This is a genomic window from Nitrosomonas sp. ANs5 (assembly GCF_050584665.1).
In the GTDB taxonomy this organism is placed as follows: Bacteria; Pseudomonadota; Gammaproteobacteria; order Burkholderiales; family Nitrosomonadaceae; genus Nitrosomonas.
On sequence record NZ_JBEUDO010000024.1, the window covers coordinates 1 to 44,865 of the forward strand.

The 44,865-nt window shown below is 46.3% G+C and carries 58 protein-coding genes, 1 tRNA gene and 1 pseudogene; 6 read left to right on the forward strand and 54 right to left on the reverse strand.

The window, feature by feature from the left end; genetic code table 11:
* Positions 1–23 precede the first annotated feature (23 nt).
* From ABTW62_RS07460 to rpsL, 34 genes and pseudogenes are all read right to left on the reverse strand, one after another.
* The gene (locus ABTW62_RS07460) at positions 24–632 is read right to left on the reverse strand and encodes an alpha/beta fold hydrolase (RefSeq protein ID WP_430903969.1); all 609 of its coding nucleotides are present in this window, start codon (positions 630–632) and stop codon (positions 24–26) included.
* 531 nt (positions 633–1,163) lie between these two features.
* Positions 1,164–1,556, reverse strand: a complete 393-nt coding sequence (rplQ, locus tag ABTW62_RS07465; RefSeq protein WP_430903970.1) for a 50S ribosomal protein L17 — start codon at positions 1,554–1,556, stop codon at positions 1,164–1,166.
* A complete protein-coding gene (locus ABTW62_RS07470) occupies positions 1,543–2,547 on the reverse strand; it encodes a DNA-directed RNA polymerase subunit alpha (RefSeq protein ID WP_430903971.1) in 1,005 nt (334 codons plus the stop codon). The genes rplQ and ABTW62_RS07470 overlap by 14 nt, the downstream gene beginning before the upstream one ends.
* Before the next feature lie 37 nt (positions 2,548–2,584).
* Positions 2,585–3,211: a 30S ribosomal protein S4 gene (rpsD, locus tag ABTW62_RS07475; RefSeq protein WP_430903972.1), complete on the reverse strand. Its 627-nt coding sequence runs from the start codon at positions 3,209–3,211 to the stop codon at positions 2,585–2,587.
* Positions 3,212–3,223: 12 nt separating this feature from the next.
* Entirely contained in the window at positions 3,224–3,613 is a 390-nt protein-coding gene (gene rpsK, locus ABTW62_RS07480; protein ID WP_430903973.1) for a 30S ribosomal protein S11, read from the reverse strand.
* Between the two features lie 46 nt (positions 3,614–3,659).
* Complete coding sequence (gene rpsM / locus ABTW62_RS07485) at positions 3,660–4,019, reverse strand: 30S ribosomal protein S13 (RefSeq protein WP_430903974.1); 360 nt, start codon at positions 4,017–4,019, stop codon at positions 3,660–3,662.
* 35 nt (positions 4,020–4,054) lie between these two features.
* On the reverse strand, positions 4,055–4,168 hold the full coding sequence (rpmJ, locus tag ABTW62_RS07490) for a 50S ribosomal protein L36 (RefSeq protein WP_090415543.1): 114 nt from the start codon (positions 4,166–4,168) through the stop codon (positions 4,055–4,057).
* Positions 4,169–4,243: 75 nt separating this feature from the next.
* Positions 4,244–4,462, reverse strand: a complete 219-nt coding sequence (infA, locus tag ABTW62_RS07495) for a translation initiation factor IF-1 (RefSeq protein ID WP_430903975.1) — start codon at positions 4,460–4,462, stop codon at positions 4,244–4,246.
* 11 nt (positions 4,463–4,473) lie between these two features.
* Positions 4,474–5,796 (reverse strand): preprotein translocase subunit SecY, encoded by a 1,323-nt coding sequence (secY, locus tag ABTW62_RS07500; RefSeq protein WP_430903976.1) that lies wholly within the window; start codon positions 5,794–5,796, stop codon positions 4,474–4,476.
* Positions 5,786–6,247 (reverse strand): 50S ribosomal protein L15, encoded by a 462-nt coding sequence (gene rplO, locus ABTW62_RS07505; RefSeq protein ID WP_430903977.1) that lies wholly within the window; start codon positions 6,245–6,247, stop codon positions 5,786–5,788. The genes secY and rplO overlap by 11 nt, the downstream gene beginning before the upstream one ends.
* Positions 6,248–6,433, reverse strand: a complete 186-nt coding sequence (gene rpmD, locus ABTW62_RS07510) for a 50S ribosomal protein L30 (protein ID WP_430903978.1) — start codon at positions 6,431–6,433, stop codon at positions 6,248–6,250.
* Positions 6,430–6,918: a 30S ribosomal protein S5 gene (gene rpsE, locus ABTW62_RS07515; protein WP_430903979.1), complete on the reverse strand. Its 489-nt coding sequence runs from the start codon at positions 6,916–6,918 to the stop codon at positions 6,430–6,432. Before rpsE ends, rpmD begins: the two co-directional genes overlap by 4 nt.
* Positions 6,919–6,983: 65 nt before the next feature.
* The gene (gene rplR, locus ABTW62_RS07520) at positions 6,984–7,340 is read right to left on the reverse strand and encodes a 50S ribosomal protein L18 (RefSeq protein ID WP_430903980.1); all 357 of its coding nucleotides are present in this window, start codon (positions 7,338–7,340) and stop codon (positions 6,984–6,986) included.
* A gap of 15 nt (positions 7,341–7,355) precedes the next feature.
* Entirely contained in the window at positions 7,356–7,892 is a 537-nt protein-coding gene (gene rplF / locus ABTW62_RS07525; RefSeq protein WP_430903981.1) for a 50S ribosomal protein L6, read from the reverse strand.
* Positions 7,893–7,912: 20 nt separating this feature from the next.
* On the reverse strand, positions 7,913–8,308 hold the full coding sequence (gene rpsH / locus ABTW62_RS07530) for a 30S ribosomal protein S8 (RefSeq protein WP_430903982.1): 396 nt from the start codon (positions 8,306–8,308) through the stop codon (positions 7,913–7,915).
* 68 nt (positions 8,309–8,376) lie between these two features.
* On the reverse strand, positions 8,377–8,682 hold the full coding sequence (rpsN, locus tag ABTW62_RS07535; protein WP_430903983.1) for a 30S ribosomal protein S14: 306 nt from the start codon (positions 8,680–8,682) through the stop codon (positions 8,377–8,379).
* Between the two features lie 9 nt (positions 8,683–8,691).
* Positions 8,692–9,231: a 50S ribosomal protein L5 gene (gene rplE / locus ABTW62_RS07540; protein ID WP_430903984.1), complete on the reverse strand. Its 540-nt coding sequence runs from the start codon at positions 9,229–9,231 to the stop codon at positions 8,692–8,694.
* A gap of 18 nt (positions 9,232–9,249) precedes the next feature.
* On the reverse strand, positions 9,250–9,567 hold the full coding sequence (rplX, locus tag ABTW62_RS07545; RefSeq protein WP_430903985.1) for a 50S ribosomal protein L24: 318 nt from the start codon (positions 9,565–9,567) through the stop codon (positions 9,250–9,252).
* 15 nt (positions 9,568–9,582) lie between these two features.
* Positions 9,583–9,951: a 50S ribosomal protein L14 gene (rplN, locus tag ABTW62_RS07550; RefSeq protein WP_090415532.1), complete on the reverse strand. Its 369-nt coding sequence runs from the start codon at positions 9,949–9,951 to the stop codon at positions 9,583–9,585.
* A gap of 89 nt (positions 9,952–10,040) precedes the next feature.
* Complete coding sequence (gene rpsQ, locus ABTW62_RS07555) at positions 10,041–10,286, reverse strand: 30S ribosomal protein S17 (protein WP_430903986.1); 246 nt, start codon at positions 10,284–10,286, stop codon at positions 10,041–10,043.
* Entirely contained in the window at positions 10,283–10,477 is a 195-nt protein-coding gene (rpmC, locus tag ABTW62_RS07560) for a 50S ribosomal protein L29 (protein WP_430903987.1), read from the reverse strand. Before rpmC ends, rpsQ begins: the two co-directional genes overlap by 4 nt.
* A 4-nt stretch (positions 10,478–10,481) precedes the next feature.
* On the reverse strand, positions 10,482–10,898 hold the full coding sequence (rplP, locus tag ABTW62_RS07565; protein ID WP_090415529.1) for a 50S ribosomal protein L16: 417 nt from the start codon (positions 10,896–10,898) through the stop codon (positions 10,482–10,484).
* Positions 10,899–10,996: 98 nt separating this feature from the next.
* Positions 10,997–11,623: pseudogene (gene rpsC, locus ABTW62_RS07570) on the reverse strand (30S ribosomal protein S3); the annotation flags it as partial.
* A gap of 27 nt (positions 11,624–11,650) precedes the next feature.
* The gene (rplV, locus tag ABTW62_RS07575; RefSeq protein ID WP_430903988.1) at positions 11,651–11,983 is read right to left on the reverse strand and encodes a 50S ribosomal protein L22; all 333 of its coding nucleotides are present in this window, start codon (positions 11,981–11,983) and stop codon (positions 11,651–11,653) included.
* A 9-nt stretch (positions 11,984–11,992) separates the two neighbouring features.
* Positions 11,993–12,274: a 30S ribosomal protein S19 gene (gene rpsS, locus ABTW62_RS07580; RefSeq protein ID WP_430903989.1), complete on the reverse strand. Its 282-nt coding sequence runs from the start codon at positions 12,272–12,274 to the stop codon at positions 11,993–11,995.
* Between the two features lie 6 nt (positions 12,275–12,280).
* Entirely contained in the window at positions 12,281–13,114 is an 834-nt protein-coding gene (gene rplB, locus ABTW62_RS07585) for a 50S ribosomal protein L2 (RefSeq protein WP_430903990.1), read from the reverse strand.
* On the reverse strand, positions 13,114–13,449 hold the full coding sequence (gene rplW / locus ABTW62_RS07590; RefSeq protein ID WP_430903991.1) for a 50S ribosomal protein L23: 336 nt from the start codon (positions 13,447–13,449) through the stop codon (positions 13,114–13,116). Before rplW ends, rplB begins: the two co-directional genes overlap by 1 nt.
* Positions 13,446–14,063 carry a 50S ribosomal protein L4 gene (gene rplD / locus ABTW62_RS07595; protein ID WP_430903992.1) on the reverse strand — a complete coding sequence of 206 codons (618 nt, stop codon included), beginning with the start codon at positions 14,061–14,063 and terminating at the stop codon, positions 13,446–13,448. The genes rplW and rplD overlap by 4 nt, the downstream gene beginning before the upstream one ends.
* Before the next feature lie 56 nt (positions 14,064–14,119).
* Complete coding sequence (gene rplC, locus ABTW62_RS07600) at positions 14,120–14,767, reverse strand: 50S ribosomal protein L3 (RefSeq protein WP_430903993.1); 648 nt, start codon at positions 14,765–14,767, stop codon at positions 14,120–14,122.
* Positions 14,768–14,847: 80 nt separating this feature from the next.
* Positions 14,848–15,156: a 30S ribosomal protein S10 gene (rpsJ, locus tag ABTW62_RS07605; protein ID WP_090415521.1), complete on the reverse strand. Its 309-nt coding sequence runs from the start codon at positions 15,154–15,156 to the stop codon at positions 14,848–14,850.
* A 196-nt stretch (positions 15,157–15,352) separates the two neighbouring features.
* Positions 15,353–16,543: an elongation factor Tu gene (tuf, locus tag ABTW62_RS07610; RefSeq protein ID WP_430903994.1), complete on the reverse strand. Its 1,191-nt coding sequence runs from the start codon at positions 16,541–16,543 to the stop codon at positions 15,353–15,355.
* A gap of 33 nt (positions 16,544–16,576) precedes the next feature.
* On the reverse strand, positions 16,577–18,667 hold the full coding sequence (gene fusA, locus ABTW62_RS07615) for an elongation factor G (RefSeq protein WP_430903995.1): 2,091 nt from the start codon (positions 18,665–18,667) through the stop codon (positions 16,577–16,579).
* 98 nt (positions 18,668–18,765) lie between these two features.
* On the reverse strand, positions 18,766–19,236 hold the full coding sequence (gene rpsG, locus ABTW62_RS07620; RefSeq protein WP_430903996.1) for a 30S ribosomal protein S7: 471 nt from the start codon (positions 19,234–19,236) through the stop codon (positions 18,766–18,768).
* Positions 19,237–19,286: 50 nt separating this feature from the next.
* The gene (rpsL, locus tag ABTW62_RS07625; RefSeq protein WP_090415676.1) at positions 19,287–19,664 is read right to left on the reverse strand and encodes a 30S ribosomal protein S12; all 378 of its coding nucleotides are present in this window, start codon (positions 19,662–19,664) and stop codon (positions 19,287–19,289) included.
* Between the two features lie 310 nt (positions 19,665–19,974).
* On the opposite strand from rpsL, the gene ABTW62_RS07630 reads away from it, so the two are divergent.
* The 4 genes from ABTW62_RS07630 (at position 19,975) to ABTW62_RS07645 (ending at position 23,387) form a co-directional block, all read left to right on the forward strand.
* Entirely contained in the window at positions 19,975–20,526 is a 552-nt protein-coding gene (locus ABTW62_RS07630) for a L,D-transpeptidase family protein (RefSeq protein WP_430904015.1), read from the forward strand.
* Between the two features lie 924 nt (positions 20,527–21,450).
* The gene (locus tag ABTW62_RS07635; RefSeq protein ID WP_430903997.1) at positions 21,451–21,693 is read left to right on the forward strand and encodes a UDP-2,3-diacylglucosamine diphosphatase; all 243 of its coding nucleotides are present in this window, start codon (positions 21,451–21,453) and stop codon (positions 21,691–21,693) included.
* 27 nt (positions 21,694–21,720) lie between these two features.
* The gene (locus ABTW62_RS07640) at positions 21,721–22,377 is read left to right on the forward strand and encodes a UDP-2,3-diacylglucosamine diphosphatase (RefSeq protein ID WP_430904016.1); all 657 of its coding nucleotides are present in this window, start codon (positions 21,721–21,723) and stop codon (positions 22,375–22,377) included.
* A complete protein-coding gene (locus ABTW62_RS07645) occupies positions 22,374–23,387 on the forward strand; it encodes a glycosyltransferase family 4 protein (RefSeq protein WP_430903998.1) in 1,014 nt (337 codons plus the stop codon). Before ABTW62_RS07640 ends, ABTW62_RS07645 begins: the two co-directional genes overlap by 4 nt.
* A 295-nt stretch (positions 23,388–23,682) precedes the next feature.
* Here ABTW62_RS07645 and ABTW62_RS07650 read toward each other — a convergent pair whose 3' ends face one another.
* The 8 genes from ABTW62_RS07650 to ABTW62_RS07685 all read right to left on the reverse strand — a co-directional run bounded on the left by ABTW62_RS07650 (position 23,683) and on the right by ABTW62_RS07685 (position 31,521).
* Entirely contained in the window at positions 23,683–24,186 is a 504-nt protein-coding gene (locus ABTW62_RS07650) for a hypothetical protein (RefSeq protein WP_430903999.1), read from the reverse strand.
* 146 nt (positions 24,187–24,332) lie between these two features.
* Entirely contained in the window at positions 24,333–26,315 is a 1,983-nt protein-coding gene (locus ABTW62_RS07655; RefSeq protein ID WP_430904000.1) for a c-type cytochrome, read from the reverse strand.
* 165 nt (positions 26,316–26,480) lie between these two features.
* Positions 26,481–26,930 carry a copper resistance CopC family protein gene (locus ABTW62_RS07660; protein ID WP_430904001.1) on the reverse strand — a complete coding sequence of 150 codons (450 nt, stop codon included), beginning with the start codon at positions 26,928–26,930 and terminating at the stop codon, positions 26,481–26,483.
* 52 nt (positions 26,931–26,982) lie between these two features.
* A complete protein-coding gene (locus ABTW62_RS07665; RefSeq protein WP_430904002.1) occupies positions 26,983–27,546 on the reverse strand; it encodes an LPXTG cell wall anchor domain-containing protein in 564 nt (187 codons plus the stop codon).
* 88 nt (positions 27,547–27,634) lie between these two features.
* Positions 27,635–28,207 (reverse strand): hypothetical protein, encoded by a 573-nt coding sequence (locus tag ABTW62_RS07670; protein WP_430904003.1) that lies wholly within the window; start codon positions 28,205–28,207, stop codon positions 27,635–27,637.
* Positions 28,208–28,432: 225 nt separating this feature from the next.
* A complete protein-coding gene (locus ABTW62_RS07675) occupies positions 28,433–29,695 on the reverse strand; it encodes a methane monooxygenase/ammonia monooxygenase subunit B (RefSeq protein WP_430904004.1) in 1,263 nt (420 codons plus the stop codon).
* The gene (locus ABTW62_RS07680) at positions 29,696–30,520 is read right to left on the reverse strand and encodes a methane monooxygenase/ammonia monooxygenase subunit A (RefSeq protein WP_090415883.1); all 825 of its coding nucleotides are present in this window, start codon (positions 30,518–30,520) and stop codon (positions 29,696–29,698) included.
* 185 nt (positions 30,521–30,705) lie between these two features.
* A complete protein-coding gene (locus ABTW62_RS07685) occupies positions 30,706–31,521 on the reverse strand; it encodes a methane monooxygenase/ammonia monooxygenase subunit C (protein WP_090415882.1) in 816 nt (271 codons plus the stop codon).
* Positions 31,522–31,997: 476 nt separating this feature from the next.
* On the opposite strand from ABTW62_RS07685, the gene ABTW62_RS07690 reads away from it, so the two are divergent.
* Together ABTW62_RS07690 and ABTW62_RS07695 are read left to right on the forward strand one after the other, a co-directional pair.
* Positions 31,998–33,047: an L-threonylcarbamoyladenylate synthase gene (locus ABTW62_RS07690; RefSeq protein WP_430904005.1), complete on the forward strand. Its 1,050-nt coding sequence runs from the start codon at positions 31,998–32,000 to the stop codon at positions 33,045–33,047.
* 13 nt (positions 33,048–33,060) lie between these two features.
* The gene (locus ABTW62_RS07695; protein ID WP_430904006.1) at positions 33,061–33,819 is read left to right on the forward strand and encodes an HAD-IA family hydrolase; all 759 of its coding nucleotides are present in this window, start codon (positions 33,061–33,063) and stop codon (positions 33,817–33,819) included.
* Positions 33,820–33,867: 48 nt separating this feature from the next.
* Here ABTW62_RS07695 and ABTW62_RS07700 read toward each other — a convergent pair whose 3' ends face one another.
* The 12 genes from ABTW62_RS07700 to thrS all read right to left on the reverse strand — a co-directional run bounded on the left by ABTW62_RS07700 (position 33,868) and on the right by thrS (position 44,567).
* Positions 33,868–34,881, reverse strand: a complete 1,014-nt coding sequence (locus tag ABTW62_RS07700) for a peptidoglycan DD-metalloendopeptidase family protein (RefSeq protein WP_430904007.1) — start codon at positions 34,879–34,881, stop codon at positions 33,868–33,870.
* A gap of 75 nt (positions 34,882–34,956) precedes the next feature.
* Positions 34,957–35,625, reverse strand: coding sequence for a protein-L-isoaspartate(D-aspartate) O-methyltransferase (locus ABTW62_RS07705; protein ID WP_430904008.1), 669 nt, complete (start codon positions 35,623–35,625; stop codon positions 34,957–34,959).
* A 184-nt stretch (positions 35,626–35,809) separates the two neighbouring features.
* Entirely contained in the window at positions 35,810–36,553 is a 744-nt protein-coding gene (gene surE / locus ABTW62_RS07710; protein ID WP_430904009.1) for a 5'/3'-nucleotidase SurE, read from the reverse strand.
* Positions 36,554–36,720: 167 nt separating this feature from the next.
* Positions 36,721–36,797, reverse strand: a tRNA-Pro gene (locus ABTW62_RS07715).
* A gap of 115 nt (positions 36,798–36,912) precedes the next feature.
* A complete protein-coding gene (locus tag ABTW62_RS07720; protein WP_430904010.1) occupies positions 36,913–37,317 on the reverse strand; it encodes a MerR family transcriptional regulator in 405 nt (134 codons plus the stop codon).
* Positions 37,295–37,603 carry an integration host factor subunit alpha gene (locus tag ABTW62_RS07725; protein ID WP_090415586.1) on the reverse strand — a complete coding sequence of 103 codons (309 nt, stop codon included), beginning with the start codon at positions 37,601–37,603 and terminating at the stop codon, positions 37,295–37,297. The genes ABTW62_RS07720 and ABTW62_RS07725 overlap by 23 nt, the downstream gene beginning before the upstream one ends.
* A gap of 127 nt (positions 37,604–37,730) precedes the next feature.
* Positions 37,731–40,112 carry a phenylalanine--tRNA ligase subunit beta gene (gene pheT, locus ABTW62_RS07730; RefSeq protein ID WP_430904011.1) on the reverse strand — a complete coding sequence of 794 codons (2,382 nt, stop codon included), beginning with the start codon at positions 40,110–40,112 and terminating at the stop codon, positions 37,731–37,733.
* A 23-nt stretch (positions 40,113–40,135) separates the two neighbouring features.
* Positions 40,136–41,155, reverse strand: a complete 1,020-nt coding sequence (gene pheS, locus ABTW62_RS07735; protein ID WP_430904012.1) for a phenylalanine--tRNA ligase subunit alpha — start codon at positions 41,153–41,155, stop codon at positions 40,136–40,138.
* A 197-nt stretch (positions 41,156–41,352) separates the two neighbouring features.
* A complete protein-coding gene (gene rplT, locus ABTW62_RS07740) occupies positions 41,353–41,712 on the reverse strand; it encodes a 50S ribosomal protein L20 (protein WP_430904013.1) in 360 nt (119 codons plus the stop codon).
* An 11-nt stretch (positions 41,713–41,723) separates the two neighbouring features.
* Positions 41,724–41,921, reverse strand: coding sequence for a 50S ribosomal protein L35 (rpmI, locus tag ABTW62_RS07745; RefSeq protein WP_090415590.1), 198 nt, complete (start codon positions 41,919–41,921; stop codon positions 41,724–41,726).
* 116 nt (positions 41,922–42,037) lie between these two features.
* Positions 42,038–42,634 carry a translation initiation factor IF-3 gene (infC, locus tag ABTW62_RS07750; RefSeq protein WP_430904017.1) on the reverse strand — a complete coding sequence of 199 codons (597 nt, stop codon included), beginning with the start codon at positions 42,632–42,634 and terminating at the stop codon, positions 42,038–42,040.
* A gap of 25 nt (positions 42,635–42,659) precedes the next feature.
* On the reverse strand, positions 42,660–44,567 hold the full coding sequence (gene thrS, locus ABTW62_RS07755; protein WP_430904014.1) for a threonine--tRNA ligase: 1,908 nt from the start codon (positions 44,565–44,567) through the stop codon (positions 42,660–42,662).
* Between the last annotated feature and the right edge of the window lie 298 nt (positions 44,568–44,865).

Here is a 44,865-nt window from a genome sequence, read left to right on the forward strand (position 1 = left end):
GGACAGCTTCCTAGCCCGATCACTCAGGTCGGGTTGGCAAGATGCAGATCAATCAATGGTGCCACTTCCTTCGCATGGATCATGGCGAGGTTATGATCACCACCGGACACAATATAAAGTTTAGCATATGGCAGCAAAGATGCGATCTCGCGCCCAACACTGACAGGACTGATCGGATCGGCATCCCCCCACAGAAGCAAGGTAGGTACCTGGATCTTGGGCAACTGGCATGACAAGTCTTCGTTATAATCTGCAAACCAGCGCGGAAACGCAGGATTGGCAGCATACATAAGCGGGCGCCAGTCAAGCGCACCAAAATGCTGCAAATCTATCCCGCCAGAGGTCACCGCCAATACTAGATGGGTCACAAGACCGGGTTGCTCAAGCGTGGCCCGGATTGCCATGATGCAACCCATTGATTGTGCAATCAGCGCGCAAGGCCGATCGATCTCAGCCACGACCAGATCGACCAGGTCATCCATGGAGTTGACTTGGGGATCAGCCGGAATAGAACCAAAGCCAGGCCATTTCAAGTAGACATGGTCTGCTTGATGCTTCAATAAATGCGCGACAGGCAGCCAGAATTCGGTATTACCCGAAGCGCCTGGCAGAAAAAGGAGTTTGGCAGGCATCACATCCCCTACAATCATAACGGCAAGCATGCAAGATTCTCGCAATATTTCAACAATATACAGCCTGCAGGCAATATCGCTAAATTTGCACTATGCTGAACATTTTATTAGCATTTTTCAGTGAGCCACGCAAAAAATCAGCGGCTAATGAGGGAAATAACGAGGCAGGAAAAACTAATTTGACGTGCTGAACGCTGAAAGGATTGTTAAGATTGAGCAAGCATTAACAACAGACATATTTGAACTTGTTAAGGGTATCTCTAAAAATCCATATTTCGTCACAATACGTCGTTGATCACAAAAAATGTCCCTAACATATCCATCATATGCTGCGTCAGCATTTTTTGTTCTCGCCTCGTCTTGTTTAAAACTCTGAATTTTAGAGGCACCCTTAAATCTATCAACCGGTTCTCAGTAACTCATATGTTTTGAGAAAGTAGCTAGTTATAGACTGGAGGCAGGTTGATGATCAAATCATGCGAGGCTTAACACTTATCAGACAGAAAATCTGTCTGATAAGTAAAAAAATGGTTAGTTATCTGCGCTTTCAGCGACAGTGTCTTGATCGACTCTATCAAGCAATTCGACGATAGCCATGGGAGCATTATCGCCTTTTCTGAATCCACATTTAAGAATTCTCAAATAACCACCATTTCGTGATTGATAGCGCGGTCCCAATTCAGAAAAGACTTTTAAAACCATATCACGATTTCTTAGCCGATTAAAAGCAAGGCGTTTATTCGCTAATGAAGGTTTTTTACCCAGGGTAATAACCGGTTCAACTACTCGCCGTAATTCTTTAGCTTTGGGCAATGTTGTTTTGATGATCTCATGCTGGAGCAAAGAATTAGTCATGTTTCTGAACATGGCTAAGCGATGGCTAGAGGTGCGATTAAGCTTGCGTAAACCATTACGATGACGCATGACCTGTTTCCTTTACATAATTTTCAAGATTGGCTGGAGGCCAATTTTCAAGTTTCATACCTAATGATAAATCACGCGCAGCCAAGACTTCCTTGATTTCATTGAGTGACTTACGACCTAAATTTGGAGTACGCAATAATTCGGCTTCAGTACGCTGAATTAAATCTCCGATATAAAATATATTTTCTACTTTAAGACAATTGGCAGATCTGACCGTAAGCTCGAGATCATCAACCGGCCTGAGCAGAATAGGGTCGATTACAGGCGTTTTAGGTTGTTCTGTAGGTAATGGTGTGCTTTCCAAATCAGCAAAAAATGAAAATTGCTCAACCAAGACTCTCGCAGCATACCGAATCGCTTCTTCAGGATCGACCGAACCATTTGTTTCAATGTCGATGATTAATTTATCAAGGTCAGTACGTTGTTCAACCCGTGCACTTTCTATAGCATAGCTAACCCGTCGGATTGGACTGAAAGAAGCATCCAGCAGTATCTCGCCAACCGAAATGTCAGCATCTTCACTGCGGCGCACAGATACGGGCTGATAGCCTCTCCCCTCTTCCACTACAATCTGTAGATCCAACTTGCCGCCAGCTGTAATATGGGCTATAGGATGATCGGGATTGATAATCTCGACATCATGTGGCACATCAATATCAGCTGCAGTCACTAATCCTTCAGTACTTTTCCTAAGCGTGATAAGTGCATGCGATTTATTATGAAGCTTAAAAATAATACCTTTAAGATTCAAAATAAGATCAACAACGTCCTCCTGGATACCATCAAGTGAGGAATATTCATGCACCACCCCAGCAATAGTAACCTTTGTCGGTGCACAGCCCGAAATGGAAGATAAAAGCACACGACGTAATGCATTACCTAAGGTATACCCAAAACCGCGCTCGAATGGCTCCATTATCACCTTTGCATGCAGAGGTGTAATATTCTGAACCTCGACTATTCTAGGTGTGAGAAAACTATTTAATGACATAACGTTGCCAATATGTGAGAACTGTTAACTAATCTAATTACTTAGAATAAAGTTCGATAACCAAAGATTCGTTAATGGTTGACGAGAGATCACTGCGTTCTGGCTTGCTTTTATAAACACCAGTCAAATTATCAAAATCGACCTCAACCCAAGAAGGAATATTGCGTTTTTTTGCAATTTCAGCAGACGCCTTTATACGAATATACTTTTTGGCATGCTCAGCGACTCCTACCTTATCGCCAGGCGATACTTGGTACGAAGGGATATTGACTCTCTTATCGTTTACTAAAATACAGTTATGCCTAACAATTTGCCTAGACTCAGATCTGGACGCACCAAAACCCATATGATAGGCAACGTTATCTAACCGTCCTTCTAATAACTGCAGCAAATTTTCACCGGTGACGCCTTTCTGCCGATCTGCTTGTTTATAAACATTACGGAACTGGTGTTCGAGCAAGCCATAAATTCTTCTGATTTTCTGTTTTTCTCGCAGCTGAACTGCATAATCAGACATTCTGGTTTTTTTCTGCCCATGTTGACCTGGAGGGTAGTTCCGACGTTCAATTGCGCATTTTTCAGTAAAACATTTATCGCCTTTTAAAAATAACTTTTCTTTCTCGCGGCGACATTGTCTGCATTTTGGATTTAGATTTCTGGCCATATTAGATTCTCCTTAAATACGACGTTTCTTTGGTGGCCTACATCCATTATGAGGAACAGGGGTCACGTCGGTTATACTAGTAATCTTAAAGCCAGTTGCATTAAGTGCTCGCACAGCCGAATCGCGGCCTGGGCCTGGACCTTTCACTCTTACCTCAAGATTTTTGACACCACAATCCATAGCCAATTTACCAGCTTGTTCGGCTGCAACCTGTGCAGCAAAAGGTGTACTTTTACGGGAACCCTTAAATCCAACGCCGCCGGAGGTTGCCCAGGATAACGCATTCCCTTGTCGATCAGAGATCGTGACAATGGTGTTGTTGAAAGAAGCATGAATATGCGCCACACCTTCAACAACATTTTTTTTGGTTTTTTTTCTAGCTTTAGATAATGACTTGACCATTAAAATAACATCCTAAGTATTGAATAATAGCGCAAAAATATTGACGTTATCTCGATCGTACTGCCTTGCGCGGGCCTTTTCTCGTTCTAGCATTGGTTTTGGTACGTTGTCCTCTGACAGGCAAACCTCTACGATGCCGCAATCCACGATAAGAACCGAGATCGATGAGTCTCTTGATATTCATGGATACTTCACGGCGAAGATCACCTTCGACAACTAGCTTACCAATATAATCACGCAACTCATCTAGCTTAGCATCGGGAATATCTTTCAGTTTAACGGATGGCGTTATATCTAAATCCGTACAAATTTTACGAGCGGTAGCGTTACCAATTCCATAAATAGATGTTAATGCAATATTAACATGTTGATTATTTGGTATGTTTACACCAGCTATACGTGCCATTTTCTTACCTTGAGCAATTTATGGGAAATTGGATGTTAGCCTTGACGTTGTTTGTGTCGTGCATCGGTACAAATGACTCGAACGACACGATGACGTCTAATAATTTTGCAATTTCTGCATATTTTTTTTATTGATGCGCGCACTTTCATTGATCGACTCCAAAATATATTTCGTGATATCGCTAGCCATACAAAATAGCCAGGTTAATTTTTACAGACAAAAGATTATTTCGTACGAAAAGTAATACGAGCTCTCGATAGGTCGTACGGTGTTAAATCAACAGTTACCTTATCGCCTGGCAAAATCCGGATATAGTTCATACGCATTTTTCCGGAAATATGACCAAGCACAATATGACCGTTTTCGAGTTTAATTCGAAAAGTTGCATTAGGGAGAGTTTCTATAACTTCCCCTTGCATCTGGATAGTTTCTTCTTTTGCCATTGTCAAATTTATTACCGCGAAAAGCTTGAACCTGACTTAAAGTTGGCTTTCTTGAGCAGACTCTCATATTGTCCAGACATTACATGAGACTGTACCTGCGCCATAAAATCCATTGTGACAACCACGATGATCAGCAATGAGGTGCCACCGAAATAGAACGGCACATTCCATTTAAGAATCATAAACTCGGGCAACAAACAAACAAGCGTAACATAAATAGAACCGATCAGAGTCAGTCGAAGCATGATACGTTCGATATATTTGGAAGTCTGTTCTCCTGGGCGGATACCGGGAATGAAAGCACCACTCTTTTTGAGATTGTCAGATGTTTCTCTTGGGTTAAAAACCAAGGCTGTATAAAAGAAACAGAAGAATATGATCAATGTGGCATATAAGAGTACATACACAGGCTGGCCTGGCGATAATGCAGCGCTAAAATCTTTGAGCCATAGCAAATCGACGTCATCCGAAAACCACCCGGCTAGGGTAGCTGGGAATAATATTATACTGGAAGCGAAAATTGGCGGAATCACGCCGGCCATATTTAATTTCAAGGGAAGATGGGAAGACTGGCCACCCACTACCTGACGCCCCACTTGCCGTTTAGCATAATTGACCAAAATTTTCCTTTGGCCGCGTTCAACAAAAACGACAAAAGCAGTCACAGCCAAAGCGGCAATAAAGATAAACAAAGCAGTCAGAAAATGCATCGCGCCGGTATTGACGAGCTCAAGCGTGCCGCCAATTGCGCTCGGCAGACCCGCCGCTATACCTGCGAAAATGATCAACGATATACCATTACCAATTCCACGTTCAGTTATCTGTTCACCGAGCCACATTAAAAATACCGTACCAGTAACGAGCGTGACAATCGTAGTAAATAAAAATAATGGGCCAGGCGTGATGACCAATCCAACCTGTGACTGCAGTGCAATAGAAATGCCGTAGCTTTGGAGTGTTGCTAATAACAGCGTGCCATAGCGTGTATATTGCGTAATTTTGCGGCGTCCAGATTCACCTTCTTTCTTTAAAGATTCTAGATGCGGCACTGCTACCGTACCCAGTTGCATTATGATCGAAGCAGAAATATAAGGCATAATGCCTAGCGCAAATATCGAAAAACGCGACAACGCACCGCCCGAGAACATATTGAACATCCCAAGAATGCCACTTTCTTGGGTTTCAAAGAGATCCTTGAGCACCACGGGATCTATGCCTGGTACCGGTACATGCGCGCCGATTCGGTATACGATAAGCGCCAACAAAAGAAACCAGAGACGTTTCTTTAGGTCATAAAATTTATCAGTCGTTGAGACTTTAGGTTTAGATGCCATTAGCTTCTTTTTGTGTAAATTCTACCGTTCCACCAGACTGCTCGATTGCAGTTCTTACTCCTTGCGATACTTGAATATTTTTAACCGTTAATGCTTTATCAATTGCACATTGAGACCAAATGATCTTCAAACGGCTACGAGTATCTTTAACCAATCCTTGCTCGTACAAAACATTGGGATCAATTATTTGTTGATTGATTTTCAATACCTCAGATAATTTAATTTCTTGTGTAGGCTGTTTGCCATAAACGGTAAAACCGCGTTTTGGTAACCGGCGCTGGAGTGGCATCTGTCCACCCTCAAAACCCACCTTATGAAAACCACCCGCGCGAGACTTCTGACCTTTATGCCCTCGTCCACAAGTTTTACCCAATCCTGAACCAATGCCTCTGCCTACCCGTCGACGAGCAACATTGGATCCAACAGCAGGTTTTATAGTATTGAGTTTCACTTAACCCTCTAATTTCACTAAATAGTTAATGGTATTAATCATGCCACGATTGGATGGGGTATCCTCAACAACAACAGATTGATTGACTTTTCTCAGACCCAATCCATGTGCACTGAGCCTATGATTCTTCTTCGTGCCTATTAAACTTTTAACTAGCGTGACTTTAAGAGATTTGACTTGACTCATTCTCTATGCCCCAAAATATCTTCGACTGACTTGCCACGCTTAGCCGCAATCATCGCCGGGGAGTTAACCTTGCTAAGACCATTGATGGTTGCACGCACAATGTTATATGGATTAGTGGAACCTATGCATTTGGCCAGAATATTGTGTATACCCATCACCTCAAAAATCGCTCGCATTGGACCGCCTGCAATGATTCCAGTTCCCTCGGACGCCGGCTGCATATATACCTTGGCTGCACCATGCTCCCCAATGACAGCATGATGAAGTGTGCCGTCTGCCAAATTTATTTTAATCATTTTTTGGCGCGCTTCTTCTATAGCTTTCTGAACAGCAACCGGCACTTCTCGCGATTTTCCTTTGCCCATGCCGATACTACCATTACCATCACCAACGACTGTCAATGCAGCAAAGCCGAGAATGCGACCGCCCTTAACCACTTTCGTAACACGGTTGACAGAGACCATCTTCTCTTTCAAGCCGTCCATTTTGCTATCCTCCTGGGCACGACCTCCAGGTGCTTTTGTAACTCTAGCCACTTTGCACTCCTAAATCAAAACTTGATGCCAGCACTTCTAGCAGAGTCTGCCAAGGCCTTTACACGACCATGATATTTAAATCCGCTACGGTCAAAAGCCACATCACTTATATTGTGCTCAAGTGATTTCTTGGCAACTAATTCGCCAACGAATTTTGCCGCTTCAATAGAACTTCCATTGGGATATTTAGCTTTTACCGCCGGTTCGAGCGTAGAGGCAGATGCAATAACTTTACTGGCAACAGGATCAAATACTTGCGCATAGATATGCTTATTGCTTCTATGCACCAGCAATCTGTATTTGCCGGAATTCATAATCTTTAGTCTCGTAGCTTTTGATCTACGTAAACGCATTTGCTTTGTCGTTAGCATTTATGCATACCTAATTTATTTTTTCTTGGTTTCTTTCAACACTATTTTTTCGTCGGAGAACCTTATGCCTTTGCCCTTATATGGCTCTGGCTTTCGAAACCCTCTGATTTCAGCTGCAACTTGTCCGACGGCTTGCTTATCGATTCCCTTGATCCGAATTTCTGTTTGTGTCGGCACTTCGGCTTGTACGCCATTTGGCAGTGCATAAACAACAGGATGCGAAAATCCTAAACTGAGATTAAGGCTGGAGCCTGTCACCTGAGCTCTATAGCCAACACCCACAAGCAATAGCTTTTTCTCAAATCCGCTAGTAACACCAGCAATCATATTAACGATCAATGATCTGAGGGTGCCGATGATAGCCTTAGCATGCTTGGTCGCTTTTAATGCGCTAACCTCAAGGGCGCCAGAATCCAGGGTTATTTTTACAGTTTGCTTATCAAATTCTTGCAATAATTCACCCAAAGGGCCTTTGACAGTTAAAGCTGAATCTCTCACCTGGACATCGACATTTCCGGGAACCGGAATCGGTTTTGTGGTTGCAAAAGTCATTATTCTTAATCCTTATTACCTTAGGTCACGATACACAGGATCTCACCACCCAAACCACTTTCCCTAGCCGAGCGCTCCGTCATTACACCTCTAGAAGTAGAGACAATAGCTATTCCTAAACCATTCATCACCTGAGGCAAATCGGTTTTTGGCTTGTAAATCCTTAATCCAGGCCGGCTAACTCGCTTGATTGTCTCTATAACAGCACCACCATTGAAGTATTTCAACAAAACACTTATGTGGGGCTTTTTATCTACATCAATGAGTTTATAATCTTGTATATAGCCTTCGTCTTTCAAGACTTTTAAAATAGACAACTTAAGCTTAGACGAAGGCATTACAACTTCTTTTCTTTCTGATAATTGCGCATTTCTTATACGAGTTAACATATCTGAAATGGGATCAGTCATACACATATAATTACACCACTATTTTAATAGTCTTTAACACTTAGGCTATCGTTATGACCCAGCATCTAAACCAGTTACCAGCTAGCCTTAATGACACCTGGAATTTGACCACACATGGCTATTTCACGTAGTTTAATACGTCCAAGCCCGAATTTTTTGTATACCCCTCTTGGCCGGCCTGTAAGCGCACAACGTTGACGAAGTCTTACTGGACTGGAATCTCGTGGTAACTTTTGCAATGATTCTCTCGCCGCCAACTTTTGATCATGATCAGCGCTGGAATCATTCAGAATAGCAAGTATTTCGGATCTGCGCTTCGCAAATTTATCTACAATTTTTATTCTTTTTAAGTTTCTATTAATTATCGATTTTTTTGCCACAATATTCCCTTAGCTTCTGAATGGAAATCTAAATGCAGACAACAACGCCTTGGCCTCAGTGTCTGTCTGAGCTGTCGTCGTTACGGTTATGTTTAGTCCACGCAATTTATCAATTTTATCATAATCTATCTCAGGGAAAATTATTTGTTCCTTTATGCCCATATTGAAATTCCCGCGTCCGTCGAAACCCTTAACCTGGATGCCTCTAAAGTCGCGAATACGAGGAATTGCTATATTGACCAATCTGTCTAGGAATTCAAACATTTTCTTACCACGCAGCGTCACCATACAACCGACTGGATAGCCAGCACGCACCTTGAAGGTGGCAATCGATTTGCGGGCCTTTGTTATAATCGGCCGCTGCCCTGCAATTTTTTCCAGATCATTAAAGGCATTTTCAATAATTTTTTTATCTGAAGATGCCTCACCCACTCCCATGTTCAGCGTAATTTTTGTAATTCGAGGAACCTGCATCACCGATTTATAGCTAAATCTGTCAACCAGTTCTTTCACTACCGTTTGTCGATAAAAATCTTGTAATCGCGTCATTTTGTATACATTGCCTTATTACGAGTCAATCAGGCTACCATCAGATTTAAAGTAGCGCACTTTTAAACCAGATTCATCCAGCTTGAAGCCCACGCGATCTGCCTTTTTAGCTGAAAAATTGTATATGGCGATATTTGAAATATGTATTGGCTTTTCCATCTCAATAATACCGCCAGTTACGTTTTTATTCGGATTGGGCTTGACATGCTTCTTGACTTTATTGACATCCTGTACAATAACATGCTCATCCGATTCATATTTCAGGATAGTGGATCGCTTGCCCTTGTCTTTTCCAGCTATTACGATAACGTCATCACCCTTTCGTATTTTTTTCATGATCATCTACCTCTACTATAAAACTTCGGGTGCTAATGACACTATTTTCATAAATTTTGCTGTACGCAGTTCTCTTGTAACTGGACCAAATATACGGGTACCGATGGGTTCCAGTTTAGCGTTCAATATGACTGCCGCATTGGAGTCAAACTTAATCAAGGATCCATCTGCACGTCGAACACCCTTGGCGGTACGGACGACAACGGCGTTATATACCTCGCCTTTTTTGACACGCCCCCGGGGTGCCGCATCCTTGACAGCAACTTTGATGATGTCACCCACGCCAGCAAATCTCCGTTTTGATCCACCCAAAACCTTGATACACATAACGGAACGAGCGCCAGTATTATCCGCGACTTTAAGTACCGACTGCATTTGAATCATAATCTCTTTTACACCCAGTTAATATTTTAGGTTTAGAAGTTGAGCCAAGTATTAGAGCCTAATAAATCCTTGCCTAACTAACTTTTATTTTAGACCGCTTTGATTACTTTCCACGATTTGGTTTTTGATACAGGCTTGGTTTCGCATATTTCTACCAAATCGCCAATCTTATATTGATTGAGCTCATCATGCGCATGAAACTTCTTGGAACGCTTGATAATCTTCCCATATAGCGGATGCTTGACTTTCCTGTCAATGCGAACAGTCACCGTTTTATCTCTTTTGTCACTGACCACTTGACCGATCAGAATATTACTTTGATTATTCATATTCATGATTGCGCCGCTTTCTGTCCTAAAATGGTTTTGACACGCGCTATATCGCGTCGCACATTTTTAATTTGTGAAACATTCTCTAACTGTTGCGTCGCGTGTCTCATCCGCAGTCCAAATTGTGTTCTACGCAAAGAAAGCAATTCCTTCTCTAACTCCGCCCGTTCCTTTGTTCTCAATTCATCAGTTTTCATATACTCAAGTTCCTAATTGCCTAACGACAAATGTTGTCTGTACTGGAAGCTTTGCGGAAGCCAATCTGAATGCCTCTCTGGCCAATGCTTCATCGACTCCGTCCATCTCATACAACATCTTGCCAGGCTGAATCTCAGCAACGTAGTACTCTGGATTACCCTTGCCTTTACCCATCCGAACCTCGGCAGGTTTCTGGGATATCGGTTTATCCGGGAAAATTCTGATCCATATTCTACCACCACGCTTGATATGTCTTGTCATCGCGCGCCTGGCAGCCTCAATCTGGCGAGAGGTCAATCGGCCTCGTCCAACAGCTTTTAAACCAAATTCACCAAAGCTCACCTTGTTTCCTCTGGTCGCGATGCCGGTATTTCGCCCTTTATGTTGCTTTCTATATTTGGTTCTGGATGGTTGCAACATCTAAAGTATTCCTTAGCCTAATTTTGATTAATCTTCAATGGATACTAAAAGATTCATCACTTCAATCAATAGATGATCTAAATCTGCCGCTCTTTGATAGAGAGCTGCTCTCCCTTAAATACCCATACTTTCACGCCAATGACACCGTAAGTCGTTTTGGCTTCAGCCGTGCCATAATCCACTTCTGCCCTTAAAGTATGAAGAGGCACTCTCCCTTCACGATACCACTCTGTACGCGCAATCTCGATTCCGTTCAAACGCCCGGAACTCATAATTTTAATGCCTTGAGCGCCGAGTCTCATTGCATTCTGTATGGCTCGCTTCATCGCCCGTCTGAACATAATTCGCTTCTCGAGCTGTTGTGTAATATTCGCAGCGATTAATTGTGCATCTATTTCTGGTTTGCGGATTTCTTCAATATTAATATGAACCGGAATAGCCATTAGCTTTTCAACATTCCGTCTCAAAATCTCAATATCTTCACCCTTTTTTCCAATCACAACACCTGGTCTTGAAGTATGAATGGTGATACGGGCATTTTTAGAAGGCCTCTCAATGACAATATTTCCCACTGAGGCATGACTCAATTTTTTCAAAAGATATTGTCTGACCTGTATGTCCTCTCTGAGAAAATCTGGGAATTTCTTAGTATTCGCATACCAGCGTGATGACCAATTCTTTAAAACTGAAAGTCGAAAGCCTGTTGGGTTGATTTTTTGTCCCATGATTACTTCAAGTCCTTATTTTATAAACTATTTATCACCGACAGTCAGCAATATATGGCAAGTTGGTTTAACAATGCGATTACCTCTACCCTTCGCTCGAGGACTGACCCGTTTGAGTGAAGGCCCACGGTCGACATAAATTTTGGAGACGTTCAGTTCGTCTATATCTGCGCCCTCGTTATGCTCAGCATTTGCTACCGCAGATTCCAGCAATTTCAATATGATTTCTGCGCCCTTTTTAGGACTGAAGGTCAATACCTTGATTGCCTGTTCGACACGCAACCCTCTTATTTGGTCCGCGACGAGGCGTCCTTTCTGAGCAGATAATCTGACTCCACGTAAGACAGCTGTAGTTTGCATTTATTATCCTTATCGCTTAGAACCGGCTTTTTTATCACCAGCATGACCTTTAAAGGTTCTAGTATGTGAAAATTCGCCTAATTTATGCCCGACCATATTTTCCGTAATAAACACAGGAATATGTTGCTTACCATTGTGCACGGCAATGGTCAATCCTATGAAGTCAGGAAGAATTGTTGAGCGTCGCGACCATGTTTTAATCGGTTTCTTGTCATTTTTCTGACGCGCAGTATAAACTTTATTGATCAGATGCAGATCAACAAACGGGCCTTTTGAAATAGAGCGACTCATACTAAATTAACCTTTTTTAGAATACCTACTACGTACAATCATATTATCGGTTCTTTTATTTCTACGTGTGCGTGAACCTTTTGCTGGCGTACCCCAGGGACTGACAGGATGGCGGCCGGCGGCTGTTTTACCTTCACCACCGCCATGCGGGTGATCCACAGGGTTCATTGCAACCCCTCTGACGGTTGGCCGTATACCTCTCCAGCGTGTAGCACCAGCTTTACCGATTGACCTAAGGTTATGCTCGGCATTGCCAACTTCTCCAAGAGTAGCTCGACAGTCAATATGTATTTTCCTGATTTCACCGGACCTCAGTTTGATTTGCGAGTAATTACCTTCTCTAGCCATCAATTGAACCGCTGACCCCGCTGAGCGGGCAAGCTGAGCGCCTTTACCCGGTTTGAGCTCGACGCAATGCAGGGTGCTGCCAATAGGTATATTACGTATAGGCAAAGTATTGCCCGTTTTGATGGGTGCACTTGGCCCATTCACAAGCAATGACCCTACTACCGTATCCTTGGCTGCAATAACATATCTTCTCTCACCATCAGCATAACAAAGCAATGCAAGATGCGCACTTCTGTTTGGATCGTATTCTATCCTTTCAACCTTAGCCGGAATATCGTCCTTATTTCTCTTAAAATCAACGATACGATAATGTTGTTTATGTCCGCCACCTATATGACGAACAGTAATCCTGCCGCTATTGTTTCGTCCGGCATGTTTTTTCTTTTTTTCTAGTAATTTTGCATAAGGCTCACCCTTATGCAAAAAACTATTAACTAGTTTGATTACCCCTCTGCGGCCAGGTGAGGTCGGTTTGGTTTTTACAAGTGCCATTACTTATCCTCAAATAACTTCACATCAGTAAAGTCGATTTCTTGATCGCCTTTTAGGCTGACATACGCTTTTTTCCAGCCAGATCTCTTACCAATAAATCGGCCAAATCTTTTCGTTTTACCTTTAACGTTAGAAATCTGAACGCTCTCTACCTGAATTTTCTGCGATTCCCATAACTGCTCTATTGCTGACTTGATCTCAGTTTTATTCGCATCGGAAGCAACACGAAAAATAATTTGATGGTGCTTATCTGCAATAAAAGTGGCCTTCTCAGAAATTTGTGGTGACAAAATGACCTGGAATGCTCTTTCCCGACTGATATTTACTGTTTTCATAGCAGCACACTTTCAAATTGTTTGGCTGTCGCCTTAGTGACAATCACGCTATCGTAATGTAACAAACTGACAGGATCGATTCCTGCAACCTCCACTACTCTTGTGTGGGGTACATTTCTCGATGCCAGATATAAATTGTCATCGATTGCATCAGTGATGATCAATACATTAGACAACTGGTGAGTATCCAGTTTCTGGATAAAATCTTTAGTTTTAGGAGTCGCTACCGTGAATTCATCGATAAATTTTATTCTGTTTTCCCTCAACAGCTGGGAAAGGATCGTGCATATTCCGGCACGATACATTTTTCGATTAACTTTATGGCTAAAGTTTTCATCTGGTTTGTTAGGAAATATTTTCCCACCACCACGCCATATCGGATTCGATGCTGCACCGGTTCGTGCTCTGCCAGTGCCTTTCTGCCGCCATTGTTTACGAGTCGACATGACGACTTCAGAGCGGCCTTTCTGCGAGCGAGTCCCTGTCCGAGCATTGGCCAAATATGACTTAACAATCTGATGCACTAGCGCTTCGTTATAAGCTCTTCCGAAAACAGAATCAGATAGACTCAACTCTTCTGATGCCCCATTTTCGTTAACACATGAAATCTTCACTTCGCCCCCAAATTTCGTTCTACTATACTAAATGGATATGATTAAGCTACGGTCATTTATTTATGTGTCTGTTTAATGCCAGGACGAATAAAAACTCCATTACCCTTTGCGCCAGGAACGGATCCTTTCAGAAACAACAGTCCTCGCTGCACATCGACTCGTACTACTTCTATATTCTGGATCGTACACGTCTCACCACCCAAACGGCCTGACATCTTTTTGCCGGGAAAAACACGGCCAGGATCTTGAGCCATTCCTATGGAACCCGGCACGTTATGTGATTTTGAATTGCCATGGCTTGCCCGATTGGAGGAAAAATTGTGTTTTTTGATAGTCCCGGCATAGCCCTTACCTATGGATTCACCGCTGACATCAACCTTCTGACCTACTTCAAAGAGCTCGACGCTGATCTCCGCACCAGGCTTCAGACCTTCAATTGCAGTGGGATCAGCCCTAAATTCCTTAACAATTCTACCCGCCTCTACGCCAGCTCGAGCAAAATGGCCAGACAATGGCTTGGTGATTCGGCTTGAACGTTGTAGTCCATGGGTAAGTTGGATCGCGGTATATCCGTCTTTGACAGCAGATTTGATTTGAACAACTCTATTTCCTGAAATATCCAAAACGGTGACCGGCACACTACTTCCTGTTTCGGTAAATACTCTAGTCATTCCTATTTTTTTACCGATTAATCCTGGCATCATTTTTTTTCCTTTAACTACTTTTATTGGTCAGGCTATTCAAAAATACAAAATCAGCTATAACTCGAATCAGCCAGCGCCGCCTACAGCTTAATTTCAACGTCCACGCCGGCAGGTAGATCCAATTTCATCAAAGCATCTACCGTTTTATCCGTAGGATCAATAATATCCATCAAACGCAAATGCGTTCTAATTTCAAATTGATCTCTTGATGTTTTATTCACATGCGGAGAGCGTAATAAATCAAATCTCTCAATACGCGTAGGCAACGGAACTGGTCCTCTTACAACCGCACCAGTTCGCTTCGCTGTTTCGACAATTTCCATCGCTGACTTATCGATTAAACGATAATCGAAAGCTTTTAAGCGAATGCGTATTTTTTGACTTTGCATAGATTAACCTGTTATGAACTCTTAATTCTTTATCTTAATTTACGGCCACTGACTTAGTATGTGCTTTTGATTGTTATCGATCATTGACTAACAACACTTAGCAGGCGTTCTATTACATCAGCAGCTACTTGGGTTTACTTAATTATTAAATCACTTGCAAGACCAACCCATGACTCAATAAATGGTAACCCAACATTTATTCCATAACCTTGGCCACCACACCGGCACCCACTGTCCGGCCGCCTTCGCGGATGGCAAAGCGCAAGCCCTCATCCATTGCAATCGGCGCTATCAGGTTAACCGTGACCGATACGTTATCGCCCGGCATGACCATTTCAACCCCGGCCGGCAACTCGATCGAACCCGTGACATCGGTAGTACGGAAATAAAACTGCGGACGATAGCCGGCAAAAAACGGTGTATGACGACCACCCTCTTCCTTGCTCAGGACATAAATCTCTGCTGTAAATTTTGTATGCGGCGCGATACTGCCCGGCTTGGCCAGCACTTGACCACGCTCGACCTCCTCGCGCTTGGTCCCACGCAGCAGCACCCCGACATTATCACCCGCCTGACCTTGATCAAGCAGTTTGCGGAACATTTCCACCCCAGTGCAAACCGTCTTGATGGTTGGGCGCAGACCGACAATCTCGATCTCTTCACCCACCTTGATCACGCCACGTTCGACGCGCCCGGTCACCACGGTACCGCGACCGGAGATGGAGAACACATCCTCCACCGGCATAATAAAAGCACCATCGATCGCCCGCTCTGGCTCTGGAATGTAGCTATCCAGTGCTTCAGCCAGCTTCAGAATGGAGGGCTCGCCAATTTCGCTTTGATCGCCTTCCAGCGCTTTCAGTGCCGATCCCGTCACAATCGGGGTATCGTCCCCAGGAAAATCATATTTGGACAACAGCTCGCGAATTTCCATTTCGACCAGCTCGAGCAATTCGGCATCGTCCACCATGTCCGCCTTGTTCATGTAGACAATGATATAGGGCACGCCCACTTGCCGCGCCAGCAGAATATGCTCGCGCGTCTGCGGCATCGGGCCATCAGCTGCCGACACCACCAGAATGGCGCCATCCATTTGCGCTGCACCGGTGATCATGTTTTTAACGTAGTCAGCATGACCTGGACAATCAACGTGGGCATAATGGCGCTTTTCGGTTTCGTACTCGACATGCGAGGTATTGATCGTAATGCCGCGCGCACGCTCCTCTGGTGCAGAATCGATCTGGTCATAGGATTTGGCCTCGCCACCAAAAGTCCTGGTCAGTATCGAAGTAATGGCTGCTGTCAGCGTCGTTTTTCCATGATCCACATGACCTATAGTTCCCACGTTCACATGTGGTTTTGACCGCTCAAATTTGCTCTTTGCCATGCTGTTTGTTCCTTGTTGTATACAGTTTTTACGCTATTTCTTATTGATGATTGTTTCAGCAACATTCTTAGGTGCTTCTGAATAGTGCTTAAATTCCATGGAATAGGTGGCCCTGCCCTGCGTAGCCGAGCGCAGAATAGTTGAATAACCGAACATTTCCGCCAAGGGAACTTCTGCTCGGATGACCTTGAATCCAGGTGTGTCATCCATGCCCTGAATGATACCTCTGCGCGAGGACAAATCTCCAACCACATTACCCATGAATTCGGCGGGTGTTTCCACCTCCACTGCCATCATCGGCTCCAGCAAAACTGGATTGGCCTTACGCATACCCTCCTTGAACGCTATCGACGCAGCCATTTTGAATGCATTTTCATTTGAATCTACATCGTGATACGAACCATCGAAAAGCGCTATTTTTACATCGACAACAGGATAGCCGGCCAGCACGCCATTACTCAGAGAATCATTAAGACCTTTTTCAACGGCTGGAATATACTCGCGCGGCACAACACCACCTTTAATTTCATCTATAAATGCAAACCCTTGCCCGGGTTCATTGGGCGCCATTCGCAGCCAAACGTGGCCATATTGACCGCGCCCACCACTTTGCTTGATAAATTTACCTTCAACCTCAACCTGTTTCTTGATTGCCTCTCTATAGGCAACCTGTGGCGCACCTACATTTGCTTCCACGCCAAATTCACGCTTCATACGATCAACAATAATCTCCAAGTGCAACTCACCCATGCCCGAGATAATTGTTTGCCCCGATTCTTCGTCAGTTCTTACTCTAAAGGACGGATCTTCCTGTGCCAGCCGATTAAGTGCCATCCCCATTTTTTCCTGATCAAGCTTGGTCTTGGGCTCAACTGCCACGTGTATCACCGGCTCAGGAAATTCCATTCTTTCCAGGGTAATCACATGCTCGGGATCACATAAGGTATCCCCAGTTGTTACCTCTTTAAGCCCGACCGCTGCCGCAATGTCCCCAGCTCGTACCTCCTTGATTTCTTCACGCTGATTGGCATGCATCTGGAGCAACCTGCCAATACGTTCCTTTTTACCCTTCACCGGGTTGTATACCGAATCCCCCGACTTCACCACACCCGAGTAAACACGGAAAAATATCAGCTGCCCCACGTATGGGTCAGTCGCAATCTTAAATGCGAGCGCCGCAAAAGGCGCAGCATCATCGGATTCACGCTCACCTGACTCACCGTCTTCGGTCACTCCCTGAATTGCGGGTACTTCCAAAGGTGACGGCAGATAATCCAGCACTGCATCCAGCATTGCCTGAACGCCTTTGTTTTTAAAGGCTGTGCCGCATAACATAGGTACAATTTCATTGCCAATCGTTCTTGCTCGCAGACCTTTCTTGATATCCTCTACAGACAAGCCACCCTCTTCGAGATACTTGTTCATCAGCTCTTCGCTTGCTTCTGCAGCGGATTCAACCATTTTCTCATGCCATAACTGAGCATCCGCCAGTTGGTCTGCCGGAATATCCCGCTCCTCAAAGCTCACTCCATTGTTCGCCTCATCCCAATGGATCGCTTTCATTTTAACCAAGTCAATCACACCAGCAAAGCGATCTTCGGCGCCGATAGGTAGCTGTATGGGCACAGGATTTGCTTTTAATCTCGTGATTATCTGATCATGCACACGCATGAAATTTGCGCCCGATCGATCCATTTTGTTAACAAACGCCAACCGGGGCACTTCATATTTATTTGCTTGTCTCCAGACTGTCTCTGTCTGAGGCTGCACGCCACCCACCGCACAGAACACTGTACAGGCACCATCCAGCACGCGCAACGAGCGCTCAACCTCAATTGTAAAATCTACGTGTCCAGGCGTATCGATAATATTGATCCGGTATTCCGGATAATTCCCTGCCATCCCTTGCCAGAAACAGGTGGTAGCAGCAGACGTGATTGTAATGCCACGCTCTTGTTCTTGCTCCATCCAATCCATTGTGGCGGCTCCGTCATGCACCTCACCTAATTTATGAGATACGCCCGTGTAAAACAAAACACGTTCTGTCGTAGTTGTTTTACCGGCATCAATATGAGCCATAATACCGATGTTACGATATCGTTCTAGCGGGGTTTTTCTTGACACAATCTTAAATCCTGGTTTTATTTACTTACAGTCTACAGTTTACTGAGCCCAACACAGCTGCTTTGCGAGCTTCATTCTTAATACGCAACAATCATGCCTCAGAATCTGAAATGCGAGAAAGCCTTATTTGATTCAGCCATGCGATGCACTTCTTCTCTTTTCTTGATTGCCGCGCCTCTATTTTCCGACGCTTCGATCAATTCATTGGCCAGTCTTTGGCCCATAGATTTTTCACTACGCTTACGCGCAGCATCACGCAACCACCGCATTGCCAGCGCACTTCTCCTCACCGATCTCACCTCCACCGGCACCTGATAATTCGCTCCACCGACTCGACGGCTCTTCACCTCAACCACTGGCCGAATATTCGATAACGCCAGCGTAAATACTTCTACCGGATCCTTTCCTGTCTTTTTTTCCACCTGATCCAGCGCACCATATATGATCTGCTCGGCAACTGATTTCTTTCCGCGCGTCATCAACACGTTCACGAACTTGGCCAGCTCGACATTATGATATTTTGGATCTGGTAAAATCTCTCTTTTTGGCACTTCTCTACGTCTAGGCATTCTTTACCTCTTGGTTATCTCTCTACCTGCGCCTGCTGCACGGCTATTTTTTATGCGCTTTTGGGTTTCTTGGATCCATACTTGGAGCGCGCCTGCTTCCTATCTTTAACTCCCGCCGTATCCAAACTTCCACGCACGGTGTGATAACGCACACCCGGCAAATCCTTAACCCTTCCGCCACGTATCAGCACCACCGAGTGTTCCTGCAAATTATGGCCCTCACCCCCAATATAGCTACTTACTTCATAGCCATTTGTCAGCCGTACTCTTGCCACTTTCCTCAACGCAGAATTTGGCTTTTTTGGCGTTGTTGTATACACCCTTGTACATACACCCCGCTTCTGCGGACAACTCTCAAGCGCCGGCACTTTGCTTTTTACCCGCTTCGCTTTTCTTGGCTTGCGTACTAATTGACTGATGGTTGGCATTTCGCTTCCTAATTATCCTTAATACTATTTCTACGATCCGATCTATTTTATACCGCGTTTGGCCGTGTTGATATTGCACTCACTTTGACAAGCTTCGCTAACGAGTTGCTATTTAGCCTGCTACTCGAGATATACTATTGTTCCCGCCCGTTTTTTACTAGGCGGCTAAAAAAGACTGTGAATTCTATGGCGTTATTTACCTGATGTCAAGCAAACGCATCGCTTATCTTGTTATAACGCATTGTGCTCTATTATCTTTATTATTCAGACTGGGTGACCTATTCTGCGCAAACTGACAACTTTGCCAAAAATGCACTTAATCGCTGTTATTTTTAGCTTAACGTTCGTTTTATTGTTTGCGCCTGATTGCAAAGCAGAGTCCGAGACGTGGATCATCGTTGATACCACCCAATTGCATTTGAAAGTGATGCAGAATGATAATGTCCGGTTACTTTTGGACAATATTTCGATCGGGCGTTATGGTGCTAGCAAGCAGCGAATGAAAGGCAGCAATCAAACGCCTATCGGCACTTTTCGTATTGGCTGGGTTAAACCCGATAGCCGTTTTTATCGTTTTTTTGGGTTTAATTACCCCAATCGCGAAGCCGCTGATCTGGCTTTGGCTGAAAATCGAATTTCGCCCAAAATTTGGCAAACTATTATCGATGCTATCGAAAGGAACGACATCCCTCCTCAAGATACTCCACTGGGGGGCTTCCTTGGGATTCATGGCATAGGCAGAGGGGATCGCCATATACACGCCATTTACAACTGGACCAACGGCTGTATCGCACTGACTAACGACCAGATAGATCAACTTAGTCCTTGGCTTAAGACTGGAATGCGTGTGGAGATTCACTGAGCATCTTTTTACAGCCGCTGACTAAGTCACGACTAGGTTTTTAGCTCTGCTTCGCTTCGTCGAGTCATAACTGCTGGTCCTTCTATCCTTTCTTGAATAATTTCACCCTCCTGTCGGGCTCTTTCCCTTTTCTCGTCGCTTTGCTCTGTCATATTACTTTTTGATACACAGCCACCAATTATATAGATCGGCCAGTCGAAATATTAGTCCCTCCCCACGCCTCTGCACTACATTCCTGCCTGTTTTCCTTTCTCGATTGCCAAAGTCTCGCGCCGTGCGTTTCTGATGGCGTTACTCGATTAATCGCGTGCCATACACCCTCATATAATGCTGTCAGTTTTATAGCCCCCCCCTTCTTCTGGGCTGCAACGTTCGGCTGACTGTCATCTGAATTTAATACGCCAGACATCTGTTCGTCATGTATTTCATAAAAAATGGCTGTTATTGCAGTGCGTTCAAATATTCGCACTAACTAGTTTGCAGGCGCAAGACATGAATGTATTTTCTCCAGATCATTTTCAGCCACTTTCCAAATCAGATGCGCTAGCGGGGCAGTTGTTCAATCTATCTTGTGCAACTATCATCGCTTGCCTTTCATATATGTCACGCTTTATAACCCTGCATCTTGGTGAAGTTTGTACTGCGCATCTATTACAGTTCGGCATTTTTGCCACACAAGTGAATCCATATCAAATATTAACGCCACGGCCATTACGGCCCAAATATCTTGTTAGTGCGTTTCGCGAACATAAATTGATTCCTACTTCGTTATCTTGTCGATCCACTCACACATGACTAACTATGCAAGATTCCCAGAGACCCTTTCTTCTCCTGGCATCCTCAATTCACAGCAACAGATCTACTCATGTTGACAACCCGTTTTTATTTAACAGCATGTGGTCTCAAAGACTTTATGGGGCATTCATGAACATTGCAAAATATCTGAGTCGCAACACGCTGACACCTTCAGATTTACCGAGTGAAGCACAGCACACCCAACCCGACACTTTGAAGCCTAAAGTGCGAACGGTTTTTATTTCAGACCTTCATTTAGGCACACCCGGCTGCCAGGCAACCGAGTTACTCGACTTTCTAAAAGCCTATCCTTGCGAACAGCTGTATTTAGTAGGTGATATTATTGACGGATGGCAATTACGCAGAGGATAGTATTGGCCACAAGCACATAACGATGTAATCCAGAAATTACTCCGTCGCGTGCGAAATGGTTGCAAAATTATTTTTATTCCCGGCAATCATGATGAATTCGCACGACAATTCCTTGGACATACCTTTGGCGGCATCGAAATACTGGAAGAAGCCATCCACCATACTGCCGATGGCCGCAAGTTTTGGGTGGTCCATGGAGATTATTTCGATGGCGTCATACAATGCGCTAAATGGCTCGCATACGCAGGCGACAATCTCTACGAATTTTCATTGAAACTGAATCGCTACCTGAACTCATTGCGAGCACGGCTAGGTTTGCCTTATTGGTCGTTATCCCAGTATTTAAAGTATAAGGTCAAAACTGCCGTCAATTATGTCACCTCCTTTGAAGAAGCCGTTTCCCATGAAGCACAACGCAAAGGACTGGATGGTGTCATCTGCGGGCACATTCATCATGCAGAAATTCGCCTAATCAATGGCATTCTCTATTGCAATGATGGAGATTGGGTTGAAAGCCTGACAGCGCTGGTTGAACATCATGACGGAAGCATCGGCTTGATCAGGTGGGGACAACTGCAAGGAGTTTCTGCCACTGAACTTTCACCCCCTGGCTCAATCCACAAAGCGCCCAGGCAGCTACCCGTCTCAGCAAAGGATGGAAATACCGATAGGGCATTGTCATGAGGCTCGCCCTGATTACAGATGCCTGGCAACCGCAAGTCAATGGTGTTGTCACTACATTGCTGGAATTAATCAAGGAACTTGAGAAACTGGATTATCAAGTTCGCGTTATCCACCCAGGACTATTCAAAACCTATCCCTGTCCAGGCTATCCTGGCATTGATCTTGCAGTATTCCCCAAAACATCCTTGAATAACCTGTTAATGGATTATAGGCCCAACGCCATTCATATCGCAACAGAAGGGCCATTGGGGTGGGCGGCACGCGCCCTGTGCAGGCAAGCTGACTGGCCGTTTACATCCGCATTTCATACTAAATTTCCAGAAATCCTGAAGGCTGCCACAGGCGTACCCACTACATGGGGTTATGCTTTTCTCAAGAAATTTCACCAATCTTCCGCTGGTGTCATGGTTCCTACCCAGTCTGTACTAAACGGCCTGCATGGCCGTGGATTTCGTAATTTAAAAGCCTGGACGCATGGGGTAGATATTGATTTTTTCACCTATCGTGACCGGCCCATTCAGGCGCCTATGCTAGGCAACATACCACGACCCATAGCACTTTATGTCGGCCGGATATCCTATGAAAAAAATATTGAAGCCTTTCTTGAAATGCAGTTTTCAAGCAGTAAGATAGTTTGCGGCACGGGGCCCATGGAAAGACATCTAAAGCGGGCTTATCCCAATGTGCATTGGCTAGGAATATTGCCTCGCACTGAACTAAGCAAGCTATATGCCAGTGCTGATGTTTTTGTCTTCCCCAGCACAGCGGATACCTTTGGACTTGTTTTGCTGGAATCCATGGCAACCGGCACACCTGTCGCATGTTTACCGGTCGATGGCCCACTAGAAGTCATCGGGACAAGCCAAGCTGGCGTCATGTCCCATGATTTGTCTGCTGCCACCCAGCAAGCACTTGCCATCCCTCGTGCGCAGGCACGATCCAGAGCCGAAACGTTCAGTTGGCAAGCTGCTACAAAATATTTTACCGAGTATTTGGTACCGTTCAAATAGGCCAGCCTCCAACGACAATGTTAGCCTATGTGAACTGGTGCACAACTTGGGTGATTTTATCAGATTCTAATACGCATCCGACTAGGACAAGTCAGAATAGGAGAGTCGGAACAATGATGGAAACGAGCAGACAGCTTTATACACATTATTAAGCTATTGGACTCTGGCTATACAGCCAGAGTCCTTATCAGGTTGAAATTTAATAATGCCGAGAAAATAGGCCTAATTATCAATCTATTGTTCTATCACAACCATTAAGACTGGATAGCTTAAGTCAAGGTAGGTTTTTGGTATCCTATTCATCCTCTTCATGGCTACCATGGTTATTATGATCATCGCCATGGTGATGATCATGGCCATGATGCTCATGCGCACTCTCTTCAGCAGTCGATTTCGACGCTAGCGGTGTAAAACGCGCGCCCTGTGTCTCATATCCTTCAAGCACAACGAATACCGAAACGACGGTCTCAGGGGTTATTCTGAATTCACCCGCCCCCTTCATTAAATTGCCAAATACCGGTGTAAGCGGTACTGATAATCTTTCCCCCGTTTCATCAAAAACATTTGCCTTGCCAGATCCACCTGCGGTGGGAATTTCATTATCCATGTGATCTGTCACATATAATTCCAACTCGCCGTCTTTAGCTACCAATTCGAGATGGAAGGGCCCAGCCATGCGTAATTGGCCGCCATGCGGCGCATCCACCGTTGCCAAGTATTCATCAGTGTGCCCCAAGGCTATATTTGGGATTGCAGTAGCCATTCCTAGAAAAATAGCAGCTAACAGAAAATTCTTCATCACAAATCCTTATCATTTATTATAAAAAATTTGGTCATTCGCTTTGCCTCTCCGGCAATTCAGCATGAAACAACATGTTCGAACATTACTTTCGGTTAACGCCACCTTATGCAAAACTTACTGACGGCGCCCGGCCATCGCCCGAATTAGTGAACGTGATCATCCGGAGGAGGCAATATCTCTCCCTCCTGATTCAGTTGGCTGAGTTGTCTAGTGAGCTGATTTGTGTCATCCCAGCCGCTTTCGTCCACAGCAGGGATCCATCTGGCACGTAAATAGCCATATCGATCTATCAGGTACTCCATATGATCTGGAATATTTCCCTCACCCAAAATATCTGGATGAGTCAACGTCCTTCTGAACAAAATATAGCTATCTCTAATTTCATGCCATCCCTCAGTCACCAAAGAATAGGAATGTTCCGACGCCAAAGCAGACAAAATCTCTCTACTATATTCATCCATTGGCACGGCAAGAATCTCGGTCTCAAGATCCCGCAGCTTGTCATGCATCTCGCTCAACTCTACCAATCTGTACTGTGAATCAGGCCAACTGAAAAAAACAAGCAATACGTTCGAGCGCCCTCGGTAATCTTTCAGTATGCCTGTCGAACCATCGTAGGTGGTAAATTGAAAGATGGGTGGCCCCATGGAAGGCCGGCCTGGAACAATGCTGGGACTCATGAGCCGCGCCTGATAACCGCGTGACATAGCATGAATATAATTAACCGTGTCCCACCGATCCTCTTCGGTTAAATTAGCCGCGAATCCCGGCATTCCGGTGTTAGCCAGCCCGTAACTAAGCCAATGAAAGAAATCACCCGCCGTATGCCGGGCGGTATGGGGTTCGGTCAGCAAATCTGCCGGCGGCGGATCGAAAGTCTTGGCTAGAATCCCGTTACCTGCCCCTTGTGGACCATGACAACTGGTACAGTTTTCGGCAAAATGCCTAGCACCATTCGAAATTGAAATGGCATCAAATGGCACCGGTGTACTCTGATAAGTTTCTGGGTAAGCATCGACAGCAAATTTTGGCAATGCAACAGCTATGGCGGTTGCCATCAAGGCTGATGGCAACAAAATTCTTTTTTTAGCGTCCCATTGATGCTTGGATCCCCACCAGATTGAGGCTATTCCCGCCCCCAGCATCGTCATGCCGATCCAGAAATAGAGCTGTACTTCGGGATCCTCCCACGTTGCCGCGATCGAGAACCTGAACGAATACGGCCAATGCTCAACCATTGCATGTTTGGCAGGCACGGTATTGGACAGTATCGTGGCAAACAATACCAGAAAGAGTGCCAAAATAAATTCGACTCGCACCCATTTTCTAAGTTTTGCTACCCCAGTACTCGGTTCAAGCACATTGCATTGCTCTACTTTCTGCTCAACCGTTAATGATGGCATCCATTTGGCAAAGAAGGAGGCTGCTGGTTTATCTGCCTTAGGTTGACTCAACTCATCGGACTGGATAGCCATTTGCTCAAATGCCGGCAACCATCTGGCGCGCGCTTTATACGCAATAAAAAGTATGACTGCCAACAAAGCCAGTTTTGTGTTTAGCAGCCATCCATAGGAACTGGCCACCAGCGCATGGTAATCATCCTCTATCATGCGATCGGTTATGATCAAACCAGTAATCATAATCACCAGCATTACTGGCAGCGCCACAGATGAAAACCTTCTCAAGCCCTCGATATTGAGAGTTAGCCGTTTCTTCTCGGGATCCGCCTCGCTCCTATCAAACACAATCAGCAAGAATGCAGGAAGCGCACCGAACCATATCCCAGCCAGCAGAATATGGATTGAGTAGATCGATACATATGTCAAAAAGTTTTCTTCAGCAGCAGAGTGGCTCACAAGCGCACCCGCAATCAATGGCAGTGCCGCGATGCCGGCACATAGCACATAATGCCATTTTGCTCTCTGACGTATGTATTGAAGGGCAACCGCCGCAGCCAGCAGCAGCACGGCAAACATGGCTCGAATCGCCCACATATGTCCCATATTGGTATGCTGAATGATCTCCAACCAGGCGCTTGGCCGCCATGTGTTAGCGTCATCACCTGTTGCTTCACCGGTTGTGGTGGCCAGAATTCCTACCAGGCCAATCAGAATGATTCCTGCCATCCAGGGAAATGCGCGTTCCAGCCGCGCAACCCAAGGATTCTCAAATAGAGCCCTGTGTCTGCCTGCGATTGCGAGAAAAACACAACTCCCAAATAAAACCAGATTGGCAACAAGCTGTGACCAACGAGCTAACGTCGCTAATATCTCTATCACTTTTATTCCGCTCTATTTTTTATTTTTAACGGTGAATTTATAATCTGAATCGACTACATGCCCATCTACCGACAACACACGAAACTTGACTGTATATTGTCCAGGCGCCAGTTCAGGCAGCTCGACAAATATCGACTTCGGATCCTCTGGATGAACTAATGGCTTTTCTGCTGTCATTGGATTGGCCTCCGCATCCAGAACGGTCAGCGATGCAAAGGCAGGCTCGATTTCTTCATTGAACCAGAGTCGAACTTGCTTGGGAGAAGTCGAAAGCATTGCGCGTCGAGCCGGTTCAGCTTTAACCAGGGAAGCATGCGCAAAAACAGCATTCGAATACGAAAGCAATGTTAGCAACACCAGTCCAAGCAACATCATGCTGGTCCATGCGGTTAAACGTGAATGAGTCGTTGTTGCGACCACTTCATTTACATTTCTTGTTTTCATTGCATATTTATTTTGCATATCTTTATTCCTGCTATAAATTTGACAGAACAATATTCGCTCTAAAAAATACTCAGGTCGTTTTTTCCTCGCCTTGAGCCTTGCCTTTCTTCATGAAGAAGAAGCCTGCCGCGGCAGCGACAGCAAGTGCACCCAGGATGAGTGGTAGATTCGATTTACCGCCTGTACCGACCGCGAATGGGAAACGTGACACATATTCTGTATCATTATCACGGACTGTCACCAATCCTACGAAGCTCCCTTCCGCTGGGAAGTTATGCTCAAATGTCACCGAGCCACTCGGATAAACCTTGGGCGGAATGTGGAATATCGTGATTTCATCCAGATTTTCCTCTGAGCCCGTGTCACGAATTATCCGTACTTCTGTTGTCATCGGTCGCAAGGCTTCATCGATGTAATCCAGCGCCACAATCGTTCGGCCAACATTCGGGATATCTTCACAGAACTCCTGTTCCTGCGTGCTTTCAGGCTGATACCCAGTAAAATGCATGGTGTAGGGGCCGACTGTCAGCTTGCACATGTCATCGGCCAGGGACAGACCACCATGGGCATGCACTTGCAGCGAGCAGGCCATCCCCAACACTAACGCCCCTATCCATTTACTACTGGATCTCATCCACTCCCTTATCATTATCAGTTACTCCTTACCAGTTTAAAAATCTCTTATTATATAACTATTTATATTATTCTTTTACGCGTTTTAACTATGTGCGACGAGAGCCAAACCATGCGCGCAAACGCCCCGATTGTATGAGTTTATAGATCAACCAGGATAACAGCAGCAATGCGATGACTGGACCTGTCCAGGCACGCGCGACCTTGCCATAGTCGACCATTTCCACACGCAGCCGATAGTGATAATTCAGGGGTGGAATGCCTTCGGCTGTCACCACAACGGAATAAAGCCCTTTATCCAGTGTGCCTATGCCACTGATAACACCATCAGGGTAATAATCGGCATTGATCTGGGTGACGGTTGCACTTTCGCCCGCGTCTTCCCGCATAACTTTCATGCTCACGGGCATGTTCCGCAGCGCCTGGTCGACCAGGTCGATGACCAGATAGGTGTCGCCGGCCATCGGGATCTCTGTGCAGTAGTGACCTGCCTGATCATATTGCGGCTGGTATGCACTCAAATGCACCATGTTTTCTCCTACCTGGCGCACGCAGGGGTCTTCTTCCAGCGAGACTCTGCCATGTGCGAAGGCTGTACCTGCATAGGTTCCTAAAACAAGAACGCAGGCCGCAATGGCTGATTTTATCGATTGTCTTACCACGACTAACCCTCCTGTTTCTCTCTCAACAAGGAATCACTGTCTTGCCTTGCCGTCAAGACTTTACTTTTCATGCTCATCATTCCCTTCTTTCCCCAAGGTCAAATTGAATATAAATTCGACATGCCAAAAGGGTCTTTGTTCCGATTTTCCATAAAAAAACCGGTACACCTCTGCCTTCCGACAGCGGTGTACCGGTATCTGCTTGGTTTACGACTCTAGTACAGCTTAGAGTTTAGTAAATACCGGAATAACCGCACCAGCAATACTGTTGATGTGGCGATTTCCTTCTTCATCCCAAGACATCAGCAGGCCACCAAAGCGGCTTTCCGGGTCACCCAGCAACGCCATCAAGCGTTGGATTTCCCATAATGCATCTTTGGCTTCCATTTTGACTTCTTTGGTTTCACCAGGTTGGATGGCAGACTCGTCATCAAACGTCAGGCCAACAGCTACCAATTCACGCGGGTAGTTTGGATCCAGATGTTTGCGGCCAACAGAGTTGACGAAACGGATGCCTGCAGTAGTGAATTCACCGAAGTTCACTGGTGCGTCGCCGTTGTTGGTGACTTCCATGGTGACTCGCAGTGCACGACCCGGTACGTCATAGTTGGCGTAGGTCACGCGAATCGCGACTGGATTCGGTGCTACGGGCAATGGTGCAACTTTGGATTCACCAGCCTGGATGGGCACGGTGTAGGGATGTTTGTTTTCCGTGTAACGGTAGCCACCCCATACCAAAGTAAGGGTAAGGATTGCCATGACCCAGGTGATTTTCTTGTCCATCGGATCAATCAACAGATCATCACCGTATGCCAGCAATACCCGGCTGCGTGGCAGGAACATCGGACGGGCAACAAAGATGCCAATCCAGAAGACGCCTATCGAGAACCACAGAATGTGCCAGAACAGGGCGTTCGACAAGTTGAAGGTTTCCGAGTCGATGGTTTCACCGGTCAGCAGTTTGAGCGGGTTGGTGAAATCATCCCAGCTTCCCGTGATGTTCATCCAGGCGCCTGGTCCAGCGATCGGGCCGGCGTCTTTCACGTTCAACATGGCGTGCATGTGATGGCGGCCAGGAATGCGGGCTCTCAGGTTGGCTTCAAATTTATAGTCACGACCGATTTGCAGGGGACCTGAAATAAACCAGGGGTGATCATTGATTTTGGTGCTGAGACGCACGAATACCGGGCTGGGGCTACCTACGTTGAAGAAGGCGCGATCCGGCTTGGCAGCTGCACGCGGCCAGTCTTCAGCCAAGTGGAACTTACCGGTGATGCTGGCATGTTCGTTGACTTTGGTGACTTCCGGGCCCCATTTCAGGTCGTACCATTGGACGGTACGCATCCGAAGGAAAGGTTCCTGGGAGCGCTCACCATGTGCCGCGACTGTGGACACATCTAATGTTACTGTCATGGCCAGAGCTGCCGCCGTGTAGGCGACGCCATAAAGGCCCATTACACTGCGCTTGTAAAGGTTCTTGATATCCATTTACTTGATCCCCTCTGGAAAGCCTTCTTCTCCGAATGCCGTAACGTCTTCCCTGTGAACGATACGTCCTCTTTTACCTTTGACATAGAAAAATGCCGTGCAAAAGACTTTTCCTAGATACCACCAAACCGTGAACATCAGCATGGATACGAATGCTGCAAAGAATGCGGCGATAACCGTGGTGTGTCCACCGAAGGTACGCAGCGAGCCTTGTTCGATCAGACGAGTGTATTCCGGCGTACCGGTACGGACGTACAGGTGACCCATGTAGTCAGCCATCGACAACAAGGTGCCTTCTACCACGATCGGCAGATGGGTCGGTCCAAAAATCGCCCAGTTGCCAGGATAGAACAGCAAGCCAAAGAAGCCGCCGCCAACCAGTGCTGTGATTAACCAGTTGCGGGTCAGGTACAGCGTGAAGTCCAGCATCAACGCGCCTGGCAGCATGATGCCAGGGGTAACGAAGTTGATGGGATAGTGTGACCACCAGTAGAAGCCCCAGTAACGGGTCAGCCACTCACCGATCAACAGGCTGATAACGCACAGTGTCGCACCAAACGGTTGACGGTAGTTTACCCACAGGTAGTACATGATTGCTGCACAGTAGGTAATCCCAACGATGGGGGTCACTACTGGCCACCATTGACGGTCTTTCCAGTCAAGCCAGAAATCCCAGTCACCTGCCAACAGCATGAAATGCATGTGGTAAGTACCCACCAGCAGTATTACCAGAATCGGAAAATATACCGCATCAATCATGCGTGACATGTGGATCGCTTCCGGCGGCATTTTGGCCGCTTTCAGGATCTCTTCGGTTCTAAACATACTCACATTGCCCTCCCTTTCGTAGCTTGTGATAGTAAATGTAACATGACGATTCCTCTATCTTTTTGAGTAAGGTACCGCATTGGCGACCAGCTGATCTCAAATCCCTAGAAATCAACTGGTCTGTTTCCTCTTCTCGTCGCCCAGACCGTAGATGCTACCGCCCCAGGCGAATCACGACCAGATTAGGCTACGATCCGGTTGTTGAGGATTTCTTTGCTTTGGTTATTCCAGATTACGTCAGTAAGGTTGGAATAACGGGTAACGATCTGAGCAGCAATGCCACCTTGGAACAGGCCAGCCCAACCCAGAATCACAAAGCCCCAGTGCAAGGGTGCGCTAAACAGTTCTTCCATGAACCAGAAAGCATGTCCCCATTCGTTCAGGCCAACGTTAGGCAGAATCATCAACGGTCCTGCAATGGCCATCACCAGCGGGAAGGAAATGCCACGGCTATACAGCGGCAAGCGGGTCATTGCATACAGGTAAGCTGCAATACCGCAAACGATGTACATCGGGAATGATCCGTAGAACACCACAACGTGGCTAGGCGTGAAGCTGGTGTCACGAATAATCACTTGGTGCCAGGATGCATCTTGCTCGGTGAAGAAGCTGCCGCCCCAGTAAACACCAAAGATGTAGACGCCAATCCACATCAACCAGTAGAAGTAGCGTTTGATTTCGAGCTTGGGATCAAGGTTGTCCAGTTGCTCTTTGGTATCACGCGTTTTCCAGATCCAGCCCCAGGTTACCAGTGCAAACAAAGGCATGATCGTCATGTGAACGCGCCATAACCCCATCCAAATACGGTCAAATTCAGGCTCCATGGAGTCCATGCCGTGCGAGTAAGCAAAGGTCCGTTGGTACCAAACCCAGAAAATCGCTACCAATAGCATGGTCGTCATCCCAAATTTGTACCATTTGGAATCGTACCACAACGACATGTCATAGCCTCTTTCCGAGGTCGACGATGCGCTGCTCGTTCCCATCGTAGTTGCCATCTCTATTCCTCCTGTTCACTACATTTTTGTTAGAAACAGTAATGAAAATCTCAGCTTTCATTACCTACCATCCCAATAACCCTGCAAGTTCCATGGTTATTGTCTGATACACTTCTTATTTTGTTCCAGTAAAGATAAACCCACCTCCACTAGACACAATCGAGAGGCTAGTCACCTTATGACTTTTAGTCAAGCCCTTTTTTCCTTACCTTGACCAGGGAATTACAAAAATAAAATAAATTCATAGAGTTTTCATTTACCCCAAAATGACCCGTTCCGAACCAAAAGCAGCCGATAGGGGTCTTTCTTGGATAGCAATCTCATTAATGTCCTTGTTTGCTGCATGGTTATAGCGACTTTGCTTTCGACGCAATGCAATTTTGCATCGCCTGACAGCGTCGAGTAGTTTAGAATGCCGGATCGGCAATAGATGAAGATATTTCGTTTCTATAGATTAATTATAGATCTCGCTTGCAATGTTTCTTGACGAACTGCGATCCTCTGAATACGACCCGCCTAGTGATGATGACTTTGCGCGCACGGCCTTGAGGCAAATTGAGCTTGCCGCCAACCATTTGCGCAGCGGTCAAATCGTTGCATTTCCCACTGAAACGGTTTATGGATTAGGCGCGGATATTTCCCATCCGCAGGCTATTGAGAAAATCTTTAAAATCAAGGGACGACCTAGAAATCACCCATTGATCGCGCATTTTTCAGACTTGGCTGACCTTGAATATTGGGCATCCGAAATACCCTCTGCGGCTTGGTCGCTGGCTGAATATTTTTGGCCAGGGCCATTGACACTGATATTGCCCAAGAGCGATCGTATTCCCGCAAATGTCACTGGCGGCCAGGACACTGTCGGCTTGCGCATCCCACGACACCCCGTTGCACAGGCCCTCCTGCGGGCACTCGGCACCCGCAGGGCAATCGCTGCGCCTTCGGCCAATCGTTTCGGTCATCTGAGCCCGACCTTGGCCATTCATGTGCGAGAAGAATTCCATAACGAGATCGGTATGATTTTGGATGGAGGTTCGTGTGAAGTTGGGTTAGAAAGCACCATTGTGAGCTGTATTGGCGAGACGGTTACGCTATTACGGCCGGGCGGTATTTCCGTAGACGCGATCGAAAATCTGCTCAAACAAAAAATACTTAATAACCCTCTTAGACATCCCGTGCGCGCACCCGGAAGCTTGCCTGCACACTACGCCCCCGATACGCCACTTGAAATCTGCGCAACCAGCAGCGCTCTTTGGGCGCGTGTAAGATGGTTTCAGCAGCAAGGTTTGCGTACAGCAATCGTTACGCACACTCCCCCCCCCGGCGCGCATCAGGAACAATCTGACTTTATTCTGATGCCGGATAATCCTGTCACATACGGCAAAATGCTTTACGCCACAATGCGAAAACTTGATCGCCTGGGTTACGACCAGCTTCTAATCGAGGCGCCGCCGAACAAGCTTGACTGGCTCGCCATAACTGACCGCTTGCAACGAGCAAGCTATCACTACCTTAATAAAACTTAACCACCATATCACTGTGACTTTATCGGCTATTTTATTTGATGTGGACGGCACGCTTGCCGACACGGAACGAGACGGGCATCGCCTCGCATTCAACCAGGCTTTCAAGGAATTTCAACTGGATTGGGAGTGGACTGTAGCGCTCTACGGGGAACTACTACAAATTACCGGCGGCAAAGAAAGAATCCGGCACTATCTTGGCACGCATGCCCCGCATTTACTCGCCAGGCATGATCTTGACGAATGGATTGCCGCCATCCATCAAGTCAAAACCAAATATTTTGTTGCTTTATTAGAAGCCGGGAAAATCCCACTGCGGCCGGGCGTCGAACGTTTGATCCAACAGTTACGCTCGGAAAACATCAAGATCGCCATTGCCACCACCACGACGCTTGAAAATGTCACTACCTTACTTAAATGCACGCTAGGAGAAGATGCAGTCGGGTGGTTTGACGTTATTGGTGCTGGCGATATCGTTCCCCAAAAAAAACCCGCGCCGGATATTTATCACTGGGTACTGAATCAACTCGATTTACCAGCCGAAGCATGCCTTGCAATTGAAGACTCCGAGAACGGATTATGCGCTGCCCTGGCCGCAGGCCTAAAAACCATCATCACAGTCAGCGAATACACGCGCTCACAGGATTTCAACGGTGCAATTATGACACTGGCAAATCTGGACACCACTACCGACTTACGGCACGCAAAACCAGAGCACCTATCCGAGACAGGCGTGGACGTTAAGCTTTTACGGAATCTGGTGGCCGCAAGCTAATGCGATTCGATATTATACACTGGCCTACCGGCGTCAACGGATCTGCTATCAGCGATTTGGCAGAAAACCAAGCGGATCTACTGGCTTACCTCGTTCTCGGATTTCGAAGTGGAGTTTGACAGCACCACTGTCAGTGTTTCCCATTTCTGCTATTTTCTGCCCCCTGGAGACCTTTTCACCCTCATGGACCAGGACTTTGCTGTTATGCCCATAAGCACTCAAATATGTTTCGTTATGCTTGATGATCACCAAATTTCCATAACCCCGCAGACCACTGCCACTATACACAACTGTGCCTGCAGCAGAAGCCAGGACTGGTTGGCTGAGGCTCCCGGCAATTCCCACCCCCCTCGTTTTCTCGGAGAATTTGTTTACAATTTTTCCACCGGCAGGCCAAGCCCAATTGATACCACCACTATTCTTGCTCCCTGACTTTTTCTCGGTTGCCGTCTGGCTGGCTGCTGCAGCCGGCGCCTCAGCCTCTTTATCTGCCGGCTTAACTTTAGCCTGCTTGCCTAACTGACTCGCAGCGGCTTCAGAATAAGCCAGCATGGCGCCTTTAGGTTCGGTTTTAAGCAAAGTCGAGGATTGCTCATTAGTAGATACCATCGTCTCCAGCTGATAACTGCCCCCCTCGGGTTGCTGCACATAGCCTGGCTGGGATATTGCAAAAAGTACTGGCCGATCACTGGATTGTTCCTGATCACTCACTTGTCCCTCTTGACCAGAAGCATATAGCTCTATTTCTTGACCAACTCTGAGTACTGTAGGATCAAATATTCTGTTCCTTTCAGCCAACTGATTGACATCAAGCCCATATTTGAGCGCAATACCGTATAGTGTATCCCCTCTTTGCACGATATAGATGCGCCTGCCGGATTGATCGGTGAGCAGCCTACCGGGCATCGCCTGATAGCGACCGAATTCGTGCTCAACAACGGGAACAGGATGTGGTTTCGAAACACAGGCATTCAGCAACAAGCCCGCAATCAACGCCAAACCATGCTGCAGCCTGAAGCCGGTTTCAATTCTGCGACGAAAGAATTTAAATCCAATTATCATGAATGCTTTTCAGGAATAAATATCAAGATGCTTCATAAAACTAGCCAGCAATAGCATGAGCGCGTTTCATGTCCGTTACCTATTGACTACTCCTGGAAGGATTGGAACAAATCTAACTTCATCCAGTATCGTTTCTATGTATCCTTCGTGAGTATGATCGATTACACATAAATTTTGTTTCCTACTACCCTTCGGAAAAATCATGCGACCACCTACCGCCAATTGCTTTAACAAAACCTCGGGAATTGCTGGGATAACCGCCGTTAGCATAATTCCATCAAAAGGAGCCGCCTCTGGCAACCCTAACATACCATCAGCATGTTTCATAACAGCATTGCATACACCCAATTCCCGCAATCGTATTCTTGTACGCGTCAATAAAGGGCCAATCCGTTCAATAGAGTAGACCTCAGATGCGATCTTGGTCAGAACTGCGGTCTGATATCCACAGCCCGTTCCAATTTCCAGCACTTTTTTTAATGGTTCGCCACCACTTCCTCGCAGCAATTCCGACATGCGCGCGACTGTCCACGGACTGGATATTGTCTGACCGTAATTGATAGGCAAAGCCACATCTTCGTAAGCTCTGGAAGCCAACGCCTCTTCAACAAAAAGATGACGTGGGATAAGATTCATTACGGTCAGTATCACTTCATCTTTAATACCCTGTTCTCGCAAACGCTCGACCATACGAATACGCGTTCGCTGAGAGGTCATACCAATGCCAGATTGACGCACACTCACGCACCCACTCCCCTCTGTTATTATTTTATATTAGCCCAAGCCTGAAAAATCCTAGCATCCATTATAAGTCGGGGAGCACATACGGCGGCTCTATAATAACAAAGCAGGTCACGCCATCCAACAGATCAGCCATGCGGCAACCATCATGCTGTCGAATAATCAATCCGTCATTCAAAATCGGCGCTCATAATGCCAGCCAATTTTTAACATACCCGACCTGATCATAGCGTGTTAAATCTATCTGTAAAGGCGTAATCGATACCCGGTTATTTTGTAGCGCAAAAAAATCCGTTCCCTCACCGGCATCTTGCGCCGCCCCTGCAGCACCGACCCAATACACCGCATCCCCTCTCGGGGTCTGGGATTTGATAACACCTTCCGCCTTATGGCGTCGCCCCAGTCGCGTCACTTCTATCCCTTGCAACTGCTCGTAGGGTATATCGGGGACATTGACATTGAGCAGAATCGGCACATGGAACCTGTTCTCTACAAATCTTTTCACAAGATTCAGCACAACCCTTGATGCCGTGGAAAAATTTCCCCGCGAAACACTGACTAATGAAACCGCTATGGAAGGCAAGCCCAACAGAAATCCTTCGGTTGCAGCAGCAACGGTACCTGAATATATCGTATCGTCGCCCATATTAGCACCGTCATTAATCCCCGAGATCACCATATCCGGCAATACATCCAGCATCCCTGTCACGGCCAGATGTACACAGTCCGTCGGTGTGCCATTAACGTAGTAAAAGCCATTATGTGATTTACGTAGACCAAGCGGGCGATCGAGCGTCAGCGAATTACTTGCGCCACTGCGGTCACGCTCCGGCGCAACCACAGTTATTTCTGCGATATCGGCAAGCACGTCAGCAAGATTAGCGATACCTGGCGCAAAATACCCATCATCATTACTGAGCAATATGCGCATTTAACTAGCCCTCTGGAAAAGTTCATAAAGTAGTCAACCAGACTGACAGTGCTTACTTTTCAGTAAGCACTCTGTGCTCATTCAAATGGAAGGAAGAAACTATAAAATGCCAATTCAATAGAAATTGGCATTCTCTATTTGATCAAATGACTGCCAATTGATCTGATTGGTCGGGGCGAGAGGATTTGAACCTCCGACCACTTGCACCCCATGCAAGTACGCTACCAGGCTGCGCTACGCCCCGTTACTGTTCATTATAGCAAACAAGACCAGACTAAGAAATCTGTTGTCGATGCAACCACGCTAAAATTGTTCTGCAGCTTGGCCTTTAAAGATTTGTCCGAACGCTTTAGCAGCGGTTATTTGGCCTCAAGCAAAGCAATGATGCGCTTTAATTCTTCTCTGAGCGCTGTCACATCCACGCCCCCAGAACAAGGTCTGGAAAATTCCATCGGCGCACCGCCTTGCACGGATAAGCCATCCACTTGTCCCTGCAAGCCATGTATCAGATGATTGCGTGCGCCACTTATGGTAAAACCGTAGTCGTATAATAACTCACGTATCCGCCGGATAAGAATGACCTCCTGATGTTGATAATAGCGACGATTACCCCGACGCTTTATCGGTTTCAACTGCGCAAACTCTTGCTCCCAATAACGCAGAACATGCGGCTTCACATTACACAGCTCACTCACTTCCCCGATGGTGAAATAGCGTTTCGCCGGTATCGGCGGAAGCACATCACTTGGCTTCAGATTTTCCATGGTAATTCATTTCTACCATAGACTTCAGTTTCTGACTGGCGTGAAAAGTCACTACGCGCCGCGCCGAGATCGGAATCTCTTCCCCTGTTTTCGGGTTGCGCCCCGGGCGCTGCGGTTTGGTTCTCAACTGAAAATTGCCAAATCCTGACAACTTCACACCGTCGCCATTTTGCAATGCAAGACGCATTTCTTCATAAAATGATTCGACTATTTCCTTCGCTTCCCGTTTGTTCAACCCAACATTTTCAAACAATAAATCAGTCAACTCTGCTTTAGTTAACGCCATATTCACCCCTTAGATAGAGAATAAATGCTCTTCTTCAAATATTCTGTCCCGCAAAAATCCGATTGGCAGCGACAGCATGCAATAACTGCAATTGCACCAATGAACAATCCCTTTGACCAGGATGCCATTAGCGACGCAATGTCACACCGAATTTCTGACCCAACACATCGATCAAGCCCGTAACAGCCAGATCAATCTCCTGATCTGTAAGTGTTTTTTCAATATCCTGCAGAAGGATACGAAATGCGAGACTTTTTTTACTGGGCTCTAGCTTCTCCCCACTATATAAATCGAACAAAGCTATTTCGGAAATGATTGCGGATTTCGCCGCATACATCGCTTCCAGCAGCCCATGCACGCTGACATCATTATCTACCACAATCGCAATATCTCTTCTTACGGGAGGATACTTCGACAACGCTCTCATCACGGGCAGCGTTTCTGCTGCCAGTGTATCGATCTGCAGCTCAAACCATACAGCATTCCGCGGCAAATGATATTTGCTGAGCCATCTGGGATGCAGCTCTCCCAACCAACCAGACGGTCTTTGATTGACCAAGATTTGGGCCGATTTTCCAGGATGCAAAGCCGGATGAACCGCCGGCTCGAAACGAACATGCTTGCTCCGCAACAATGTCTCGACATCCATCTTGACATCAAAAAAGTCTGCATCACGCGCCGGGGCGTCCCATTGTTCAGGCAAAGCGCTGCCAGAACAAAGCCCTGCCACATACTCAACTTCTTTTCTTATACTTCCCTCATTCAAAAAACAGCGGCCTATTTCAAATATTCTGACTCTGCTCTGCTTGCGATTGAGATTGAACTGCAAGTTGCTGATTAGCCCCCCTAGCAAACTGCTACGCATCACACTCATATGGCTGGCAATCGGATTCTTCAGCGCTACCGGCGATGCATTGCCTGAGAAATCAGATTCCCAGTTCTTATCGACAAAGGCATAATTGATCACTTCCTGGTAATCACGCACAGTCATGATTTGCCGTATTTGTGATACTGAAGTGCTGCCTGTTTCAGGTTCCGGCAACATATACATCCTTGCCTTGGGCATACAAGCAGGAATTTGATCATAGCCATGGATGCGCGCCAGCTCTTCGATAAAATCCTCCTCGATCGCCAGATCGAAGCGGTACGAGGGGGGCGTCACATAAAATACATCCTCTTTAACCAAGAAATCGAATTGCAAGCGCCGCAAGTAGCTTTCTACCAGATCGATTCCTAAATCCACCCCCAGGATTTTCGCTATACGACGCGGACGAACCTGGACGACGTCGCGTTGCGGCAAGTCATGCTTCAATTCCGTGACTGGCCCGGCTTTGCCACCACAGATATCGATAATCAAGGCAGTAGCACGCTCCAAAGCGTTACGTGTCATTGAAAAATCGACCCCGCGCTCAAAGCGATGCGCTGAATCAGATGTAAATCCAAGCTCAAATGACTTGCCATTTATGACGGAAGGCGAGAAATACGCGCTCTCAAGAAAAATATCGATTGTTTTCGCCTGCTCCACCCCGCTCTCGCGACCCCCCATAATTCCCGCCAAGGCTAAGGGCTTGGTCGCATCAGCAATGATCAGCATATTCTCACGGAGCAACAAGTCCTCGCCATTTAACAGCTGGAGAGATTCCTGGGCCTGTGCGAATCGCACGCATATCGACCGCCCAGCTTCACTTCCGATGCAACCCAAATCGAAAGCATGCATGGGTTGACCCATTTCCAACATGACATAATTGATAATATCCACTACCGGATTAATGGGACGCAGGCCGCTCCGTTCAAGGTGCCGGGTCATCCATATCGGCGTTGAAACATCAAGCGCCACACCGCGTACAACTCGACCACAATAGAGCGGGCACGCTGCTGGCTGATCCACATGTATTGCAACCTGATCCACAATCTCATCCTTGACGGGCACGATATCCGGTAACACAAAATCGGTATCCGTTATCGCTGCGATCTCACGCGCAACCCCATACATGCCAAGACAGTCTGCCCGATTAGGAGTCAGTTTGAGTGATAATATCCGATCATCGAGCGCATAATATTCCCGGAAATCAAGTCCGACCTGCGCCTCGCGCGGAAGATCCAGCAACCCTTCAGCCTCGTCCGCCAACCCAAGCTCCTTGGCAGAACACAACATCCCGAACGATTCGATTCCGCGTACCTTGCTTTTTCGGATATTCAATCCCGGTAGCTGGGCGCCTACCAGCGCGCAAGCGGTTTTCATTCCCACCACAACATTTTGCGCGCCACAGACTATTTGCAAACAGGTCTCACTGGCCTCACCCACATCGACCATACATACCTTCAAACGATCGGCATTGGCGTGTTTTTGTATGGAAACAATCTCTGCCACTACAACCTTATCAAAAAAGGGGGCTACTGGTGTGACGCTCTCCACCTCCAACCCAGCCATGGTCAATATATGGGCCAATTCCTCACTGGAACAAGCGGGATTGACGAATGCGCGCAGCCATCTCTCGGAAAATTTCATAACTACAGATCAGTTAGTTGGAATCAATTGAATTGCTTCAGAAAACGTAAATCATTCTCAAAAAACAAACGCAAATCATTTACGCCATAGCGCAACATAGTTAGACGCTCCACACCCAGGCCAAAGGCAAAACCAACATTTTCTTCACTATTCAGTCCAACATGGTTCATCACATTAGGATGAACCATGCCACAGCCGAGCACTTCCAACCAACCGGTATCACTGCAAACTCTGCAACCTTTGCCGTTACACATCACGCAAGCGATATCCATTTCTGCAGAGGGTTCGGTAAACGGAAAAAAAGAAGGACGAAAGCGTACCTGCAAATCGCTCCGTTCAAAAAAGTTTTGCATGAACTCTGCCAGCACACCTTTCAATGCCGCAAAATTAACATCTTCATCTATCCAGAGTCCTTCAACCTGATGAAACATCGGTGTATGCGTGACATCCGAATCGCAGCGATAGACACGTCCCGGTGCAATAATTTTGATCGGGGGTTTATGATTTTGCATGTAGTGGATTTGGACCGGGGACGTATGCGTGCGCAGCAACTTGCCCTCATCCACATAAAACGTATCGTGCATTGCACGAGCAGGATGATTCTCGGCAATATTCAAGGCGGTGAAATTATAAAAATCTGTTTCAATTTCTGGACCGGTTGCTGTTGCAAAGCCAATAGAATGAAACAGCGACTCGATCCGCATCATTGTCCTGGTAACAGGATGAAGCCCACCCATCCCCATTCCGCGTCCCGGTAACGTGACGTCCAAACTCTCCTCAGCCAAACGTGCCGCCATCACTTTTTCCTGAAGATAGCCGCGTCTGCGCGCAAGCGCTTCTTCCAACATTCTTTTTGCCTGGTTGATCCGCTCACCCATGACGGGCCGTTCTGCAGGTGTCAGCTCTTTAAGGCCCTTCAACAGCGCAGTAATCTCCCCATCCCTACCCAGATATCGAGCTTTGGCTTGTTCGAGATCTGCAATATTGTTCATTTCATCAAATAAACTTATTGCAGCACTGACCAAGTTTTCTAGATTATTCATAAAAATAAAATGACTTGTTCATAAAAAAGGGAGGTCAAGCTATGATCAAGCCGGCCTCCCTTAATAATTTGATCTGGGTAGCTAGAGAACAACAATACTCAGCCACATTAAATCAAAGAAAGTAAAAACTTATACTAACAATGACCTTACGGCTTTGGCCAATTTCCCTATCAGTAACTACATCAATTCCGATTACTTTAAGACGCCAGACTGGCTCGCGCCTGATCTGTCATCTTCCCAAAAGCGGCTTTATCAAACACGGCCAAATCCGCCAAGACTTTTCTATCGAGCTCGATACCCGCTTTCTTAAGTCCATTCATGAATACGCTATAAGGCAGACCATGTTCTCTTGCCGCCGCATTAATTCTGGCAATCCACAACGCGCGAAATTGTCTTTTTCTTTGGCGGCGATCGCGATAAGCATATTGCCCGGCCTTCATCACCGCCTGTTTGGCAACACGATATACGTTCTTGCGCCTTCCGCGATAACCTTTAGCAAGTTTGAGGATTTTCTTGTGACGGGCGTGTGCTGTGACGCCCCGCTTGACTCTTGGCATTGTACCCCTCCTTAAGCGTAGGGCAGCATGGTACGCACAGCAGCCATATCATTTGCATGTATGGCGGTGATCCCCCTAAGCTGACGCTTATTCTTGGTTGTTTTTTTAGTGAGAATATGGCGCTTGAATGCTTGTGAGCGCTTGATGCTACCACCTGCTCTGACCTTGAAACGTTTGGCAGCACCCTTTTTGGTTTTCATTTTAGGCATCGATCTTTCCTCTTTGATATGATTCGGGGTGTTTCTATCCAGAAAACTTTGAATACCCAGAGATCACTTGTAATTAATACAGCTAACTTCATTTATCACCAAGAACAGCCTATTTACTAGGATGTTAACTCGTTCTTGGCGCCAGTTTTTAATTCGGTTTCGGTTTCTTTGGATTTACCGGTTTTCACTTCTTTCTTTTTAGGTGCTAGCACCATAACCATCTGCCGCCCTTCCAGTCGAGGAAATTGCTCCACGATTGCATGCTCATCAAGATCTTCCCGCACCCTTTCCAGCAGCCTGACACCGAACTCCTGATGGGCCATTTCTCGACCTCGGAAACGAAGCGTGATTTTAACTTTATCTCCTTCTTCCAAGAAATGGACTAAATTACGCATCTTGATATTGTAATCGCCCTCGTCCGTATTAGGCCGGAACTTGATTTCTTTAACCTGTATCTGCTTCTGTCTCAGCTTTGCATCATGCTTCTTCTTGCTCTCTTGATAAAGAAATTTACCGTAGTCCATTATTCTACAGACTGGCGGCTGAGCACCTGGCGCAATTTCAACTAAATCCACGCCTGCCTGCTCAGCTAAATCCTTAGCTTCGGCAATAGACAAAATGCCCAACTGTTCACCATCAAGACCTATCAATCGAACCTGTGGCGCCGAGATTTCATCATTAATTCTTACAGCTTTTCCCTGAGCGATGGTAATTCCTCCAGAATCTAGAACCTCACTATCAAACTTTTATAGATATCTCTTTCTGCAACCGATCTATAAAGCCACACAAAGTCATTGAACCCAAGTCGGCACCTGACCGATCGCGAACCGCAACGGTTTGCGAGCTCATCTCCTTGTCGCCAACAATGATCTGATAAGGCAACTTCTGCAGACTATGCTCTCTGATTTTATAGCTTATTTTCTCATTTCTCAAGTCCAGACTGGTGCGAATATCGTGTCTTTTTAATTCATCGGCAATCGCCTGGGCATAATCATTCTGATTTTTGGAAATATTCAGCACCATGACTTGCACTGGAGAAAGCCATAACGGCAGCGCACCCGCATGATGCTCGATAAGAATACCAATAAAACGCTCCATTGAACCCAGTATGGCGCGATGCAACATAACGGGCACTTTTCTCGTATTATCCTCCGCGACATAAGTTGCCCCCAGTCTGCCCGGCATGGAGAAATCCAGCTGAAGCGTCCCGCACTGCCATACGCGCCCGAGACTATCTTTTAATGAAAACTCGATTTTGGGTCCATAAAATGCGCCCTCACCCGGCTGCAAAGCCCACGCCAGCTCTTTCTGATCCAATGCAGCCTGTAATGCAGCCTCGGCTTTATCCCACTGTTCCTCAGACCCAACCCTTTTAGGGGGGCGTGTAGAAAGCTTGACTAAAATCTCGTTATACCCGAAGTCCTTATAGACCTGGTTTAGCAAATCGATGAATTGCACGACTTCATCTTGTATCTGATTTTCGGCGCAGAAAATATGGGCGTCATCCTGCGTGAAGGCCCGCACGCGCATAATGCCATGCAAGGCACCTGATGGCTCATTTCGATGACAGGAACCAAATTCCGCCAACCGTAAAGGCAAGTCCCGATAACTCCTGAGACCTTGATTGAACACCTGCACATGACCGGGACAATTCATTGGCTTAATAGCATAGTGCCGGTTCTCTGATTCCGTCACAAACATATTTTCACGAAAATTTTCCCAGTGCCCGGAGCACTCCCACAAGGATCTATCCAGTACCAGTGGCGTACGGATTTCCAAATATTCATTTTTAGCAAGAATCTGGCGCATATACTGCTCGATTTGCTGCCATATCACCCAGCCCTTCGGATGCCAGTAAACCATTCCTGGCGCTTGTTCCTGCATATGAAACAAATCGAGTTGCTTGCCCAGTTTACGATGATCCCGCTTCTCAGCCTCTTCCAGCCTATGCAGATAGGTGCTTTGCTCTTCTTTACGTACCCAAGCTGTACCATATATTCGCTGCAGCATCTCATTGGCAGCATTACCTCGCCAATAAGCGCCAGCCACCTTCATCAGCTTGAAAACTTTTAGCTTGGCTGTAGAGGGTACGTGGGGCCCGCGACACAGATCCGTGAAATTACCTTGCGAATACAGTGAAAGCGACTCGCTGCCAGGAATAGATTCAATAATTTGGGCTTTATAATGCTCGCCTTGATCTTTAAAAAAATTAATCGCTTCAGAACGTTCCCAAACCTGGCGTTGTATTTTCAGGTTTCTTTGACTGATTTCACCCATTCTTTTCTCGATTGCGGCCAGATCTTCTGGAGTAAATGGCCGCTTGTAAGAGAAATCATAATAGAATCCGTTCTCTATAGTTGGACCGATGGTCACTTGCGCTTCCGGAAACAATTCTTTTACAGCATGCGCCAATAAATGCGCACAGGAATGTCGAATAATTTCCAGCCCCTCGGGATCTTTATCGGTAATTATGGCAAAATCGCTATCGGTCTCAATAGTCGTCGACAAATCGACCCATTTACCATTCAATTTCCCGGCCAAGGCGGCACGCGCGAGCCCAGTTCCAATTGATTCCGCCACTTCCAATACTGTAACCGGGTGATCAAACACCCTTTCTGTTCCATCCGGCAAACGAACGACAGTCACTTATTTCCCTCACTACCCACAAAAAATTTGCATCACAATGCATGCCCGCAGCTGAAAACAGCAGTCCACTATTTCAGGGTTGGTCCATCGGTTAACAACACACCCGAGCAGGCAAATACCATAGAAAAAGGAAGCCCGCGAAAATGTAACAAAAAATTAACGCGGGCCCTCTCAATCAATCAGAATACGCCTATTTATCTTTACGATTACTGATACTTACTCGTCGTCGTCCTCATCATCAGACTCGTCGTCGCTAGCGGACTCGGTTGCGGCGGCATCGCTGTCGCCCTCATCTTCT

What these genes read in the sequence shown, in the direction of transcription:
- ABTW62_RS07460 (WP_430903969.1), bottom strand. Translation starts at nt 632, where the DNA reads ATGCCTGCCAAACTCCTTTTTCTGCCAGGCGCTTCGGGTAATACCGAA.
- rplQ (WP_430903970.1), bottom strand. Translation starts at nt 1,556, where the DNA reads ATGCGTCATCGTAATGGTTTACGCAAGCTTAATCGCACCTCTAGCCAT.
- ABTW62_RS07470 (WP_430903971.1), bottom strand. Translation starts at nt 2,547, where the DNA reads ATGTCATTAAATAGTTTTCTCACACCTAGAATAGTCGAGGTTCAGAAT.
- rpsD (WP_430903972.1), bottom strand. Translation starts at nt 3,211, where the DNA reads ATGGCCAGAAATCTAAATCCAAAATGCAGACAATGTCGCCGCGAGAAA.
- rpsK (WP_430903973.1), bottom strand. Translation starts at nt 3,613, where the DNA reads ATGGTCAAGTCATTATCTAAAGCTAGAAAAAAAACCAAAAAAAATGTT.
- rpsM (WP_430903974.1), bottom strand. Translation starts at nt 4,019, where the DNA reads ATGGCACGTATAGCTGGTGTAAACATACCAAATAATCAACATGTTAAT.
- rpmJ (WP_090415543.1), bottom strand. Translation starts at nt 4,168, where the DNA reads ATGAAAGTGCGCGCATCAATAAAAAAAATATGCAGAAATTGCAAAATT.
- infA (WP_430903975.1), bottom strand. Translation starts at nt 4,462, where the DNA reads ATGGCAAAAGAAGAAACTATCCAGATGCAAGGGGAAGTTATAGAAACT.
- secY (WP_430903976.1), bottom strand. Translation starts at nt 5,796, where the DNA reads ATGGCATCTAAACCTAAAGTCTCAACGACTGATAAATTTTATGACCTA.
- rpmD (WP_430903978.1), bottom strand. Translation starts at nt 6,433, where the DNA reads ATGAGTCAAGTCAAATCTCTTAAAGTCACGCTAGTTAAAAGTTTAATA.
- rpsE (WP_430903979.1), bottom strand. Translation starts at nt 6,918, where the DNA reads ATGGACGGCTTGAAAGAGAAGATGGTCTCTGTCAACCGTGTTACGAAA.
- rplR (WP_430903980.1), bottom strand. Translation starts at nt 7,340, where the DNA reads ATGCTAACGACAAAGCAAATGCGTTTACGTAGATCAAAAGCTACGAGA.
- rplF (WP_430903981.1), bottom strand. Translation starts at nt 7,892, where the DNA reads ATGACTTTTGCAACCACAAAACCGATTCCGGTTCCCGGAAATGTCGAT.
- rpsH (WP_430903982.1), bottom strand. Translation starts at nt 8,308, where the DNA reads ATGTGTATGACTGATCCCATTTCAGATATGTTAACTCGTATAAGAAAT.
- rplE (WP_430903984.1), bottom strand. Translation starts at nt 9,231, where the DNA reads ATGACGCGATTACAAGATTTTTATCGACAAACGGTAGTGAAAGAACTG.
- rplX (WP_430903985.1), bottom strand. Translation starts at nt 9,567, where the DNA reads ATGAAAAAAATACGAAAGGGTGATGACGTTATCGTAATAGCTGGAAAA.
- rplN (WP_090415532.1), bottom strand. Translation starts at nt 9,951, where the DNA reads ATGATTCAAATGCAGTCGGTACTTAAAGTCGCGGATAATACTGGCGCT.
- rpsQ (WP_430903986.1), bottom strand. Translation starts at nt 10,286, where the DNA reads ATGAATATGAATAATCAAAGTAATATTCTGATCGGTCAAGTGGTCAGT.
- rpmC (WP_430903987.1), bottom strand. Translation starts at nt 10,477, where the DNA reads ATGAAAACTGATGAATTGAGAACAAAGGAACGGGCGGAGTTAGAGAAG.
- rplP (WP_090415529.1), bottom strand. Translation starts at nt 10,898, where the DNA reads ATGTTGCAACCATCCAGAACCAAATATAGAAAGCAACATAAAGGGCGA.
- rplV (WP_430903988.1), bottom strand. Translation starts at nt 11,983, where the DNA reads ATGCAAACTACAGCTGTCTTACGTGGAGTCAGATTATCTGCTCAGAAA.
- rpsS (WP_430903989.1), bottom strand. Translation starts at nt 12,274, where the DNA reads ATGAGTCGCTCTATTTCAAAAGGCCCGTTTGTTGATCTGCATCTGATC.
- rplB (WP_430903990.1), bottom strand. Translation starts at nt 13,114, where the DNA reads ATGGCACTTGTAAAAACCAAACCGACCTCACCTGGCCGCAGAGGGGTA.
- rplW (WP_430903991.1), bottom strand. Translation starts at nt 13,449, where the DNA reads ATGAAAACAGTAAATATCAGTCGGGAAAGAGCATTCCAGGTCATTTTG.
- rplC (WP_430903993.1), bottom strand. Translation starts at nt 14,767, where the DNA reads ATGATGCCAGGATTAATCGGTAAAAAAATAGGAATGACTAGAGTATTT.
- rpsJ (WP_090415521.1), bottom strand. Translation starts at nt 15,156, where the DNA reads ATGCAAAGTCAAAAAATACGCATTCGCTTAAAAGCTTTCGATTATCGT.
- tuf (WP_430903994.1), bottom strand. Translation starts at nt 16,543, where the DNA reads ATGGCAAAGAGCAAATTTGAGCGGTCAAAACCACATGTGAACGTGGGA.
- rpsG (WP_430903996.1), bottom strand. Translation starts at nt 19,236, where the DNA reads ATGCCTAGACGTAGAGAAGTGCCAAAAAGAGAGATTTTACCAGATCCA.
- rpsL (WP_090415676.1), bottom strand. Translation starts at nt 19,664, where the DNA reads ATGCCAACCATCAGTCAATTAGTACGCAAGCCAAGAAAAGCGAAGCGG.
- ABTW62_RS07630 (WP_430904015.1), top strand. Translation starts at nt 19,975, where the DNA reads ATGCACTTAATCGCTGTTATTTTTAGCTTAACGTTCGTTTTATTGTTT.
- ABTW62_RS07635 (WP_430903997.1), top strand. Translation starts at nt 21,451, where the DNA reads ATGAACATTGCAAAATATCTGAGTCGCAACACGCTGACACCTTCAGAT.
- ABTW62_RS07645 (WP_430903998.1), top strand. Translation starts at nt 22,374, where the DNA reads ATGAGGCTCGCCCTGATTACAGATGCCTGGCAACCGCAAGTCAATGGT.
- ABTW62_RS07650 (WP_430903999.1), bottom strand. Translation starts at nt 24,186, where the DNA reads ATGAAGAATTTTCTGTTAGCTGCTATTTTTCTAGGAATGGCTACTGCA.
- ABTW62_RS07655 (WP_430904000.1), bottom strand. Translation starts at nt 26,315, where the DNA reads ATGGCAGGAATCATTCTGATTGGCCTGGTAGGAATTCTGGCCACCACA.
- ABTW62_RS07660 (WP_430904001.1), bottom strand. Translation starts at nt 26,930, where the DNA reads ATGCAAAATAAATATGCAATGAAAACAAGAAATGTAAATGAAGTGGTC.
- ABTW62_RS07665 (WP_430904002.1), bottom strand. Translation starts at nt 27,546, where the DNA reads ATGAGATCCAGTAGTAAATGGATAGGGGCGTTAGTGTTGGGGATGGCC.
- ABTW62_RS07675 (WP_430904004.1), bottom strand. Translation starts at nt 29,695, where the DNA reads ATGGATATCAAGAACCTTTACAAGCGCAGTGTAATGGGCCTTTATGGC.
- ABTW62_RS07680 (WP_090415883.1), bottom strand. Translation starts at nt 30,520, where the DNA reads ATGTTTAGAACCGAAGAGATCCTGAAAGCGGCCAAAATGCCGCCGGAA.
- ABTW62_RS07685 (WP_090415882.1), bottom strand. Translation starts at nt 31,521, where the DNA reads ATGGCAACTACGATGGGAACGAGCAGCGCATCGTCGACCTCGGAAAGA.
- ABTW62_RS07690 (WP_430904005.1), top strand. Translation starts at nt 31,998, where the DNA reads ATGTTTCTTGACGAACTGCGATCCTCTGAATACGACCCGCCTAGTGAT.
- ABTW62_RS07700 (WP_430904007.1), bottom strand. Translation starts at nt 34,881, where the DNA reads ATGATAATTGGATTTAAATTCTTTCGTCGCAGAATTGAAACCGGCTTC.
- surE (WP_430904009.1), bottom strand. Translation starts at nt 36,553, where the DNA reads ATGCGCATATTGCTCAGTAATGATGATGGGTATTTTGCGCCAGGTATC.
- ABTW62_RS07720 (WP_430904010.1), bottom strand. Translation starts at nt 37,317, where the DNA reads ATGGAAAATCTGAAGCCAAGTGATGTGCTTCCGCCGATACCGGCGAAA.
- ABTW62_RS07725 (WP_090415586.1), bottom strand. Translation starts at nt 37,603, where the DNA reads ATGGCGTTAACTAAAGCAGAGTTGACTGATTTATTGTTTGAAAATGTT.
- pheT (WP_430904011.1), bottom strand. Translation starts at nt 40,112, where the DNA reads ATGAAATTTTCCGAGAGATGGCTGCGCGCATTCGTCAATCCCGCTTGT.
- pheS (WP_430904012.1), bottom strand. Translation starts at nt 41,155, where the DNA reads ATGAATAATCTAGAAAACTTGGTCAGTGCTGCAATAAGTTTATTTGAT.
- rplT (WP_430904013.1), bottom strand. Translation starts at nt 41,712, where the DNA reads ATGCCAAGAGTCAAGCGGGGCGTCACAGCACACGCCCGTCACAAGAAA.
- rpmI (WP_090415590.1), bottom strand. Translation starts at nt 41,921, where the DNA reads ATGCCTAAAATGAAAACCAAAAAGGGTGCTGCCAAACGTTTCAAGGTC.